A 57,671-nucleotide genomic window follows, 5' to 3' on the forward strand; every position below is an offset into this window, starting at 1 on the left:
GGGGCGCTTTCTGGCCTTCGTTGATGACAACCTGTTCGCCAGCAGGAAAAAGCTGGAGAGCCTGCTTGCGACGCTCACGCCGCTGAAGCGCCGCTGGGGATGCCAAATCAGCATTGACGTCGCCCGCGACGACGCGCTCTTGGATAGCCTGGCGCAGGCGGGCTGCGGCTTTGCCCTGATGGGCTTTGAAAGCCTTAATCCCGCCAACCTGCGGCAGATGGGCAAGCAGTGGAACCACGCGGCGGGGGACTACCGCGAGGTGATCCGCGCCCTGCACGCGCGCGGGATCTGCGTCTACGGCACCTTTATCTTCGGCTACGACGAAGACACGCCCGATACCGTTCGCCAGTGCCTGGCGTTCGCTCAGGAAAACCATCTGGAAATCGCCAACTTCAATCTGCTCATTCCCACGCCGGGCAGCGCGCTGTATGCGCGGCTCGAAGCCGAAGGAAGGCTGCTGTCTCCCGCCTGGTGGACCGACCCGAACTACCGCTACGGCGATCCGATTTTTACTCCCAGGGGCATGACGCCGCAGGCGCTCACCGAGCTGTGCTTTTGGGCTAAAACGCAGTTTTACAGCTATCCGTCGATTGCCCGCAGGCTGCTGCGCTTTAACGGCAGAAGGCGCTGGAAAAACGCCTTCATCGCGCTGCTGGCAAACCTGGTATCGCACCGGGAGATCGCGCGCAAACAGGGAAAACGACTAGGGGAGAAGGGATGAAACTGACGTTAATCAAGCCCAACATCGGGCGCAGGGAACACAGCCTGTACGTTGACGAGGGCCGCATGGAGCCTTTAATGCTCGGCATATTGGCCGCCCTGACCCCGCCGGACGTCGACGTCGCGCTGTTTGACGACCGCATGGAAGACATCCCCTATGACGAACCGACCGATCTGGTCGCTATCACGGTGGAAACCTTTACCGCCCGCCGCGCTTATGAAATCGCAGACGAATACCGCCTGCGCGGCGTAAAGGTCGTGATGGGCGGCATCCACGCCACGCTGCTGCCGGAGGAGGTCGCACAGCACGCCGACAGCGTGTTTACCGGCGATGCGGAAAGCCGCTGGGCGGAAATGGTGGAAGACGCGCGCCTAAGTCGCCTGAAGCCCCGCTACGACGCGCCGGTTGGCGTAGGCCAGGTGGACGGCTGTAGCCGGGCGCTGCTGCCGCGTCGGGAGCTGTTTGCCGGTAAAGGCTATCTGCCGATTTCGCTGATGCAATTTTCCCGCGGCTGCCGCTTCGCCTGCAGCTTCTGCGCCGTCAGCCAGTACTTTGGCCGTCGACACTACTTAAGGCGGGTTGATGAGGTGGTGAGGGAAATTGAAGAGCAAAAAAGCCGGTTCATCTTTTTCGTCGATGACAACATAGCGTCGGACCACAACGCGCTGGCGGAGCTGTGCCACGCCCTTATCCCCATGAAGGTAAACTGGATAAGCCAGGCCAGCCTCGACGTGACGCAAAACCGCCCGCTGATGACGCTGATGAAAAAAAGCGGCTGCTGGGGCAACGTGATGGGCTTTGAGTCCATCACGCCGCAGAGCCTGCGCGACGCGCGCAAGTCGCCGAACGTCAAGGAATTCAGCCACTATCGCAACGAAATCGCCGCCCTGCGCGACTTCGGCCTGCAAACCTGGGCGGCCTTCACCCTCGGCTACGATCACGACACGCCGGACAGCATCGCGCGCACCGTCGACTTCGCCTTGGAAAACCGCTTCGCCTTCGCCGCTTACAACATTCTGATGCCGTACCCGAATACGCCGCTTTACCGGCAGTTGCAGCAGCAGGGAAGGCTGCTGTTTGACGACAGGTGGTGGCTGCACCCCGAATACCGCTTCAATCAGGCAGCGTTTATGCCGCAGGGCATGTCGCCGGACGAACTCACCGACCTCTGCCATCAGGCGCGCAGCCGCTTCAACAGCCTGCCCTCCATCGTGCGGCGCTTTTCCGACCTGCGCATGACGTTCCAGTCGCTGTCCAGAATGAGCGCCTTCTGGCGCTATACCCTGCTGTTTCGTAAAGAGGTGCATAAAAAGCACCGAATGCGGTTTGGGCTGAAGTGAAAACCGGCGACGGATGGCTGACGGCCTAGGCGAGTACACGCCAGTAGCCGTTTTTTGTCGCACCGACCCGGCGTAGGCATCCCCTTTCCTGTAATGCCTTCAGGCTACGCTCTATCGTACGCGCGCTGACGGACAGAGCCTCGGCCAGCTGCGCAATGGTCACATTAGGATTTTCAGCAACGATGGCCAGAACGCGCTTCGCCGTCGGTGCCAGCGAACGCGCATTTTCTTCCGACATTTTAACCGACATTTGTGCCGACATTCGCACCGACATTTCGCGAACGCGCTTTTCGGCGTCGTCAACGCTTTCCCGCAGCGCTTTCGCCAGCTTGTCCAGCATAAAGGCGATAAACGCGGTACAGTCGCCTGACTTATCGCACTCTCCCAGAATTCGATAGTATTCCCGCTGCTGATGGTGGACCAGCGTTTCTACCGGCAGCCACGCCAGTTCCGCTCGCCACTCGCTCAAAATCAGCGTTTGCCATAGGCGCCCCATTCGGCCATTGCCGTCGGTAAACGGATGAATAAACTCAAACTCATAGTGAAAAACTGCGCTGGCAATTAGAGGATGCGCGTCGGTATGACGCAGCCAGTCCAGAAGGTCGTTTATCAGCGAAGAAACCCTGCTGGCCTGCGGCGCCATATGAAGCAGACGTTTCTCACGATAAATGCCTACGTCGCCGTCGCGAAGGTGGCCGGGGGCATCAACCAGCCCTGCCATCAGCAGGCGATGTGCGGCCAATAAATCCGACAGGTTATGGCTGTTCCATTCCGAGAGCTTTTCATAGGCGTTGATGGCGTTTCGCACTTCCTGAATCTCTTTTTCCGGCGCAAGCACCCGCTTTCCTTCCATTAGCGCCGTCACCTGAGAAGCAGACAGGCCGTTATGCTCAATGGCCAACGATGCCTGTATGGTGCGAATGCGGTTTTCCTTCCTCAGTTGAGGCGACGCGTGTTCGGCCGATGCTACCCAACGGCCAAGCAATTCGCCCACTTCCACCACGCGATTGAGTATCGCGGACGTAATGCTATAAGGTGGCTGATAGGCTGGCATAGCGTTTCCTTTATTTTCAGAGGCTGCGTTTTTCAGAAGCGTTCATACGTTACCGCAGGCGAAGGCTTTACGCCAGAAGCACAAAAACCTCGACGCTATTGCTGGAAGAACCCTCGCAAGTTAATTGAACCGCAAGGGAATTTATTGCACCATTAAACAACCCCTCTCTTAGAAAAAGCGCCCAACATGGAGCCGTTCCCTACCCGGCTGAAAAGCTACCTGCTCTGGATGCTGCCGGTGTCGGTCGTATTTTTTGGCCTTTACCCGACGGTAAACTTCTTTACCGCCACGCGCAGCGACACGCTGGCGCTGTGGCTGCCCGCTGAACTGGAAATTCCGTTTATTCCGGCGTTTATCTGGCTCTATTTTTCCATGTACCTGATAATCCTGATGCCGGTGTTTTTTCTTAACCTGAAGGAGCAAAAGCGGTTCGCGACAGAGCTTATGGTGCTTACTGCCGTCGCCGCAGTCGTCTTTTTACTGTTCCCGGCCAGGCTGGGCTTTGAGCGCCTTCTCCCAATCGACCCGTTTTATCGTTCGCTGTTTGAAGCGCTGTGGTCTCTGGACAGGCCGCACAACCTGGTGCCGTCGCTGCACGTCGCCTGGTCATGCACTGCGGTGCTGGCCGTGACCCGAAGGCCGAGGGGATGGGTTTCGTGGGCGCTGTACGTCTGGCTTATCGCCATCGCACTGTCTACACTGTTTGTACATCAGCACCACCTGCTGGACGTCGTTACCGGCGGCCTGCTGTCGTTCACCGTTCATTTCTACACAGGGAAAGTCTATGAAAAAAATAATCCTGATTCTGTTGGCTCTTGTCGGCCTTAGCGCCGCGGCCAACGCCTCTGACGAAGACATTCACAATGAGCTCCGCCAGGCCATCGCGCTGGTGGAGTCATCCATTAACTCAGGCGACTATGAAAAGATGCTGCCGGTGTTGAGCAACGATCTGAGGGCCACGCCGATCACTCAGGAGTTTGTTCACAGCAAAGAGGGCGTCGTTCCCTACTTCAAGAACTGGTTCGGCGACGACAAGTTTCTCAAGCGCCTCACCATCTCCTTTACGGCGGATACGGAAACCGAGCTGTCCGCCGACAGAACCTGGGGCGTGGCCTACGGGAAGGGGTTGGAAAAATATATTCTCAGCGACGGGCGCAGCTACGACTTCCCCACCCGCTGGACGGCGACGGTAGTGCTGGAAGACGGGCACTGGAAAATAAGAACCATCCACATCGGCACCGACTTTATCGATAACCCGCTGATTAACGAAGCCAAAGGCGCCATCAATAAAGCGCTGTACGGCGCCGGCGGCGGTGGATTGCTGATTGGCCTGATTCTCGGCTTCTTCTTATTCAGAAGAAAGGCTAAGAACCAGGATTGAAATCCCCTACCCGCTCGCGACGCAGCCTGGCGGCGTAAATGCAAAAGCCGATGTTCGTCGCCAGCCTCAGCCAGCGTCCGCCGGGCCGAACGAGCGCCCGGCGCAAAATCTCCTTTACGCGATAGCTGTCGCGCCAGGCTTCGTGCAGCAGCGCCTGCAGGCGTTCGGGCGACATGTTTTTAGGTTCAAACACCACGTGTTCGTTGTCGTACAGGCTTAAATCGCGCGTCAGGATGCGCCCTTCGCTCTCCATCCGTCGGTGCAGCGACGTTCCCGGCAGCGGCGTTAGCACTGAAAAACGCACCAGATCCAGACCGAGGGTTGGAATAGTCGCTACCGTTTGGCGAATGCTCTGCTCGGTGTCTTCATCAAACCCCAGCACGAAGCAGCCGAGGCTGGCGATGCCGCATTCGCGCAGCCTGTCGATTTGCCGCCGGTACTCGCTCACCCGGTTGCTGGGTTTGCCGATACTGCGCATGGTGTCCTGACTGAGGTTCTCCAACCCCAGCAGCAGCCCCTCGCAGCCGCTTCGCCTCATGGCCTCAAACGTTTCCTCATCGTCCACCACGTTCAGCGTAGAAAGGCCGGACCAGCGGATCTTAAGCGGCGTCAGCGCTTCAAACAGCGCCAGCGAATAGGCTCTGTCGGAATAGATATTCGGATCGAGAAAAATCCAGCGCTTAGCTCCGTGGGCGCGGATCTCCTCCACCACCTCGTCAACCGGGCGCGCCAGCCCGCGCTTCCCCCACTGCTGTTGAATAGAGCAAAAATCGCAGCCAAGGCGACATCCGCGGTTGGCAACAATGGTGGGGATGTTCATGTAGCCGCGGGCCAGCAGTTCCCGTCGGGGCTGCGGCATCGGCAGGCAGCCCGTCTGCGGCTCGTGCTGATAAAGGGCCTGCGCCCTGCCCGCTGAGAAATCGTGAAGAAACCGCGGCCAGGTTTGCTCCGCCAGCCCGACGAAGACGGTATCTGCATGCCGGGCAGCCTCGTCGGGAACCAGGGTCGCATGCGCGCCGCCCATCGCCACGTGAGCGCCCCGCGCGCGCCAGTGGGCGCACAGGAAATAGGCTCTGGCAGAAGAAGACGCGGTGGCGGTGATGCCGACGATATCGTAGTCGCCGTCAAGTTTTGGCGGGCTGACGCCCTCATCGACGATGTCCACCTGCGCGTTCAGCTCCGCAGGCACCAACGCCGCCAGCGTTGTCAACGTCAGGGGCGCATAACCGATAGACGCCGAAAAGGCGCCCTTGCGGCGATAGGTGCGATCGAAGGGCAGAACCAGCAGGATCCTCATCGCCCGGTCGGTGTCGTCGATGCTAGTGGAAACACAAACGCCACGTCTGCCGGGGCACCCATCGGCGGTGCGGGCCGCACGCCGTGGCGCCAGAGGCTAAAGTAGATGCGCCAGAAGGTCGGACGCGGCTGGTCGTCAACCAGGCTCGGCAGCTCGTACCACGGCGCAGCCGGATGCTGATGGTGCGCCAGATGGCAGTAGTAGTTCAGCGCCAGCCAGCGGGAAACCGGCAGCACCCGCAGGTTCCACGCGCCGTTCCTCACGTCGCGCCGGGTCCAGGCGTGGTTGACGTACTGAAGCGCCGACCAGTGCAGGCCAAAGGCCCACAGGCAGGCAACATAGCCCCACATGTTTAAATCCAGCAGCCAGAACAACAGCGCCTGATAGCCAAACGCCAGCGCCAGCTCGCACCACACCGCCAGCGGCGGCAGCTTAATCAGCTCGGGGATCTGCGAACCGAAGCCGAGCGCCGGCCCGAGCTTTTTGACGAAGAAATCCGAACGGTAAAACCACCAGGCCACCAGCCAGATGGCGTTGCCCAGCACCACGCAAAAATAGTAAAGCCCCAGCAGGTTGCCGCCGTAAAGCCAGACGTTGCGCAGCCACTTCGGCTGATGGGGAAGATAGTAGTCATACAGTTCCCCATCGGTGCGGTTGTTATCGTGGTGGTTCAGGTGCGCGCGGCGCTGTAATAAAAACGAGGTGGGAAACGCCCACCCCGCCACCACGCCGATGATCCGATTGCCCCACGCAGAGCGAGAAGCCACGCCGTGCACCGCCTCATGCATAATGGCAAACGGCATGTTGTTGATAAGCGCGAAGAACCAAACCGCCGCCAGCGCCCAATACCACGCCGAGTGGCTGGTCGCCCACAGGCAAAAGGCGGAAAGGGAAAGAGAAAAAAGCAACAGCGCTACGTTAAGGGTTAGTCGCATAGGTCGTCCTGAGAGGTGAGTCCGTTTGGAGAAATAGTATACGGGAAACGGGGGATGGGGAAGAATTTGCAGGAAGAGACGTTGGCCGGCTTGAAAGAAGTACCTTAAGCTTTTCTTCAATCTATTACTTAAGTTTAGATTTACATTGCCGCTATTTAATAGCGCCCCCCTTTTGTTTCTGTTTTTACAAAAAAAGTCGCCATATTTACCATTAAAACAACACATCTAGTACATTTACCAAGAATTTCATTATTAGAAACATAACAATCGTTACGCTCTTAACGTTATGAAATATATTGAATCAATTGGGCCATATTAGACATTTCTTTTACCCGGCTGGCTAAAGAAGATATCGATATCATCCGAGGATGATAAGTCGATGACTCGCAATTTAACGCATACAGGCCTCAGTTCAAGAACGGCCTCTCTGTCCGTCACGGATGACTGAAATACACCATTAGATTTATTCACTTTTTGGAGGTTATCCACATGGGCGAAATCAGTATCTGGAAGCTATTAATCGTCGTTCTTCTCATCGTGCTGCTGTTCGGCACCAAAAAGCTGGGCTCGCTGGGCACCGATCTGGGCGCCGCGCTAAAGGGCTTTAAGAAAGCGATGAACGACGTTGATGAGAAGAATGACGGAGCTCAAAGCGCGACCGTCGTCGCTGAACAAACAAAGGTTTTAAACGACGATCGGCAGAAATAGATTTGTTTGCTGCGGGAGTTTTTCTCTGCTGTGCTCGTGGCGGGCAGGCCATAGCGTCAGCCCGCCGTGGTGGAAACAGTCAGGGGTTGGATGGTGGCTGCTAAAAACGGCATTTACCTTATCGTTAATCTTCTCAACACCGCCCTTCCCTCCGGCATAAAGTAGGTGCCGAAGCGCACCAGACCGACCTCCTTGAGGTGGCAGGTCAGGGTGTAGGTCAACAGGGTGTCTTTATTGCCCGGTTCCAGCGTTATTTCAACGCCCTGCAGGCGCGGTTCGTATTTTAACAGCGTGTGCTGGATGGCCCGCATCAGGCCGTGGGCCGACGACGGCAGCTCCTGGTAGATAAGGCTCAGGTCCGGCAGGCCGTAGTCGGGCAGGTATTTTATCGCGCCCGCCCGGCTGTTTAAGATGCGCTGGATATTGTCCATAACGCTAAGTACGGTTTGCGTTTGCTCGTTGACTTCATCCAGCGCGATGCCGGAGCTAAAGCCGCCCATCAGGCTTTCATACAGTGACGGTCCCATCGCTCTGCTCCTATTTCAGCGGCGCCAGGCCGATAGCGCCGTAGTTGGCAATCAGCAGCCGCGGCTTGTCGGCGTCCAACTCGTCGCGCTTGATGACCACTTTCCAGGTACCCTCTTCCAGATTGGGGGTACGAAACAGCGCCACGATGCCGACAAACTTGGCGTCTTTGTTCATCGGCACGTCGAGAGAGACGGCGGAAGCGGGATGCAGCACCACCTCGTTACGCGCCAGCAGGTCGGTAGAGAGCATTTTCACGTCGTCTTCCACCAGCTGTGGGTAGGTCGCCTGCTCGAAGTTGTCCAACTTGTCGAGCTGATAAACGCGGATCATCAGCGATGAAGGCGCGTCTTCGTCCCCCGGATTCAGCTGGGCGCGGGCGGCGAAGTCAAGATGCAGCGTATTGATGTTTTTAATAAAAATGGCTCTGGCGACGTCGGTCGCCCCCTCAGAGGCGGACTGAAGCGCGCCGCAGCCAAACAGCAGCCCGGAGAAGAGCAGAACGCTCGCCTTGGCAAGGGTTGAAACAGTGTTTATTGAAAGCGTTGCGGTTAAGCGCGTTTTACGTTGATTCATAGTATTTCCTTTAAAACTTTCTTATCCCTGTCCGTCTAGCCCGACGTAGCGGCCAAGGTTGACGCAGATTTCCTGCTGCCGCCTTTGCGCCGTACCCACCGGCAGCACCGACGTCAGGCCCAGCCGAATGCGCGATTCGCCAAGCTGCGCCCGGGGCAGCAGCTCGCGCTTTACTTTCATCGCCATACAGGCATCGAAACGGTAGCCCAGATAGGCGCGCAGCAGCGCCATCAGGTCGGTATGGAGGGTTTCTCCCGGCAGCAGCCCTTCTATCTGTTCGCGGGAGGCTGGCGTGATGGTGACGCGCACCGTGCTGTTGCTGTCCTTAAAGCGTCGGCCCAAAACGGCCGAGCGCCGTAGGTCAACCGGTTCCCCAAAGCCCAGCCGAGCAGGCTCGTCGATGCTTACCCACTGAGGATAAAACTCGTCGATACTCACCTCTGCGCCCGGCAAAAGCAGGTGTATAACGCCCTCAAGGCCGTCTCCGGTGCGGGTTCGCTGGGTAATCAGCCCCATCAGGGCCAGAAAGCGGGACGGCGGCGTCGCAATCTGCTCGCTTGAGCCCTTAATGCCGAACCCGGCCAGCCCCAGCAGGCACTGCGATACGGGATCCGCCCCCCCCGAGCGGAACCCCGCCGGGTAGTAATACTTGCGCCAGATGCGGTAGTACTGCGTCATCACGCGGTGGTTGAAGATGTCGAGGAACGCCTCCAGCGCCTCGTGCCCTTCCTGACGCTGAACGATGTCGTCCAGCCAGGCGTAGGGCAGCACGGCGTCCACGCCGTACAGGCCGAGGAAGGTGGTGCGCACCGTCGGCGGGCGTTCGGGATAGTCTTTGTCCCACTCGACGCGCTTCATTTCGCTTGAGGGGAATCCCATCTCGGGCAGAGGGCGAAAGCGCACCGGATCGGTCGCCGGAGATTCGCCGGTCCCCAGCCCTGAAGACGACGGATTTTGCTGTTCCAGATACTGGCAGAACCGGTAAAAGTTCATGCGCGGCGCCTGCCGGAACAGCCCCTCCATCAAAGGGGTGAGCGCGCTGTCTTGCTGTCGGTCCATGTTAAGCGTTTCCCAGTGGGTAAGAGCACCAGCGTCAGGCGGGTGAACAGGTTAAGGTCGGCGTACAGGGCGAAAAACTGATGCAGCAGTTCGCCGAACAGCTGAACGTCCCCTTCGCCCGGGAACTGGTGGGCGCTAAGGGTGATTTCGATTTCCACTCCGCGTTGCAGCATGCCCCGCACCATTCGGTTAATCGGGCGATGAGTCACATCGGTAATGCCCTCCAGCCGACGACGGTTCAGCTCGTTGTCGGTCCAGTCGTACAGCGCCAGCGTGCCCCGCAGCACTTCGGCGTTCATCAGCGACAGGTAGTTGGGCGCCAGATGGGACAGCACGCGCCAGTGGAAGCGGTCGTTCATCGGCGGGTAGCAGGGCAGCGTCGGCGCGCACAGGTTGCGCACGCCCATCACGCCGGTCTGGGCGTGGGTTATCTGGTTGATGGAAGCGTTGCGCAGCGCCTTGCGCGGCAGCATGCCGTTGGTGCCGGTGACGCGCAGGGAAAGGGTTTCGTCATACACTTCCTCCTCGCGCTCCCACACCTGCCCGCCGAGAATAAGCCAGGTATCGTGCAGGCCGGACGCCCCCAGGCGCACGCGGGTGTGATAGTAGCGCTCCGGCGCGTCGTGCCGCAGCATGCCGCCGCGATGGCGGAAGCTGGTGAACGGCACGTAAACCGCTCTCCCGCGCCGGCTGATCGACTGCACGGCGTCGACGGAGTAGATCTCAACGTGGCCGTCCTGCATCAGCAGCGGGCGCAGCAGGTACTCACTTTCCAGCTGGTTAATGCGCACCGGATCCGCTTCCATCGGAAACAGGTTGATGACCGGCGAACAGTGCAGGCGAATGTTCTGGCCGTTAAACGGCAGGTCGTCGGGCCAGGTTTCGTTAAGCACCAGCTCGACCTCAAACGAGCTAACGCCTTCCGGCATGCGCCCTACGTCCAGCCCGGCCAGATCGACGAACATAAACTTCTCGCGGAAGGTGAAGTATTCCAGCAGCAGCTGATAGCCGCTAAAGGCGTTGTCCGGCTTGAGCCACAGCCGCTCGTCCGGCGAGAAGCCGGCGGGGGTGATGCGCCCGTTGATGGGCAAAGGCGCGCCGTCACGGTAGCCGAAGTAGCGCACCTGCATGGCCGCTACCTGCCCGACCAGCGCCCGGTAAAGCGCGGAGGCTACCGGCGTGTCGGCATTCAGGTACAGGCGCAGGCTGGAAAGGTCCATCTGCGTCAGGTCGGCCATCGGGCCGAACTCAAAGCGGATATAAATCACCGAACGCCCGTCGTGATGGCTGCGCACGCCCGCTTTCGTCACGCTCAAAGGCTGTAGCTCAACCGCCTGCGTAGTGCGATATTTGCAGCGGGTGCGGGCCGGGCCGACCGGCGCGGTCTGTACGTCGAAGCCCGCTTCAACCACCTCTTTGCGCGCCAGCACGCCGTAGTCCGGCATCAGCTCGACGATGGAGAGCGACGGGATAATGCGCAGGTAGTGCGGCCAAAGCAGGCTGACTATCCCTTCGGTCAGCTCCGGCAGGTCGTCGTCCAGCTTTTGGCGCAGCCGCCCCATCAGGAAGGCGAAGCCTTCAAACAGGCGTTCGACGTAGGGGTCGCGGTCTCCCACGCGGTCGAGGTTGAGCATGCTCGCTCTGTCGGGGTGGACCTGTGCGAACTCTTTCCCCGCTTCGCGCAGGTAGCGCATTTCGGCTTCGTAGTAGCGTTTGATTAAATCGTCCATTGGAGGGTTCTTATGATTGTTGGATCTGTTGTTTATTAACTGAATGTTCTAATTAGCTTCGGTGTATATTCCGACCGTAAATACGATGTGCTCATATGGGCATTGTGCTCGGTCGGGAGGGCGCTTTTATTAGCCTTGGGTGTGCGTCGGGCCTAGCCTTCCTAGGGGCGCTTCGTTGGCTTACGCCAAGTCGACCCCAACGGAAGCCTCTCCCTCCGTTCAACGCCGCAAAGTAATAGTGCTCACGATTTCCATAATAAATACGCAAACTAGCAAAAACATTTAATACGTCAGTGCTCTGGCGGGATTGAGCACCGTCAGTTCGGCGAGCAGGCGTTCGGCTTCGAGGCTTAGGGTGGCGCGGTCGGCGTCTTTTAGCATGCTTTTGTACTGGATGAGCTTTAGCAGCCTGGCCTTAAGCTCGAACACCAGGTCGGGTTCCCAGTTCATCAGGCGGTAGCGGTCGCAGCGTTCGTCTAGCGCTTTGAGCAGGCGCAGGGCGACGTCCGGTTTGCCGCTCTGTTCGGCCAGGCGGGCCAGGAGCATGCGTTTAAGGTAGTCCTGTCGGTCGGTGACGATGTCCGGCAGGCTGTTTAAGAAGCCGAAGGCGGCCTCCAGCCCGTCGCGGTGGGCGATTTCGGTTGCCTGATATTCGATTTCCGCCCAGTTGTCGCCGCCGTCCAATGCGACCGGCGCCAGCGCTTCGCCTTCGTCCAGATGGCGTAGGGTGGCGGAGGTGGCGATCCACGCCAGCGTTTCGCCGTCGGCGAACGGCGTGCCGTCGCTGTAGGTCAGGCGTTCGATGCCCCTTAGGCGGTCGAGCATCAGGGCGACGTCGGTCAGGCAGATTTCCTGCCAGGCGCTGTAGGGCGCGCCTGCGTTCAGCATGGCGTCGCAGGCGTAGCGCTGCAGGTCAAACCAGAAGTGGTTGGCCGCCTCTGAGAACGCCCGTTCGACCTGTTCCAGCAGCTCCAGCCAGTTTTGCTGAAGCCACAGGCGATTAAGGTGCTGCTTTAGCTCTACGCGAGGCGCAATCAGCCGGGTGGCGTAGCGGTCGTCGTGGGGAGGGAGCGAAGTCACCGTGTCCCAGCGGACGCTGCGAATAAGCCGCACCGCCGCCAGATAGCCGTCGGGCTTCTCCCGCAGGAAGGCGGACATGCGCCGGGCCTGATCCAGCACGTCGCGAAGCGACCCTACGCCCTCCTGACGCACCGCGCCGCTTGCCGCTGGCGGCGTCGACGAAGGCGATGTGGAAGGCGTCGCGGGCGACGGCAGCGGCGCGGGCTCTGGGCCCTCCAGCCGGTTTTCAAAAAAGCGGATAAGCGCACCGAGATCGGGCCGCAGCGGCTCTTCCCACAGCTGGGTGTACTTCATCATCAGCGACAGGGCGGCAATGGCGCGTTCGAGGTCGTCCTGATCCAGACCCGGCTGATTTTCCAGCAGGTCGATAAACTTGTGGCTTGCCAGCCACTCGACCGCCGCTTTTTTGCTTTCTCCGCGGGCGGGGAACAGCATGGTGTCGTAGCGGGCAATAAGCCCGGCCAGCAGCTCAAGGCCGTCGGCCAGGCCCTTGACGCCGTCCAATCGCAGGCGCGCCCAGGCGTAGTAGGTTGCGACGCGCAGATCCTTAGTGCGCGCGTACAAAAGCCCTTCGCTCAGCGCCACAATCTGCGCGGCGTCGATGCCGGACAGCTTGGCGATTTCCTCTTTGATGAACTGAAAGTCGTCGTCATAGCCGGGATCGACGCCGACCGGGCTGTCGCCGTCGATGGGTTCCAGCCATGCCTGCCAGTGCTGCTTGATGCGGCGACCGGTGGCTTCCTGCGGATTATTAGCGCCAAACAGCGTTTGAAGTAGTTTAGTGAGCATCGTTTTCTATTCTTATCATTCCTGAAATGGGGGTCGATGTGCCTGCTGTGGCCGTCGTTTCCTGAGCGGCCTCCTGCGTCGCTTCGCCCTCTTGGGCCTGCGCCGACTCAGCTTCAGCGGCCGGCTTTGCCTTTTGCGGCGGCCTTACGGTAGAGGCGTCCGCCGTCGAAACCGGATTGCCGATAATCTTCGGTTCGCCCTGCTTTTCCGGCTTTTTCGAACCGACGCCTGCCGTCGAATCATCAGCGGCATAGGGTTCAGCCGGCGGCGGCGGGGCCGGGCTGCTGGCGGTGACGAACACGCTGGCAGGCAGGCGGAAGTTTCGAAGCTTAAGCAGCTCCAGCGGCCCGCTGTAGCTCTGGGCGCGCAGGATATAGGTCAGATTCTTTCCATCTTCCGCTCGCCACGTTACCCGATAGCGGCTGCTGTCTATCTGCGTCACCTTGGCCTGCTCCAGCAGGCGGATCCAGCCCCAGCTGCCTTTCGGGCTGTCCAGCAGGCGCTGGCCGGCATCGGCGGTGCTCCAGCTGAGCTGTGCGCCCGGAGAGTAGGTGTCTCCCGGCCAGGTCATGGTTTTCCACGCTTCCATCTGGTTGAAGTAGACCAGGCTTTCGCCGTCCAGCAGCAGTTCGGTTTTCACCACATCCTTGCTTGGCCGGGCCATCAGCTCAAAGGACATCTTCGCGTCGCCGCTGGCGTACAGGATGCCGGAGACCCGGCTAAGCTGGTTGAGCGCAGCGATAAACTGCGGATTAAAGGTCAATCCCTGCGAGTTCAGCGCGTCAGCCACCCAAAGGTCTCCCTGCTTGTGCAGGATGCCGCCAAGCTGCGTGGTGACGAAGCGCTCGATCATGCCGCTGTCGGGGCGCAGGAAGCGGCCCAGCTCCGGCAGGGAGGCGTCGTTGCCGGTAGCCTTGAACGGATAGCGACCGTTGAAGGTGCGATACCACGGGTCGGCGATGCTTTCGCGCCAGGCGCTGTTAAAGCTCATCGCTGCCGGCTCTAACACGCCCTGCCACGCCTGTTCCAGCGGCTGCACGAACAGGCTGTTGCCGAACCCGGCCCACTCTTCGCCGAGGCTGGCGGCAATCAGGCTGCCGTAGTCGCGGGTGTCCGTCAGGTCGATCGCTTTGCCTTCAAACACCGTCTTCGCCAGCGCCTGGGTCATGGCCTGCGGGTCCGGCGCGGTGGTGATCTGCTGTAGCTTAAGCCGAACGCGGGTAACGCGGGTCAGATAGGTTTGCAGGCTGAGGTTGTCGCCTTCGCCCTTAGCGCCGCTCTGTACGATGCGCAGCAGCGGGCCGAAGGTGCCGTCCAGCGGGCCGGTCGGTTCGTCGGTGTCCATCGGGATGGCGTCAAGCCTTTTGGCCTTGGCGCCGAAGACCTCCTGCGCGGACTGCACCAGCGTTTCGGACAGGCCGCGCCCCTTCTGCGCCGTCTGCCCCTGGTACTTGACGGTGTTCATTAGCGCAATCAGCGGCGACTGGCGGGCGTCCGCCATCAGGGTAAGCTGGTCGATAACGTCGGAGATGGACTCCGCCCGCTCCCAGCTGATGCCGTTGAGGAAGTTGAGCCAAGCGGCGCCGTAGTCGGTAAAGTAGCGGTCGGTCAGCCTGGCCTTCAGCGCCTCCGGCGCGATTTCACCGCCGAGGCTCTTGCCGCTGTCGGTCAGCACCCAGTCGATCTCTTCACGGCGGTTTTTCACCGCCTTTTCTATCTCTTTCTCCACCATGCCTTCCCACGCTTCGCGGGTGAACATGCCGGGCACCTCTTCTTCTGTGTGGAACAGCGCACGGCCGTCGAGACCGTTCAGCACCTGGTTGAGGGTCAGGTTGCCGTAGTTCTGCGCCACCCGCTTGAGGATGCCCTGATAGATGGCGGTTTCGGCGTTCTGCATGCCGATTTGGTTAATCAGTACCTGGCGAACGTCGTTAATCAGGCGGCGGTCGGGCTTAATCGCCCAGTCGGGATGGCGAGAGAGGTTATCGGCGTAGAACTGCATCAGCTCCGCGCCCACGCTCTGCCAGACGCCTTCGGTCACCGCCGCTGGGGCCGGGCCCGCGTTGGCGATAAGCGTCTTGCCAAGCAGCGGCGCGTCGACCCGGTCGGGCCGCGACAGCATCAGGTAGGCCTTCAGCCGGTCGTAGCCGTCTTTCGCCAACTGGGCGCGTTCAGGGCTGTTGGGGGGCATCTGCACCAGCCGCTCCAGGCTGCCGCTCAGGCTGGCAACCACGACGGACTGCACGTTCTGCTCATTGGCGGTGCGGTAGGAGGGCCACAGCGCCGCCAGCAGCGCGTCGTTGGCGTTTAAACCGAAGCGCAGGTACCACGGGCTGCCGTGCTGCATGCGGTGCTGAAGCTGGGTCATCTGCTGCTTGAGCGCCTGCTGGCGAGTCAGGCGGGTGGTCATATCGGCGCTGAAGTCGTTCGCGTCGGCGGCTAAGTCCTTTGCGGAAGAAATCAGCCCTACGTTGCCGATGTAAGACACGACGCTGCCCGCGCCGAACAGGGCAATCGCCGTCAGCACCGCGACGTTGAGCCCGCGCATCCACGGCACGCCGACGCCCCTGCCCTTCGCTATACGGCTGTCGTCAACAATCGCCTGCCAGGCGGGCGTCGGCACAAAGGCGCGATCGGCAACGGTATCCGGGCGCGCTACGGCGCAGGTAAACATCAATCCGCGCAGCGGGTTCGCGCCCTGCGCGGTCAAAAGCTGGGGCAGCCAGCCCTTCAGGCGAGGAACGTCGCGCTGCTCCAAGTCCTGCGCCAGCTGAAGAAGAAAGGCGTGACGGTTGTTTACCATCACCTGCGCCATGCCTTCATCGGTGGCGCTTTGGGAGACTGACGCCAGGCGCTTGGCCAGCTCGTCCGGCGTGGCTCTGGCGGGGAACAGCGTGCCGACCGCCTGCTCTTCCCTGTCGGACTGGTCCCACGCGGTAGTCCGCAGGTCGAGCAGGTAAAGCGGCGCGGCGTAGCCAAGCTGCTGGTTGCGGGCGTGCATCTGCCACAGCGCCTTGTCCTGCTGGGCCTTTTTGTCCTTGCTGGGCGCATAGTCGTCCGCCTTCACCACCCACACCTGCGCATCGACGGGCCGCACGCGACGAAGGCGTTTTAACTGCTTGAGCCAGGCGTCGTCCAACGCCGCTTTGGTGGTTCCGCCCCAGATGAGCAGGGCGTCGTTGCCGATTTGCCATTTGTCGGTTCGCAGGCCGGGGGCGACGAGATCGACGTCGGCTTCCTCGCCTACAACCAGGATCCAGCGGAGTTTTCGGCGCCAGAAGGGGCCGTAGCGGTGGCGGAGTTGTTCAGCCAAATCCGCAAACGGTGACTCCAACACCTTTTTATCTTTACCGGTTTTATTTGATGGTGGGAGTTTGCCCTCTTCCTGATGCTTAGACTTTATTTGATTGTAAATAGCCAAAATAGCTGGCACTAGTCCCAGCAATATTAGCAATAGGCAAGATATTCCCCAAACAAATAGCCTTTGATTCAGTTCAGTCCATCCAAACGAATCAGAGAAATAATTAATAATTCCCCATAATGCTAAAGCGGCCAGCAAGGTAATTATAATCAGGCATAAAACCTTCCATTTACTCATTAGGAAATCCTTAATTATGGAGCATTTGCCCCCAAGCTTTTTATAACAATGGATACAAAGGGAAATATATAAAATTAATATAAAGTACTAATAAATTTCGTCACTCTCAAAATAAATAGTGGAAAAATAATTTATCAATCAACACTGAATTCACTTTGGCTGGGAAAAACTATAGAACCACAGGCACTCTTACATTGTTCAACAACGATGCCTTTACCTTCTTCGTTATACGAATGGGAACATTCAATAATAGGATTTACGCCATGAACAGGACAGGACACAAGATCGTTAAGCAGTGCAGCAGGAATACCATTTATCTTTAATGTCGATGTGGCCGTGATTACGCTCCCACCATGAGATGTTTTATCATTAAGTCTAATTATTTTCTTCATTATATATACCAATAACATTTAGCATTATAAATAAAAATTCAACGATATTTATTGATAATATTTATTCGCCACAATAGCGCTACACAATAGTTGATGTAAAAAAATGGTAATCGCTATCAGCCCACCGCCTCCTAGTACCATAGAAAAAAACAGGCCTAAATAGCCTAATGTAGGAAAGATCCCCCTTATAGATATCGCAAACGGCACGAATAATGCTAGTGAAGCAGAGATGCTACCAAGAGGAAATACGATGGCATTTCTATCGTATATGAAGCTTTTTTTTAGCTCATCCCTATTGCCAACAATTTGTAATAAAATCTCACTATCCGAACCGGTCGAAATCAAAAGGCAGGCGCCTTCTTTTTTCTTTAACGAAAGCCCACTTAACGCTAATAAATACCAATATTTCCGTAAAGTTGTTTCTTCAACGATACCGTTTAGGCTAATTATTCCAAAAGGAGAGTGTTCTTTATTTAAAGGGATTTTAAGCTCATTAGCTATAACGTTGAGCTGCATCCCCGTTTCTTCATCAAGGCCACTATGCCAGATTTCATCTATTGACGCTAATGGCTGCTGACCTGCGTCGATCAGGTGTTTTATATCTTCTGGTAAATTTTGTTTTGTTGAATCCATACCGCGATATAGGCAAACGGAATTGGAAAAATCTACGATAGATATCGACTTATCTGGTAGTAAAAGCACAGCCGACGCAAGTTCATCGCATCCTTGAGTAACAGCAGTCTGGTATTTAGCCGTAATGACGAGCGCGCTATATTTACTCTCATTTTTGTCGTCTAAACGTTCCCATAGGGTTTCCATTGCTGATCCTGAAGTAACGATGTGGATCTCAATATCGATACTCAAACCCAGCGATTTCCAAACGGTTTCAAACTGCCTTTTGATTCGTTTTTCCAGCAGTGACGCCTCCTGATTGGCGCTATCGAATATAGGGCGTTGCATAAATTCATCCAATTGCAGATAAATCAGAAGTTTTTCTTTTTTATTCAATTTTTCTAATGATGATTTAATGTCATTCAGAAGGTGTTTACACATTAGAGCAAACCGACCTAGCCCTGGAGGCGAAAAACTGTCAGAAAACAAGGAATGCTTTACGCCCTCAGCCTCCAGATCTCCCCCGCTTTTGATTAATTCAAGAAGCTGTTGATATGTTGATAAAACAACGCTATCGACGAGCACATAGTGTCTATGAGTCCAATCTTGCCAAGAAGACAAGTCTCTAGCCCGCCAGCGATTCCAAATTAACGCTTTCATTTTCTGATGCTCAATGGGAAACGCATAGGCAGCTAAAACGAAAAGCAACAGAGTAAACGTGACTGCAATTGTTGAATAGTGTTCCGCTAAACCCTGACGATAAAGCGAATCAAGAGGGGTAGTTAGCACTATAAATGTACATCCCCCGATTAAACAAAGTATACACAGCAATATAATCACCCAGCAGACATAGCGAACGTTCGCCTCTGACCGATTTATTTCAGGAATAAACCAGTTCATTTGTTAAACTCCATTCTCTATAGTTATACGTTAATTAACGTGTAGGCTGGCGGATAGGGTATTCAAAACGTTTCCCTACTGTCCGCCTTCCCTTTGCAGCTACAATTGCCTCTTTCGATACTCTTCCACCGAAATGCCACCGACGTGCCTCGGCTTGATATTGGCATCGCACTGATAATGGTCCATCACAACTGAATAGGACGGGATAGCCCTAACAAAACCATAACTCACGTCTGGCTTCTCTTGATTTTCTTTATCTAACGAAATACTGGCAAATTTATACCCACCTGCGGTTTCCCCATACACGGTCAGATTTTTATCCGTTATAACAACAGTCAAGTGTTTCGAATATTCTGAATACAGTGATGGGTCCTTCCCCTCAGCTACAGCATTGGGTTTAATCAGAGAATAAAAAGCGTTAAACGTCCTACCATAGTCGGTAGAATAGTATACTGCCGACTTGCCGCAAAGTTCCTCCTCACAGCTCGTTTTATCAGCAGTTACAGGAAAGGCCAAATTTTTACCGCTTGGGTCAGCGTTAATAATTCTTCCCTGGAAACTGCGCATTTTTGAAAATAATCGAGTCCTGATATTGTGGCGCAGGTCGTAATACCAGACGCCCACTACCCTCTCATCTTCGTATGTCGGCTGACAACCACTATAATTGCTCAACTCCACGTAGCGACTGTCATCTAACCGGTAAATCACCTGCGGAGCCACGTCGTAGACTGCATAGTGCGTGCGTAGTGTGGCTTGATAAAATTCAACCTTATCAAGTGCTGAAATAGTCTTGTTTACAGCCAATAAAAGCTCATCAAAATACGGAGGATCCCGTTCATCGTATTCCTCTATAGCAATACGACCGACGCTTTTCGGCTTGATGTTAGCGTCACACTGATAGTGGTCCATAACTACTGGGTACGAGGGAATAGTTTTTACACTACCAGTAATCTCTAACGGCATTCCGTTGATAGTTTTTCCGCCAATCTCCATTTTTATAAAGGAATTGCGTTTATAAGCAATCAGCTCTTTTTCCGTTATTACTATAGTATATTGTTTCGAATCCCTCGAAGGGTCTGACGATAAATAGGGACCAAGAGCCCAATAAGACAACGTCCTGCCATAGTCTGTAGAATAAAGTACGCCTGAATTACCACATCCGTTTCTATCCGAGCAGGACAACCTGTCGTCTGATACAGGAAAAATAAGATTCTTACCGCTCAGATCGGCATTAATTATCCGCCCCTGATAGTTGCGTATTTTTGATGATATTTTTGTTTTGATACCCAAGTTACGGTCATAATACCAGACTTCAGATACCCACTGGTCTTTGCTCGTAACCTGACAGCCCTCATTATTGCTTAGCTCCACGTAACGGTTATCGTCCAGCCGGTAAATCACCTGCGGCTCTATATCATAGGTTGAATAATGCGTTTGCATTGGCCGTCTATCAAATCCCGCTCCGCCAAACGCCGCTCCTACGCTTAACCGCGACTGAAGCTGACCAAAAAAGCCCAACGCCACAACAGCCCCTCCGATGACAACTAATACGATAAGAAAGATGACATAGCCCGGTTTTTTCGCTTTTATCGGTGTATTCATATAACTCCCTGTGATTAATCAGAATTAGCGCCCTTTTCTTTACTTTAGAACACGTAGTCCTGCTGAATAACCGGCTCCATCTTCTCTTTTGGGGTATGTTTTACCGTCGACGGCATCGCCGGAGACAAATGTGTTTTTTGATGGGCAAAATATGTCTCTATCAGCGCTTTTCCCTGCGGGTCTTGCGCCAGCACTCCCTTTTTCATATAGAAGTCGCTGTCTGGCAGCGTCCAATCCGCTTGCCTTATCAGGTCCAACTTGATTGTATCCAGGCAGCGACCAAAACCTATCGGCAGGTCAAAGGCAGCCACTCGGCTCATAATATCAAGATCTCTGGGTAGAGTGCTGTGGTCAGTCGGGCGAGAAATATAGGTTTTCAGCTGTTCATCCGTCTGCTTCATCACGCGCTCCACTTTCTCGTGGTTAAACTCCAGATAACAATAATACTGAAACACCCTCTCACCCGAATTTACTCCTACTTTCTGCGGGTTATAGTTTTCACCATAGTTTGTAGACTGCCAGACTATCCAGCCGTTTTTTATCCCTAACTCACCCTTGATGCGATTGATTTTACGCTGCTGTTCAGCCTCTGGGCTTGTGTCAATCCCTTCTGGCAACGTGTTCAAAAACCTAGTGATATACCTGTTATGGCTGAGATCTTTCAACTGGTACAACGGTAGATAAAAACGGTAGGCTTCGTCATTCTCTTTTTCGACATCTTCTTCTTTACCATTTATCACTACTTTTACTATTTTCGACTGCCCCCATCCCTCACCAATCCTCCCCGGTTTTTCATTTCCTTTGTGCCGATTATTCTCATCAAAAGCCTTCATCTCTTCACCGCTCAAAGGATTAGGCACCTTTTCCGCATTGATATTTATCGTTTGCCACTCCGGCGGTGTTTGCCAGATAGGGAAATAACCCTGTTTAAGTCCCGTAATAGGTAAACTCACCGCAACGTTCACCGGCACTTCGACCGCATGACGCATATCGTCCCAGAACGGTTCTTTTCTAATCTTCATCTCATAGGCTGATATCCCCGATTCCTCATCGGCTGGGATATTAATCCGAGTATACATATCCGGCAATTCGCCAAAATTCGTTTTGGCATTAGGGACATCGCCGCACGGCGTGCTCCTCGCCATCAGGCGCTGGAACAGCTTGCCTTTGCATTTCTCCAGCAGCCGATGCGGCTTACCGTTCTTGTCATTAGGAAACCCCTGCCAGCCAATGCTTACCAGCGCTACTGACCCCATCACCCGATCATGGGCGTTACAGTAATTATAGGTACGACCATGATTATCTCTTTCTGCTATCCCTTCTCCGTCGGCTCCCTGATGCACGGTATCTAACGACCACGCCCGCTCGTCTTTGCCTTTACCTAACGAAATATGCTTATAAAGACAATCCTTTTTGATTTTGTCACTGTTTTTCGCGACCGCGTCTACTACAGCCTTCAACGTCTCTTCTCTGTCGCTGACGGTCGCCCATTCAGAAGAGTCTACCGCTGTGTAGTCTGTCATCTCGTTCGTCAAGCGATAAGGAGAATTGAGCAAGAACAGCGAATCAGGAGCACTGATTAGCGATGCCGCCAGCGCCACCATCGTCCCCTTACTGTGGGAAACAATAGTCACCGTGTCGTTCGGACTATGCTCGCGAATGCGCTCAATCAGCATCGCCAGCCGCCAAGCGGCGTGGGAATAGTATTTGCGCGACGGTGCGGTCGTCAGCAGCCGATCGTCTTCAGGGTTAACCCACTGGGCCGATAGCAGACCGCCAGCAATCTCTTCACTAAAATGAAAGTCGCCCCACATAGGGTTAAGCATGGTAGAGGCGTTCTGAAACGGACCACCACCCCAAAAATAGGGTCCCCGATTGGCTATTTCCTGCTTAGACAGTTTGCCCTCCAACAGGTGCTGCTGGTAGCTCTCTCCTTGAACGTTTCTTAACGGCACCAAGTAGCGTCCCAATTCATCTTCACTGGCGCGATATCCCCAAAAAAAGCGGATAACGGGGGAATTATTGGACTCAATTAAATAGCTATCTTCACCAGCATCAACATCAAGAACGCGCTCAGTCTTAACCTTTGCCTTTTTATCTCCCTTATACACATTAGGCTTCAACTCGTATTCACTGCCTTCCAGAAACAGACGTTTATTTAACCCATCACACAGCGCCTGTTCAGTTGGTTCATACCACTCCCCCTCCGAGTTAACGCCATGGACAAGAATAATTACGCCGGGAAGATGAGGCTTTGGCGATATTTCCGAAGTCACACAAACACTACTCGGTATTGCTGACGTTGAACTCGTCTGCTGACCAAGTTCATTAGATGAAGTATTGAGCTTTCTGGTTGCACCTTCATGTTTGGCCATAATTAATTCCCTTTTCTCTGCCGGTTATATTCTTCTACCGTAATGCCGTCGACGCTCTTCGGTCGGATTGTGGCGTCACATTGATAGCTATCCATTAAGCCTGGGTGAGGGGGAAGAATTAGGTCTTCACGGCCCCAGCTATCTACTGGTTCGCCATTTCCATCGACTTTATCAAGCGCGATTTTTTCAAACTTATACCCGTATCCATCTTTCCTATACAGGGCCAGCTCTTTGTCCGTTATTATGGTGATAAGATAATCCTGCGAATATTTCAGAGAATCCAAGGGTTCACGCTTATCATTCTTAAGGCCATCGCTATATCTAAGATAAAAGAAGGGCTTAAACGTCCGACCATAGTCAGTAGAGTAATACACCATCGATTCACCACAGATTTCTTCCGCGCAGGTTGTTCTGTCACTCATGACTGGAAAAGCTAAGTTCTTGCCGCTCAGGTCGGCGTTAATAACCTTTCCCCGATAGTTACGCATTTTTGAAAACAATCGAGTCTTGATATTGCGACTCAGGTCGTGATACCAAACCTCCACGACCTTCTCATCCTCATAAGATGGCAAACAACCACCGTAGTTGCTCAGCTCCACATAGCGGTTGTCGTCCAGCCGGTAAATTACCTGCGGTGCCACCTCGTAAACCGCATAATGCGTACGTCGCGTGACCAGCCAAGATCCTACCTTATCAATTGCAGATACAGTTTTGTTCACCGATAGTAGGAGTTGTTCAAAGTACGGCCGCCGCCGCTCATCGTATTCTTTTATCTTAATTTTACTGACACTTCTGGGCTTAACCTCAGCATTACACTGGTATCCCCCCATGGATGCAGAGTAAACGGGGATAGCCTTTGCACTGCCAGAATTAGTTACCGACTTTTCGTCTACGTTTTTCCCGTCAAATATTTTCTTCGTAAAAGAATACTCCCCCTTCCTTTCCTGATAATAAACCAGTTCCTTATCCGTAACCGCGAAGGTCGCATCCTCAGCGGAACTAGCTATCTCAGAGGGATTACCTATCACCCAATAAGAAAACGTCCGCCCATAATCAGAAGAATACAACGCTCTAGAATTTCCTAGAGGAAAAACCAAGTTCTTACCGCTCGGGTCAGCATTGATAATCCGACCCTTATAAGCACGTATCCATGGCGATATTTCCGTTTTGATTCCCAGATTGAGGTCATAATACCAAGCTTCCGCCACCCACTGATCTCCCGACATAGATTCACAGCTCGTGTACTTGCTCAGCTCAACATAACGGTTGTCGTCCAGCCGGTAAATTACTTGCGGTTCCACGTCAGCAACCGAATAATGTGTACTTACGGGTGATTTACCATCAAACCCAGCCCCCCAAACGCAGCTCCTACACTTAGCCGCGACTGAAGCTGCCCCCAAATTACCAGGAAAGCAACCACGGCCAGAACAATAACTAACACAACATAAACCAGTTTGTTCTTTTTTGATGATGGTGCAGTCATACCTATTCCTTTTGTAGAAACTCAAACCGTAGTTAACTCTATAACAGCTCGATCTTCACCCGCTCAATAGAACTAAATTCTATTAATTCAGTTAAACCATCTTCTCCCGTAACTCCCTCAATAACGTTACCACCCGAAGTGGTCACTCGATATTTTTGGTTTGGCAGCGTTTCTCCGGTACTTTGGTTGGTAATAACGAAACGCTCTTTAAACGTGTTGGGCTCAAAAGACTTCATGGCAGCCTCTTGGCTAGAAGGTCCCTGTTTATTCACGCCTGCTGTTTTTATCAGCAACTCTCCAGGGGCGCCAATCTCTACTTTTCCGCCGGAAATTTTTATATATCCCCCACCACAAACTAAAATAAGCTCATCTTGAGCAGACAATACCATTCGCTTTCCACTGCTGATAAAAGTATCTTTTGTCGACCAAGAACTTACCTGTCCTTGGTGGGCTTGAATATCAATATCGCTATTGGATGCATATAACTTCATTCCCGCATCGAGAGCATATAGGCCAACACCGCCTCCTGCCGAAATAGTGACGTTTTTTATCGTGTAGTGTGCCACTACAATCGTTAATCAATGCAGCAGGAATACCATTTATCTTTAATATTGATGTAGCCGTGATTACGCTCCCACCATGAGATGTTTTATCATTAAGTCTAATTATTTTCTTCATTATATATACCAATAACATTTAGCATTATAAATAAAAATTTAACGATATTTATTGATAATATTTATTCGCCACAATAGCGCTACACAATAGTTGATGTAAAAAAATGGTAATCACTATCAGCCCACCGCCGCCTAGTACCATAGAAAAAAACAGTCCTAAATAGCCTAATGTAGGAAAGATCCCCCTTATAGATATCGCAAACGGCACGACTAATGCTAGTGAAGCAGAGATGCAGCCAAGAGGAAATACAATGGCATTTCTATCGTATATGAACCTTTTTTTAGCTCATCCCTATTGCCAACAATTTGTAATAAAATCTCACTATCCTAACCGGTCGAAATCAAAAGGCAGGCGCCTTCTTTTTTCTTTAACGAAAGCCCACTCAACGCCAATAAATACCAATATTTCCGTGAAGTTGTTTCTTCAACGATACCGTTTAGGCTAATTATTCCAAAAGGAGAGTGTTCTTTATTTAAAGGGATTTTAAGCTCATTAGCTATAACGTTGAGCTGCTGGCCTGCTTCGATCAGGTGTTTTATATCTTCTGGTAAATTTTGTTTTGTTGAATCCATACCGCGATATAGGCAAACAGAATTGGAAAAATCTACGATAGATATCGACTTATCTGGTAGTAAAAGCACAGCTGATGCAAGTTCATCGCATCCTTGAGTAACAGCAGTCTGGTATTTAGCCGTAGCTATATATACTCTTACTTTCGTCGTCTAAACGTTCCCATAGGGTTTCCATTGCCGCTCCTGAAGTAACGATATGGATCTCAATGTCAATACTAAAACCCAGCGATTTCCAAACGGTTTCAAATTGCCTTTTAATTCGCGTTTCCAGTAGAGATTCCTCCTGATTTTCCCTATCGAATATAGGACGTTGCATAAACTCATCCAATTGCAGATAAATCAGAAGTTTTTCTTTTTTATTCAATTTTTCTAATGATGATTTAATGTCATTCAGAAGGTGTTTACACATTAGAGCAAACCGACCTAGCCCTGGAGGCGAAAAACTGTCAGAAAACAAGGAATGCTTTATGCCCTTGGCCTTTAGATCTCCCCCGCTTTTGATTAATTCAAGAAGCTGTTGATATGTTGATAAAACAGCGCTATCGACGAGCACATAGTGTCTATGAGTCCAATCTTGCCAAGAAGACAAGTCTCTGGCCCGCCAGCGATTCCAAATTAACGCTTTCATTTTCTGATGTTCAATGGAAAACGTATAGGCCGCTAAAACGAAAAGCAACAGAGTAAACGTGACTGCAATTGTTGAATAGTGTTCTGCTAAACCCTGGCGATAAAGCGTATCAAGAGGGGTAGTTAGTACTATAAATGTACATACCCCGATTAAACAAAGTATGCACAGCAATACAATCACCCAGCAGACATAGCGAACGTTCGCCTCTGACCGATTTATTTCAGGAATAAACCAGTTCATTTATTTAACTCCACTTTTATATTTATAGATTGTTAAGGTTTAGATAAAGATAATCCACTTCATGCTAATTACTACACGAGTTTTTTCTCATTTAATCCCCCTATACACCCTTAAACTCCCTTTATTAATCATATACAATGCCCCGTTCCCTAGCCTCTTCGTAATCCTTCGCTACTTCGTGTCCCATATTAACTAACGCTTCCAACTCTTTTTTCGTGAGTTTACTGCAGTTTATTGTCGACGGCATGGCTGGAGATAACTGAGTCTGATTCGAAAAGTATTGCTTTATCAATGCATCGCCTTGCGGGTCCTGCGCTAACACCCCTTTTTCCATATAAAAGTCACTACCTAGTAGCGTCCAATCCGCCTGCTTTATCAAATCCAGCTTAATCCCAGTCTCATCCAAACAGCGGCCAAAGCCTATCGGTAGGTCAAAAGCTGCCACTCGGCTCATGATCTCATGGCTTCTGGGCAAAGTACTATGGTCAGTCGGGCGAGAGATATAGGTCTTCAACCGTTCGTCCGTCTGCTTCATCAGTTTATCCGCCTTATCACGCTTAAACTCTAAGTAGCCGTAGTACTGAAACACGCTATCGCCATTATTTATGCCTGCTTTTTGCGGGTTATAACTGGTGGCATAGTCTTTATGCTGCCAGACTATCCAACCGTTTTTTATTCCCAGCTCGCCCTTGCTACGATTGATTTGACGCTGCTTTTCTGCAGCCGGGCTGGGATCAATCCCCTCAGGCAACGTGTTTAACAGCGTTAACGTATGCATGTTAGTTCCGTTCTGTTCCTTCAACTGATAAAGAGGCAGGTAATAACGATAAGCCTCATCGTTCGCAGTTACCTTTCCTTCTTTTACTTTACTTTCTCCCCAACCTTCATTTTTTCCGTCGCTCTTATCTCTATTGTTCTCATCAAAAGCCTTCATCTCTTCACCGCTCAAAGGCTCGGGCACCCTTTCCGCATTGACATTCATCGTTTGCCATTCCGGCGGAGTTTGCCAGATGGGGGCATAGCCCAGCTTAAATCCCGTAATGGGTAAACTTACCGCAACAATTACTGGTACTTCTACTGCATAGCGCATATCATCCCAGAAAGGTTCATTTCTCTCCTTTACTTCACGTGCAGGCTGTTCCAACTCCTGATTAGGAGGGATAGTCTTCGAGGTATACATATCTGGAAGACTACCAAAATTAGTTTTAACATTCGGCTCACCACCACATGGTGTCCACCTCGCAATCAGCCGTTGGAACAGTTTTCCCTTACACTCCTCCAACAAAGGATGCATTTTCCCGTCTTTGCTATTAGGCAACCCCTGCCAGCCGATGCTCACCAACGCGATAGAACCCATTACCCTATCGTGAGCGTTACAGTAAATATAGGTTCGACCATGATTGTCCCTTTCTGGAACATCTGTTCCATCCGATCCTCTATGTACCGAGTTTGGCGTCCACACCCTGCCATCCTTACCCTTGCCTAAAGAAAGATGTTTTTCCAAACCACACCGCGAAAGCTTATCCTGATTCTTCGCTACCGCCTCTACCACAGCTTTCAGCGTCTCCTCTCTGGCTCCATCACTCACCTGTTCAGACCGATCCACGGCAGAGTAATCCGTCATAATGTTCATCATACGGTAAGGTGAATTAAGTAGAAAAAGTGCATCGGGGGCGCTGATTAATGATGCCGCCAACGCCACCATCGTTCCCTTACTGTGGGAAACAATAGTTATTGTGTCATTTGGGCTATGGTCGCGAATACGCTGGATAAGCATCGCCAGGCGCCAGGCAGCGTGAGCATAGTACTTACGCGGCGGCGCAGTTGCTAACAGTCGGTCCTCTTCCGGGTTAAACCACTGGGTCGACATCAGTCCACCAATAATATCCTCGCTAAAACCAAAATTCCCCCACATAGGGTTAAGAGTGGTTGACGCATTCTGAAACGGCCCGCCGCCCCAGAAATAGGGGCCTCGCTTAACAATCTCTTCCTTTGATAATTTGCCCTCCAGCAGATGCTGCTGGTAGCTCTCTCCCTGAACGTTTCTTAACGGCACCAGATGGTTACCCAGTTCATCCCCTGCGCGGTAGCCCCAGTAAAAACGAATGACTGGCGAGTTATTGGGCTCAATTAAATAGCTGTCTTCACCCGCCGCAACATCAAGGACACGTTCAGTCTTAACCTTCAATTTGGCTGCAGCCTTTTGGTCACCTTTATATATATTCGGCTTCAACTCGAAACAACTATCTTTCAAAAACAGGCGGTTATTTAATCCATCGCACAGCGCCTGTTCAGCATCTTCGTACCACTCCCCCTCCGAGTTAACGCCATGGACAAAAATAATCACACCGGGGAGGTGAGTTTTTGGCGATATCTCCGAGGTCACACAAACGCTACTCGGTATTGCTGACGTTGAACTCGTCTGCTGACCAAGTTCATTAGATGAAGTATTAAGCTTTCTGGTTGCGCCTTCATGTTTGGCCATAATTAATTCCCTTTTTTTTGCCTGTTGTACTCTTCAACTGAAATACGACCGACACCCTTCGGTTTAATATTGGCGTCGCATTGATAATTCTTCATTAAAGCCGTATAGAGAGGAATTACTGGATCTTCTGTGCCATAAATCTTATTTTCACTTTCTTTATCTAACTTTATTTTTGTCGATTTATAGCTCCTTCCCCACTGTTTATATACCGTCAGCTCTTTGTCAGTTATCACAACAGTAAGATAATTTTGCGAATATGTCAGAGAATCCCGGGGCTCATCCCTATCATCCCTAGTACCATTGCTATATCTAAGATAAGAGAAGGGCTTAAACGTCCGACCATAGTCAGTAGAGTAATACACCATCGATTCACCACAAATTTCTTCCGCGCAGGTTGTTCTATCACTCATGACTGGAAAAGCTAAGTTCTTGCCGCTCAGGTCGGCGTTAATAACCTTTCCCCGATAGTTACGCATTTTTGAAAACAATCGAGTCTTGATATTGCGACTCAGGTCGTGATACCAAACCTCCACGACCTTCTCATCCTCATAAGATGGCAAACAACCACCGTAGTTACTCAACTCCACATAGCGGTTGTCGTCCAGCCGGTAAATTACCTGCGGTGCCACCTCGTAAACCGCATAATGCGTACGTCGCGTGACCAGCCAAGATCCTACCTTATCAATTGCAGATATGGTTTTGTTCACCGATAGTAGGAGTTGTTCAAAGTACGGCCGCCGCCGCTCATCGTATTCTTTTATCTTAATTTTACTGACACTTCTGGGCTTAACCTCAGCATTACACTGGTATCCCCCCATGGATGCAGGGTAAACGGGGATAACCTTTGCACTGCCAGAATTAGTTACCGACTTTTCGTCTACGTTTTTCCCGTCAAATATTTTCTTCGTAAAAGAATACTCCCCCTTCCTTTCCTGATAATAAACCAGTTCCTTATCCGTAACCGCGAAGGTCGCATTCTCGGCAGAACTAGCTATCTCAGAGGGATTACCTATCACCCAATAAGAAAACGTCCGCCCATAATCAGAAGAATATAACGCTCTAGAATTTCCTAGAGGAAAAACCAAGTTCTTACCGCTCGGGTCAGCATTGATAATCCGCCCTTTATAAGCACGTATCCATGGCGATATTTCCGTTTTGATTCCCAGATTAAGGTCATAATACCAAGCTTCCGCCACCCACTGATCTCCCGACATAGATTCACAGCTCGTGTACTTGCTCAGCTCGACATAACGGTTGTCGTCCAGCCGGTAAATTACTTGCGGTTCCACGTCAGCAACCGAATAATGTGTACTTACGGGTGATTTACCATCAAACCCAGCCCCCCCAAACGCAGCTCCTACACTTAGTCGCGACTGAAGCTGCCCCCAAATTACCAGGAAAGCAACCACGGCCAGAACAATAACTAATACAATATAAACCGGTTTGTTCTTTTTTGATGATGGTGCAGTCATACCTATTCCTTTTGTAGAAACCCAAACCGTAGTTAACTCTATAACAGCTCGATCTTCACCCGCTCAATGGAACTAAATTCTATTAATTCAGTTAAACCATCTTCTCCCGTAACTCCCTCAATAACGTTACCCCCCGAAGTGGTCACTCGATATTTCTGGTTTGGCAGCGTTTCTCCGGTACTTTGGTTGGTAATAACGAAACGCTCTTTAAACGTGTTGGGCTCAAAAGACTTCATGGCAGCCTCTTGGCTAGAAGGTCCCTGTTTATTCACGCCTGCTGTTTTTATCAGCAACTCTCCAGGGGCGCCAATCTCTACTTTTCCGCCGGAAATTTTTATATATCCCCCACCACAAACTAAAATAAGCTCATCTTGAGCAGACAATACCATTCGCTTTCCACTGCTGATAAAAGTATCTTTTGTCGACCAAGAACTTACCTGTCCTTGGTGGGCCTGAATATCAATATCGCTATTGGATGCATATAACTTCATTCCCGCATCGAGAGCATATAGGCCAACACCGCCTCCTGCCGAAATAGTGACGTTTTTTATCGCGCCTATATCTACCTGATTACCCGCAGTTAATGTCATATTCTGCGCGCTAGCTATTTGGGTATGTTCCCCACTGGTTAAACCTATTCCCTGAGGAGCGCTAGCCAATATGACTTTTGCGCTCAAATCATTCAAACGCTGTTCGAGTAAAGATTGTTGAGCTTCAATATCCGCAACCAACGCCTTCGCTTTATTCGCTGCGTCCGTCAGGCTTAACATATCCATTTTTGCCTGAGTCAGCTGGTTTAACGCTGCGCTCATCTCAAGGCTTAATCCCGCAGCCTTTTCCTGACCATCCGCACTAATAAAAATCCCCTTCCCAGCCCTTATCGCCCCCCACTCATCCGTCCTTAGTTCAAACCCTTCCCCCCGCTGCTTGCGCTCGGCGTCCACCAGGTGCCCCATATTCAGCTGCGTCTTCCCATACTCCGTCGCAACTTTGATATGCTCCTTGCCCCGCTCGTCGTCCATCCGCAGCTTGTTATTGGCCGGGGTGCGTATCACGTTGCGCTTGTGGTTGGCAGCAGTGACCAACTCGGGGTGGCGGGAGTCGTGCATGGCATGGGAGATGTAGGGGCGGTCTGGGTTGCCGCCGGTAAAGGCGATGGCCACTTCAGTGCCATCAATAAGCGGGAAGTGCAGGCCGTAGGTGTCGCCCGCGTAGACCGACGCCCGGCGCATCCACAGGCTTTCTTCGCCCTTGCGCCATGAGTCGTTCAGGTCGAAGTCCATCTTCACCCGGTAGCGACCGTGGCTGTCCATATAGCCGTACTGGTCGTTGCCGGGGCTGGTGACTCTGGCCGGCAGCGTACCGCCGATGGTCGGCCACGCCAGCAGCTCGGGCCGGTAGGGGCGCATGGCGTCATAGGGGATACCGGTGAACGTCAGCTGGTAGGCCTGTTGGCGGTCGCCGATGCTTTCTACCGACACAATCAGAATGCCGCCACTCGCTTCAGATATCGGCGAGCCGTTGACCGTCAGGATTTGGCCGGGAGCCAGATGGGACAGGGTGGTTTTGCCGGTAATGGTAATCTGTTCGGTCATCAGCCGCTGGTGGCGCAACTTGGCGTACCACGCGCCCTGGCCTACGCCTTCCGGCTCCTGGCTCTCTTCGCCGCTTTCGCTCGCGTCGTCTGAATCATCACCGCCAAATTTGTTCAGCAGGTCCGAGCCCTTGTCCATCAGGTCACTGGCGCCGGAACCGATGTCGTTCATCATGCTTTGCGCCTGACCGGCAATGCCCTGCGCCGCGCCCGTGACCGCACCGCCGATAGAGCTTGCCGCGCCGGTCACCGCTGAACCGACGGAACTGGCGGTCGAGCTGACGGCAGAGCCTACCGAGCCCGCCACGCTGCCCGCGATGTCGCCCATGCTGGCGCCAGAGCCGCCGCCACCAGCAAAGCCGACCGGGGAGGTTCCCACGCCCGACGCCCCGCCGGTAAATCCGCCGACCGTGCTTCCTACTGCGCCGGTAACGCTGCCTACGGCGCCGTCAAGCGTGCCCTTGACGTTGCCAATCGCGCCGCTCACCGAGTCCGCAACGCCGCTCAGCTGGCTAACGCCGGGGATATCTCCCAGGCCGCCCAGCGTATTGCTAAACTGGCCCAGCAGGTCGTCCTGCTCGTTGCCGCTCTGCGCTACTTCGCCCCGGTCGCGATAATGCTCCGCGTACAGGTAGTGCCGCCCGCGGGTGGTGACGTCCTTCTTCTGTTCATTGACTTCCGACTGCATGCCCGTCTGGGCCGCGCGGTAGTTGTAGTCCTGCGTGAGCACGCTTTGCGGCACCGTTCGGCGCGCGACGGACATGTCCCACACCGCCTCCAGCCCGCCGTCGTTGTTGCCGGTTGGCTGACGGTAGCTGGCCTGTGGGCCGTCCTGATACTGCTGCACCGAGTCGCCGAACACCACTATGTCGCAGCCGTGCTCCGCGTGGCTCTCGAAGCGGAACCAGATGCCGGAGTCTGCCAGCAGGCGACGGATAAACGTCAGGTCGCTCTCTTCCCACTGGGTCAGGTACTCTTTAACCGGATAGGTCTCAGCCAGCTCGAAGCGGAAGTCCACCCCGGTGAGCTCGTGCTTGCGCAGCACCTCTTCCACCACCTGCGGTACCGTCTGGTTCTGGTAGATGGCGCTGCCGCGAGTGTTGTCCAGCAGCTGAAGGCGCGGGCTGACCGTCACCTCATAGCGGGCCTCATCGCCGGAAGAGGACAGCTGGCTGAACGACGTCACCACGCCGTAGAGCGCACGGGTCTCACCGCCGCTTCCGCCCAGCCCCAGAGCGCCGGCAGCCCCGCCGACCATCGACGTCAGCGACGACAGCCCCGAACCCGCCTTGCCCAACGCGCCGCCGACGCTGCCCAGCAGGCCCGACGCCTTACCGGCCAGCCCGCCGACCGCGCCCGCAGCGCTGCCAAGCCCGTCCACCATGCCGCCAATCTTACCCGCGGCGCCGCTAACTCGACCGGCGATAGACGCGCCCCGGCTGGCCATTTGCGTAATGCCGTTGACCGAGAAGCCGCCAATCGGCGCATTAAACGCCTGACCAATCTTGTCGCCGAACATCCCGCCAAAGGCGTTGAACGCCGACATCAGTTCGTTGCTTAGGCCGGACGCGCCGCTCATCAGGTCGCTCATACCGCCGGGCGCCAGCGCGATGGCCACGCTCTTGCTCAATACCTGCGGCATCGAAAGCCCGTGGGGCGCGGTGAACTGCACCACGTAGCGCCACGGTTCGCTTAAGTGCTCATCCCCCTCAATGCGCAAAATAGACAGCCGCGCGCTTACGCCGTCTATCCCCAACTGATAGCGGTTCATGCCGTCCGACGCGGGCGTCGCCCCGCCGGTACCGCCGCTCGAGTTTCCATCTCCACCGCCAAACAGCCCGCCCAGCCCGTAGGCCGACAGCTGCTCGTCCAAAAGCGCCTTGCCCTTGCTTATCAGTTGGTCTTTCATTCCTTTACTCCTTGTCTGGCCTCAGGCCGCTGTTCGTGGCTGAGGCTACTGACGAACCGTTTTAATCGACTTCAGCGGATATTCCGGCCGAAATTGCAATGTGCTTTAATCACTGTCCTGTTCGACCGGAAGCGCACGTATTCAGCCAGCGTGCTCAACCGCCGCCGCTTCAACGCCCTGCTCAACCACGTCCAGCGTTATCCCCTCTTCTTCGCTATAGCCAAGCGAAAGCGCCTTGGCCCGGCGCTGTTGGGACTGAAGGCTTAGCAGCGTCTGCGACAGCACCGGCAGGATCTGCTGATTCAGCAGGCTGTCGATGTTGCGCGCGCCGCTGTCCGGCAGCAGGCAGGCGCTGACCAGCGTGTCAAACAGGCTTTCCTGTACGTTAAACTCAATGCCGTAGTGGCGCTGGAGGCGCTCGGCCACTTTGCCCATCTTGATCGCCACGATCTTGCGCAGCGCCTCTGCGCCCAGCGGCCGGTAGATAACCGTCTGGAATCGGGCCAGCAGCGCGGGCTGGAAGTGATCGCGAAGGATCGGATAAATAGCCTCGTGCAGCAGAGCCGTCGGCGACTCCGGCTGGGCTTCCAGCAGCGCGACCATCTGGTCGCTGCCTAGATTTGCCGTCATCAAAATGACGGTGTTGCGGAAGTCGATTTCCCGCCCTTCGCCGTCGCGCATAAAGCCGCGATCGAACACCTGATAGAACAGGTTGATCACGTCGCGGTGCGCTTTTTCCACTTCGTCCAGCAGCACGACGCTGTACGGACGACGGCGCACCGCCTCCGTCAGAACGCCGCCCTGGCCGTAGCCGACGTACCCCGGCGGCGAGCCCTTAAGCTGGGAAACGGTGTGGGCTTCCTGGTATTCCGACATGTTGATGGTGATAAGCGAGCGCTCGCCGCCGAACAGCAGGTCCGCCAGCGCCAGCGCGCTTTCGGTTTTACCGATGCCGGACGGCCCCACCAGCAGGAATACGCCCAGCGGCCCCTGCTCCGGCGTCAGGCCGGTTTTGGCGGCGCGCAGGCGCTGGGCCAGAGAAATCAGCGCTTCGTCCTGACCGATAACCCGCTGCGCCAGCTCGCTTTCCAGCGACAGCAGGTTGCTCTGCTCGTCCTTCATCAGGCTTTCCAGCGGTACGCCGGTCCAGTCGGCGATAACGCCCGCGACGGTGCGGGCGTCGACGTCGAGCGACAGCAGCGGTGAACCACCGCAGCCGGAGTGCAGGCGTTCCTGAAGCTCGCGGATCTCATCCGCTTCTTCTACACCGCCGTCGGCCTCTTGCTCTTTCTTGCTTGCCCGCAGGGCAATCAGGCGTTCAACGATGGCTTTTTCTTCGGCGAACTGCTTGTTAAGCGCCTCAATCTGCTCGGCCACCGCCGCCTTTTCAGCGGCGATATCCTCCAGGCGAGAGCGGTCTACGCTTTCGCCCAGCTCACGGTCTTCTTTCAGGGCGACGTCTTCATATTCCAGCGCCGACAGCCTGGCTTCCAGCAGGGTGATCTCTTCCGGCACCGTGTCCAGACTCATGCGTACGCGGGCGGAAGCGGTATCGAGCAGGTCGACAGCCTTGTCCGGCAGTTGACGGCCCGTGATGTAGCGGCGAGAAAGCGCGACGGCGGAGCGCACCGCTTCGTCGAGAATGTGTACGCCGTGGTGCTGGGCGTAGCGCGACTTCAGGCCGCGCAGCATCAGGGCGGCGGTGTCGTCGTCCGGCTCGTCGACTTTCACCATCTGGAAGCGGCGCTCCAGCGCGGCGTCGCGCTCGAAGTACTGCTTGTATTCAGACCAGGTGGTCGCGGCGATAGTGCGCAGCTCGCCCCGCGCCAGCGCCGGCTTAAGCAGGTTAGCGGCGTCAGCGCCGCCGGCCTGATTGCCTGCGCCGATGATGGTGTGGGCCTCGTCGATAAACAGCAAAATCGGCGTCGGCGACTGTTGAACGGCGTCGATAACGTTTTTCAAGCGCTGCTCAAACTCGCCCTTTACGCCCGCGCCTGCCTGCAACAATCCCAGGTCCAGAACGTGAATATTGACCGGCTTGAGGCTGTCCGGCACGTTGCCTTCGGCAATGCGCAGCGCCAGCCCTTCAACCAGCGCGGTTTTGCCCACGCCCGGTTCGCCGACCAGTATCGGGTTGTTTTTACGGCGGCGGGAAAGAATGTCCACCATCTGGCGGATTTCTACGTCGCGGCCGAACACCGGGTCGATTTTGCTTTCTTTGGCTCGCGCCGTCAGGTTGACGGTAAAGCGGTCGAGGGCCGTCGGCTGGACGGAGGCGTTTGGCGCGCCTGCAACTTTTGGCGCCAGCGGCGACGCAACGGCAGCGGCGGCGCTGTCGACGGATTCGGCTGCCTCGTACTGTGGCGCATTGACTCTGGCCGGATTTTCATCGGACAGCTCGTCCAATATCGGCAGCAGCCGCTGGAGCTGCACCTGTGAAACGCTCAGCAGAGGCCAGGCGTCGCGCGCCTTCAGCCACTGCGGGTTGTCGATCAGCGCCTGCAAGATGTGGGCTGAACGAATGGATTCTACGCGATTTTCTAACGAAGCGATGAGCCAGGCCGACTTTAGCAGCTCCTGCACAACGCCCGACAGCACCGGCTTTTGCTGTACGGTATGGGGTAAATTTTCTAGCTGATTGAGCAGCGCCTGCCAAACGGCGTCCAGATCCAGCTCGTAGCGGCGGGCAATCACCGTCAGATCGCCTGCGCCCTGCTCCAGCAGCTTCAACAGCCAGTGCTCTAGCGTGATTTCCGGGTGGGCGCGGGTCTGGCACAGGCTGGCCGCGGCCTCCAGCGCCTTGGCGCAGTATGGATTGAGTCGGCGTAATAAAACGGAAGGATCGGAGATCATTGGGGCTCCCTGCTCAACGAGTACAGATAACAATATGAATAAGTGGGATTGAGAGTGACGTCGGCGAGAACTCGCCGACGTTTTTAGCTAACGGAGCGCCTGGCGCGCCCCGGCGACCGGGATTAACCGCGGCCTTCGTTCCAGCTGTCGGAATGGATGATGTTGCCATCCTTGTAGGTCCACGTGATTTTTTCGTAGCGGACTTCCACTTCTTCCAGGTGGTTATAACGCTCTTTAGATGCGTCCTTGATGTTGTACATCACCGGCTTAACGGAAACGATTTTTACCGTATCCATCATGGTGTTGAAGTACTCAACTTCCTGACCTGCGTCATCAATGCGGTACCATTTGATTTCGGCAGACTTCAGGGTCTGGCCGGTGGAAACCGCTTTGTACAGATACGGAGAAGAAGAATCGACTTCTTTGACGAACTTCAAAGGCGCGTGAACGCGGGTGCCGGTCAGCTTGCCGGTGTTGCCGTCGGTAGGAATGTGGAGCTTGTGCTCAAACTCAACCACTTCGATACTGCCTTCACGTCCCTGAACCGTGACAGAACCTTTAATGTCGGCGCCGCCATCGTCTTTGATAAACAGGTATGCAGGAATTGCCATTACTCTCTCCTTAGTTTTTTTGAGATATCTGAGGCTCAGACGTCGACCGACAGGCGGACGCATCCGGCACCAGACTGATTTCCACTCGGCGGTTAGCCGCTCTTCCCTCGGCCGTTGCATTATCGGCAATGGGTTTTGTAGCTCCGTACCCCTGAATGGCGAAACAGGTTTTATTAATATCGCTGGTCTCTATCATCCAGTCGCGGACCGCTTCCGCTCTGGCTAAAGACAGCGCTTGATTGCGTTCGGCGTCGCCCGTCACGTCGGTATGGCCCGCAATCAAAATCAGCCATCCCGGCTTGGCCTTAACGTTGATTAAGGCATCCACCAGCACTTTGGTGGAGTCCGGCTTGAGCGTCGCCTTGCCGGTGTCAAACAGCGACATGCTGTCTAACCGCACCACCTTCGGCGCTTCCACCACGATCTGCGGCGGCGGAGGCGGCGGCCTTGGACGATAGGCCATAATGGCGACGTCCAGCGGCGGTATCATTCTCGCTCCGGCATAGAGCCCTACGCCTAAACGCTCCGGCTCGCCTTCGCGGTAGTATTTATCCAGCAGCGCGCGGTCCGCCTTCAGCACCTTCAGGCTTTCCAACTTGTCGTCATAGCTCTCCATCGGAATGCGGTGATAGGCCGACAGGTCTCTTCCCAGGCTCTCAAGCAGCCCGACGTTGTTATAGGCCGATGAGCACAGGGCTACGGCGGCAAACAGCGCGGTAAACGTCAATGCGTGGCACAGCGCCCGCTTTTTGGGCGCCATCGGGCAGCTGACCGGCATATTGCTGACCAGCGGCTCCGGCAGGCTGAACGAAGAAGCGTTTTCAGCAAGAGGCAGAGCTAGCGTCGTCAGCTTGCCAAGATGGCTTCGCCAGAGGCTTTCTTCACCGCCGGCGCTACCGCCGCTCGATGCGTTCAGGCACGCTACCGCCCCCGGCGTCCACGGGGGAACCGGTAACCGTTTGTCGCTAAGCGGCTCCAGAACGTTCTCATTAAGCCAGCGCCGCAGCGTTTTAAGCATGACCGCCAGGCTTTCGCGCTGGCAGCTTTGCTGCCCTTCCCCCTGATGACGCCACGCTTCAAGCTCGGTATGCGCGTTGTCCAACAGGCGGATATCCTCTTGCTCCGTCCACCAGAACCACTGAGGTTCTACTGACGGGGCGCCCAGCTCGGCGTTTACGGCCAAATAGCTCGGCAGCCGATAGCCGCTGGTTCTGCTGGCGTCCGCCCACGACTGGCGAAACGTCTGTAAATATCCCAGCAGCGCCGCTGCCGTTGTGTGGCGTTCAGGAGAGAGAGTAAACATCACTCCGATCCTTCCCGCCGTTTCCGGCCAGCGGCCGCTCAACGCATCCGCCGTCAGGGCCAGTTCGCCCATTGCCGGTACGGCTATCCATATCCCCTTGCCGGTGACCGCTATCCGGTCGGTTTCCCCATTGGGAAAGTAGTCCGCCGTTGCATCGCCGGTGACTAAAATAACCGGCAGTCGGCGCCTTAGGCGCTCCGGCAGTGCTTCAAGCCGTTCTTCCAGCGAATCGAGCCAGGGAGATACGTACTTGACCTGTTTGGCATACCGATGCGTGCGCCACCCTTTGTAACCGCTGACTAAAAGCGTCAGCACACAGCCTATAACTACCCAGCCCGCAGGCAGAGGTAGGAAGAACAGCAGCAGCGCCAAACACAGGCACGTGGCGTATAGCAGCTGGACTCGCCAAGGGTAATCACCCACTTTTACATCCTTAGTTTTAATCCCACGTCGATTGGCCTGTTTCCGAACGGGATCCTCACCGCGCCGACGGGCGCTCCTTGCCCCTCTTTGTCTTTAAAAACGCTCCGCGTCTTTACGCCGGCCGCAGTAAGAATGCCGGGCTCGGTATTCTTACTATGTTGCTACGCGCCTTGCACCAGCTGTGAAAGCAGGCTGTCTATGTGGTAGCGCAGCGCAAAATACAGCGCCGTCACCGCCACCAGCGAAACGCCTGTCCAGAACAGCAGAGAGGCGCCGCGCCACGTTCCTTTTCCGCCGGAGAAGGCGTTCAGCAACGAACCGCCGTTTGAGCTTGAGGCTTTCGGCAGCAAATCGCGTACGGCCATCACCAGCGCTTCCCGCTCGCCCTGCGGCTGCGACTGATAGCGGCCCTGAAAGCCCAGTCCCAGCACGCGGTCGTAGCAGGCCAGCACCAGCTGGCTTCCCTCAGGATGGCGAATGCGCTCGCGAATGCGTTCGTAAAGCGTATCTCCCGCCTGATAGGTGTTGAAAAACGTCACCTGCAGCGGCACCCCTTGCCACACTTCATAGCCTTCGTCGCTGCTTCTTTGCAGAACGGTTTCATCCAGCAGCGCGCAGGTGGCATAGCTCACGTCGTCAATCACGGCGGCATCGTACTGCATCTCCGTCAGGCGCTGACGAAGCTCGGTGATTTGATCCACGCAGCGTTTGTAGAGAACCTCGCCCTTCTCGACGACGGCGCCCGCCCGCAGGTGGACGACGGTCAGGGCGACGTCGCGCAACAGGTCGTCAATGGAAACGGTTTGACTGCTTTGACTCATGATTTAAGTACCGCAAAAAGCTCCAGTGAAACGTCCGGCAGCGAACGGGGAACATAAAACTCACAGCAGCGGGCGGCCAACATGCTGGCCGCAGCCGGGTGAGCTAAGTCCAGCGCGAAGTACTGGTTATCCAGACGCAGCGGGATGGCTGCCGGCACGTGGCTGAGCGTTTTGAGAGGAATACCGGAAAGCGCCGAGTTGACTATCTGGCTGACGTCGTCCGGAGAACCTACCTTGCACAGCAGTGGGAACAGCTCCTGCAGCTGGTGCGCCGGCATGGACGAACGCACGGACAGGAAGAAATCGGCGTCTTCCGTCAGGCGGACGTCCTGCAGGCGGCCCGACCAGCGGGTGCCGCGATCGTGAATAAGCTCGATGGCGATGACCCGCGACGGCAGGCTGGCTTCCAGCAGTTCGCTAATCAGTCGAAACAGCGGCGGAAAAACCTGATTAAGCTGCTTGTGCTGATAGGCGGGAATAGCCTCAACGTCGTGCTCAAGAGAGAACGTCAACAGCGCGCCGGCCAGCGACGAAAGCTGCTGGTAAAGGCGCTCAGGATGAGATGCCGGATACTGCTGCAAAAACTTCAGCAGCGGCTCGTGGCCGTTAAGCGCGTTCAAAAGCCAGAACAGCGAAACGTCCGCTACGGCAAACTCCGCCATCTGCTGATTGCGCTCTCGCCGCATGCCCATCAGGCGCTGGCGCTTGGCCTGCACCTGCGTGCACAGCATGTCCAGCTGCTGAGTCAAAACGCCGCCCGCGGCGGTCAGATTCAGCATCGGCGGAAGAAACGAAGCGTCAACGGTGAATACGCCGTTCGCATCGCGCTTAAGGCGCGCTATGGGGCAGGTGAGGTAGTCGCCCTGCTCTTCAAAGTCGAACAGCAGCGTGAGCGCATAGCGCTCCACGGCGATGGACTCATTTCCCTGCCCAAACAGGTCCTGCACCTCAACCCACTCCTGACGATAGCGCAGCGGCCTTTCGGAATGTGCGCCGTCCTGATGGCAGTTGCCGCCGTTGGCATGCAGCAGCGGCAGGCCAAGCAGCACGACTACGGAGCTGCGATCGGCCGGGACGCTTTGCCGCAGGTCGCGAGCCGGCGGTAAAGCGTCCGACACGTCGGTATCAATCCAGGTGCCGTCGGGAAGACGGACGCTCAGGCTTTCCGCATGGAGCCGATTAAGCGACAGCGCCTGAGGGTCAAACGTCGCGCGCTGGACGCCCCAGGGGTTAGCCAGACCGAGTCTGGCTACCTGATCGTTGCTGAACGCTTCCCATCGGCTTTGCTGCTGGAACTGTTCCGGCGACAAAAAGGCGCCTTCAGTCCATAGCGGGCGGTGGATCTTCATTGTTGCAGACTCCAGATCCCGGGGGGATTACGCCTTGGCCTTTGGCATCTGTGACACCATAGACAGGTTGATATCCATACCTTCGATCTGGAAGTGAGGCACCAGGAAGGTCTTCACGCGGAAGAAGCCCGGGTTGTCCTCAATGTCCTCAACCAGCACTTTCGCCTGACGCAGCGGATGCGACGCCTGAACTTCATCGCTCGGGTCGGTCATTTCCGTCACCAGATTGTTGATCCAAGTGTTCAGCTCAAGCTCCAGCACGCGGCGATCTTTGGTCGCGCCGATGTTTTCACGCTGAATGACCTTCAGATAGTGAGCGATACGAGACAGCAGGAAGATATACGGCAGGCGCGCGTTGATGCGGCTGTTGGCCGTTGCTTCTTTGGTGTCGTAAAGCGCAGGCTTCTGAGTCGAGTTGGCGGAGAAGAAGCAGGCGTAGTCGCGGTTCTTGTAGAACGACAGCGGGATAAAGCCCAGGTTGGCGAACTCGAACTCGCGGGTTTCCGGAATCAATACTTCGGTCGGGATCTTCACCTGATTGCCGGTGCCCAGATCGTAAAGGTGGATCGGCAGGTCGTCGACCAGGCCGCCCGCCTGTGGGCCACGCACCTGAACGCACCAGCCGTTGCGGATAAAGCTCTTCACCATGTTGGCGGCAAACGCGAACGAGGCGTTGGTCCACAGGTAGCGATCGTGATCCGGCCCCTTCACCTGCTCAACGTAGTTGAAATTACGCACCGGCACGGTGTCCGGGCCGTAAGGCAGACGCGCAAGTACGCGAGGCAGGGTCAGACCGATGTAGCGCGAATCGTCCGTATCGCGGAAGCTCTTCCACTTGGTGTACTCGGCGCGATCGAAGTAGTTGGCGATATCCTTGATGGCCGCCACTTCTTCCATAGTCTCTTTACCGAAGAACGCCGGGCCTACGGAGGCGATAAACGGCATGTGCGCAGCGGCGGCGACTTTGGAAACGTTGCGCAGCAGGGCGATGTCCTGAGGGCCGCGGCCAAACTCAAAGTTAGAGATAGTTACGCCGATCGGCTCGCCGCCGGGGGTGTCGTATTCCTGAATGTAGGTATGGCGATAGAAACCGGTTTGGATGGTTTCCGGCGCGTCTTCGAAGTCCTGCTGCAGCGCCTCTTTGGAGACGTCCAGCACTTCGATTCTCACGTTGCGACGGAAGTCCGTACGGTCGACCAGAAACTTCAGGCCGCGCCACGCAGACTCAATTTGCTGAAACTCAGGGTGATGCATGATGGCGTCCAGCTGTTCGCTGAGCTGCTTATCGATCTGGCTGATGTGGAAGTCCAGCAGGCTCTTGTCCAGCTTGTCCACCTTCTGGGCAGACTTTTGAACCATGTTCAGAAAGACGTTAACCGCCATCGTGACGCGTTCGTCGGCAGAAGCTTCCGCCAGCGCGTCGTTGTCCTGAAACTTAACCAGATCGTCAAACTGAGCGACCGGCGTCAGGTTGATTTTGTCAAACAGCGACTGATAGACGCCGCCGTTTTCTTTTACCGTAGTGCTGCCCGCTTTTGCGGAACTCACGTTTTGCGTAGACATAAAAAATCCTTCTTAAAATACGTATTGAAAAAAGACGTTATTGCGCGGAGCCATCGCCCGGCAGAGAGCCAATAGCGGCTAATTCAGCGCGCAGCTCATCGGATAATTGTTCGTCTTTTAAAATACGCTCCAGCTCCAGGCGGAAAGTGGCGTTATCCAACAGGTTGGATTTAAGGTCACGCAGCAAATTACGCATAGCGAGAAGTGAGCGCAAAGCGGGTATTTGTTTAGCAACCTGCTCCGGTTCAAAATCTTTCATGTCTTTAAAACTAAGTGAGACGTTAGTTTCAGAATCGTCGCCGGCAAGCGTGTTTTTAATTGTCAGCTTCGCTTTAGGATTGAGATCGGCTAATACCGCATTAAAGTTGTTTTTGTTAATAGAGATCTTTTCTCTTTCAGCGATCGGACGATTCTCCTGACCGTGACTATAATCTCCCATGACTAACAGCTTTAACGGCAGTTCAACCTTTTTCTGTGCGCCGCCGGTATGGAGATCCAGCTTGATATTTACGCGTGCGGCAGGGACTTCATTTTGAAAACTATCGGCCATATCTTTTTTCCTGATTCCTTATAGGTAAAACACACCACGACTACGATCCCTATTTCCTTATGCTTTAATACCCTGAAATACCCGACCTATCTCGGATGAGGGAGCCCCTCATGGTCAATAACAGTGGCTTTCTTTGCTAATTTCACTAATAAACAGACCAGCGTTAATAATAGATTCCTTACGTCAACCTTCTTTTCGCCTAGGTTTTGTATGAAATTTAACCTTCACTAAATGACTATTTTGCGGATTTTATATCAGACCAGAGTATCTATTCATACCTGTTAACTTTGACAGGTTCTATTATTCCTTCACTAAAAAATTTAATTGATAACGAACAAAGAAAATAAAATATGAAATAAAAATCAGATCATCGAGAAAATTATTTTTTAATTATTTTCTATAAAACATGATGAGGCGATTTTTTATGACACCCTTTAAGCTTATCCTTAGTAATTCTTATCTTATTTGTTAATAAAAATTAAAATTGAGAATAAATAAGATAATAAAGAATTAGCCAATGAAAATTAATTTCATATAAATCATATGATTTTAACCAAATAAACAACACAACGGATACGGTGTATTGGCGCTATCAACGACAGAGCGAAACAGTAAATGGCTATTTCATAACATATCTTTATCTTATATTAACCCTGATAATTTTCTAATTATTAGAAATATGTGATTTCTTTCTCTATTTTATCCAGATAGCGAAGAAGAGCCATTCATCTTATGAATTGATAACACGCTAATTATTTTAAATATTTTTTAAAAAATCATGCACGCAGCCAGTGACTGGTCAAAATTTAAGCAGGGAGGTTTTTTCGAAAGGTGAAGATATCATAAAAGAAACGCCGTACTTAGACGGCAGCACTCCGGCCGATAGGCCGGAGCGGAGAGGTAAATCTGTCCGTTAAGGACACTTATAAACCTGCCCAACAACCTTAGTATCCATCGGTGCAAGATCGGACAGAATGTTCTGCTTTTCGCTCACTACGCCATAAAGCACGTTTCCGCCCATGGCCGCAGCCTTGTTGCGCAGATCGTTAGTTGCGCTTTGGAAAGAATCATACTCGCTGTTTACGCCAGACATCCAATTGCTTTGGCGGCCTTCGGCGCTGCCCAGCAGCTGACACTGAGCTCCGGGCTGCTCGTCCACGAGCCGTACCTGTTGGCCCGCGCCGGTAAGCGTATTAGTACTGCTACAGCCGGCTAACAGCAGCGCTGCCGTAGTGCCTAGTAACCATTGAATCCGCATGTTTCCTCCATATCTTTTTTAAGAACGGGACCAAGCTAAACGCCCCATAGAGATTATCCAAGTCAGAGTACCCTATTCACCTTCCCTATCGCAACGCCGCTTTAGGCTGTGCCCTAGAGAGTGTCCCGTAACTCCCTAGTAGGGAAATCAGACGGTTTTCTTCGCAAGCAGCGTAGCAAAGCGCAGTCGGATCCGCTGCCCGCTGTCGTCCGTTTTGTGCAGCTCTCCCACGTTTTCATTGTATTTGACGATTTCCCAACCCTCATAGCGCTCTTTCAGCTCGTTCTCAGAAAAGGTGAATGAGAAAGGCATCGGACAGGGAAAGTCCGGCGTCGACATGGCGGAAACGATCAGGTTATAGCCGCCCGGCTCCGTCATTTCCTGCATATTGCGAATAATCTCGGGCACCCGATCGCGGTTTAAGAACATGAAAACGACGGTTGAGAAAATGAAGCCGTAGCGCTCGGTAATGTCTTGTTCATTGATGTTCCACGCCTGCGCCCGCAGGCCGTTTAGCGACTCGGCTTGGATAATGTCGTTAATCGCCTGAATGCTCATCTCATTTTTGTCATATGCCGTAACGTCAAATCCGAGCTTATTGAGATAAAGCGCGTTGCGCCCTGAGCCGCATCCAAGATCCAGCGCTTTGCAGGGCTCAACGTAGCGCCCGGCGTTAATCACTTCGGAATGCGTTTTCGTCATACCGTACTTCTTCTGGGTATAGTCCTCCGGCTGGCAGTAGAAAGCCAGCTGGCAGTCCAGATCGGGGGAGCAGGATACAATCCGATGCCACGCCTGCGGCGCGACGAGCGGCGGCTGGCTTTCAGGAGAAAAAACGAAGCGTTCCGTTTCGGTTCCGTCTTCATTGAGCATAGCAAACGTCATATCGCCCCGAAAGACGGTAAGCTTAGCCCAGGTGCCGGCTTGAGTATTGTGCTGTTGCATAAACGCATCGGGGATCGTTTCGCGACTCCAGCGGGGCATTTCTTTATAACAAATCAGGGACTCCATCTCAGACCTCTTTATTTTTCACAGCCAAACGCCGTTGGCGATAAAGATAAAGCTTAGCGCGTCGGACGCTGTTGGTGCGGTAAGCGATGAGTAATCCTAGCATGCAACGCTTCTTTGCGCCGTTGCCATTTATGTCAAAGTAAGGCCTAAAAGAGTTTTCTGAAATAACAAACGAGACTTTAGTCCCACTTTAAATATACTTAGCAACAGGCATAAATAAAAATCCCGTCAGCGTAATAGAATCCCTTAAACGAGATAGGCTAATTAAAAATAATATTTATGCGTATTGTAACTTAAAGAGAGAAAGGCATATAACGCAGCGAGAGAACGGCGGAGTTTCATACGGAAAAAGAGAACTGAAACTAACAGATATAGCGATACTGGCCGATGTCAACGCGGTGAACGAAGGCTTTCCGCTAATTGACAAACGACGAGATAATATCATCGCCTACGCTAAAAAATACGCAGGCTAATAGTCAACAATAAGAGAGAAAGAACCGTCAACGTAGCTGTAACTACGCCCGCTTCTCGGAGCCCAGCAGCCACCAGTGCAGAGGATACCCTTTCTTCACGCCGGTCTTTAACACCAGCCCTTCTTCCATCAGCTTAAGCAGATAGTAGCGAGCCTGATAAACGTTAATAATGCAGCTTTCTGCAATATCGTTGGTCGTAGGCGCAATTTTACGCAGCGTCTCATCGCTCATATCGGCGCTAATAGTAACATTATCCTTTACCGCGGCATATTTCTCGGCACACTTCTGCGCCAGAGCGTCCAATATTTCCTGAGTAATCGCTGCGCCTTTTGTGACTTTTTGTACCGACTCATCACTATTTTTCATTTATCCCCCCAAGAGAAATATAAAATAGGCATAAATATTTCCGGATTATACACGAATTAGAAAAAATTCATCCATCACTGATGGATATTATCTTCTCTTTCATTTTTATCCGTCCGGATAAGAATGCGTTGAATAATACCCCGAGGTCAAGAAATAACCCTTTTATTCTTAAAGCGCCCAATGTTCCATATTATCGTCAGAGGCGCCGCCATAACGGAGCCTCCAACGAAAAATGGCTAATGGTTTTACTTCAGCTGTCGAACGGGGGCGCCTGCAAGGAAGGCTTGAATATCTTCAACCGCGCCTTCAAAATATCCCCGGTAGTTGCTGTCCGCTACGTAACCAAGGTGCGGGGTAGCCAGCACGTTAGGCAACGTGCGCAGAGGGTGATCTTTGGGTAACGGCTCGATATCAAATACGTCCAGCCCTGCGCCGGCGATGCGGTTTTCCCTTAATGCGTCAATCAGTGCGTTCTGGTTGATAATCGCGGCGCGCGACGTGTTAATGAGCAGGGCGCTCGGCTTCATCATATTGAGCTCATCGCGACCAATCAGACCGCGGCTGCGTTCCCCCAGCACCAGGTGGATAGAGACGATATCGCTTTCTTTCAAAAGCGCCTCTTTTGATTCCACAAGCCGAGCGCCGCACTCCTGAGCGCGCTCCGCCGTCAGGTTAGGGCTCCAGGCCGATACCTGCATGCCGAACGCGTTGGCTACCTGCGCCATGCGTCCGCCAATTTTACCCAATCCCAGCAGGCCAAGGCGTTTTCCGCTCAGGGTCATGCCCACGCTGCTCTGCCACGGCCCGCTTTGACGAAAAGCGTTATTTTCCTGCACGACGTGACGCGCCAGCCCTAAAATTAGCGCCCAGGTGAGCTCCATCGGCGGCTCTGAGCCGCTCGCCGTCCCACATACGGTCACACCCTGCGCACTGGCCGCTTTCAGATCGATAGAAGCATTTCGCATGCCCGAGGTAATCAGAAGCTTAAGCTTTGGCAGTCGGGCAAACAGTGAAGCGGTGAAGGGAGTGCGCTCGCGCATGATAACGACAATGTCGCAGTCGCCAATCTTCTCGGCAAGCTGCGACTCATCGTCAATATGTTCGGTTAGAGAAAAGACGTCTACGCTCCCCTTCAGAGTCGACCAATCCGCCATCGTCTGTGCAACGTTCTGATAGTCGTCGAGAATTACACACTTTAAGTTCATAATCGGCATAAACTCCATTCAATCAATCGGTTATATAGGATTAAGATGTCGAGAATGTACACGCTGCCCGATATAAAAACCTTGCCTGACCTCTAATTTCCGATATTGCCTGACAACGCGTTCCAGACCGTGCCTCATCACTATACGCGGAGAACCTAACGCGCTGACGCCTGCTCAATGTGGCTGATTCGGCTTTTCATAATAAGCTTTCGTAACCATGGCGTTGTCAGAATTCTAGCCTTGAACACCTTGCTCAGCAGCTTGAGCCTCAGCCTGAACGTGCTCTTTCGGTAGGACGGATTCAAAGACGTTCCGCCCTTATTCAATATTCGGCTCAGCAGCTCCGCGCTGTCTAGCGCGTAGCTAATTCCCTCCAGCGAGCTGGCGCTGATAAAGCCCGCCGCTTCACCAATCAAAAACGCGTCGTCTTTGCCGCAGACGAAGTCTCGCCAGCCGGACGGGCACAGCACGGTGCACTTTTCGCTTTTCAACGCGGTGCCAAAGGTAAAACGGTGGCGCTCCACCTTCTCTTTCAGCATGTCATAGCGTTCGCGCCCCTCCTTCATCGGGAACGCGCCGCCAAAGATAAAGTAGCCGTCCTTACTGATGCTCCAGGCGTAGCAATCCGTCACGTCGTTATCAAACAGACAGGAGTAAAACGGGACGGGATGTTTATCTTCAAACCACTGCTGGATAGCCTGATAGCGGCGAATTTCATGCCGGGGATAGAGATAGCGGCGGACCATCGAGTTAGCGCCGTCGGCGCCGACCAGATAGCGAGCGTGGATACGCTTTTCTTCGCCGTCTTCTACAAAGGTCACACGGTAGCCCTCATCCGTGCGCTCAAGGCGCTTGCACAGCGTATCATGATGGACTTCCACGCGTTCGGGCACCAGCGACTTCATCCACAGGTCGAAGGCGTGGCGATTGATGTTGATGTAGCTGCGCTGATAGTTACAGGTAATGCCGGTCTGGGTGTCCAGCGTTTTGACGCTGAAAATCTGCGGGTTGGCGATAACGCTGGTCGGCAGGTTAAGCCCAAAACGAATAAAGGCGCGCTGTGCGTCCGGCGCCAGTAGCCCGCCGCAGGGCTTTTGAAATCCTTCGCTTCCGCTTGCGCGCTTTTTGTCCAGCGCGATAACCCTAAGTTTCTCACTCAGCAATCGCGCCAGCGTTGCGCCTGCCGGGCCTAAGCCAATAATGGCGACGTCATAACAGTCCATTGTAAATCTCCCCGTTTATTAATAGACGAGGAAGTTATACGACACGTGTGAAGCCGGCATGAAGCGCCGTTCAGAACGGGTAGTCGTGATAGCCCAGCTGTGACGATACGTTGCGCGCGGCCGCGTGCAGTAAGGCAATCAGTACAGGCTTGCCCTCTTCGCTGAAGCGAACCGTCGGCAGAGAGAGGCTTAGGCCCAGGTTTACGACGCCAAAGCGGTCAAACACCGGCACCGCGATGCAGCGCACGCCCTCCTCCTGCTCTTCTACATCCTCGGCATACCCCTGCGCCCGCACGTTTTCCAGCAGGGGCAGCAACGCCTCCTTACTCTGAACGGCCTTACCGGTTCCGGGACTAAAGGTAATTTTAGCCAACGTATCCTCGCGAAGGCCGGGCTCGCACCAGGCCATCAGCACTTTGCCGATCGCGGTGGAGTGAACGGGATTACGGCGACCGATGCGGGAATACATGCGCAGATTGTACTGCGAGTCTATCTTGTGGATGTAGATGATGGCGTCGTCATCCAACGCGCCGAGGTGGATGGCCTCTTTAGTTTGCCGCGAAAGCTCGCGCATCGGGCCGTTGGCATAGCGGATCGCGTCGACGTGCACAAGCGCCTTCGAGCCCAGCTCAAACAGCTTGAGGGTTAGCGAGTACTTTTCCGTTTCTTCTTCCTGGCTAACGTAGCCCAGCGCTTTCATCGTCTGCAAAAAACGATAGACGGTGCTTTTTGACATCATTACCCGCTGCGCCAGCTCGGAAATGCCGATATCGCGCTCATCGCCCAGCGCGTTCAAAATGCCAAACACTTTCAGCACGGAAGAGACGGAATCCGGCTGTTTATCTAAATCCTCTGCCGCCATGGCGCTGCCACCTGTTTCGGGTTTCGTTTCAGAAAAATTGGAACACTGTTTCCAGTATAATGTTAAAAAGTTAGCTCTAACAATTCTTCATAAAAAATCCGTGGGTTATACCGTAAACGACGTCAGGTCGGCGGCCATTTCCGTATTGGGAAAAACCGTACGGCATTCCTCAAGCAGGCGTTCCTCATCTTCTTTGCCGTAGCGCGGGCTCAGGTGGGTAACGATAAGGCGCTTGGCGCCGGCGTCTTTTGCCGCCTGCGCGGCTTGGCGGGTAGTCGAATGCCCACGCCCGTTGGCCCGTTCCGCCATGGAGGCTTCCAGCGTCGCTTCGTGCACCATGAGATCTACGCCGTTTGCCAGCAGCGAGGCGTTTTCCGCCGGCGCCGTGTCGCCAAAAATCGCCACCTTTCGCCCCTTAATCGAAGGCCCCAGAAAGTCCCGCCCATCGATAATTCTACCGTCGTCAAGCTGAACGCGCTCTGCCGCTTTCAGGCGCTGAAACAGCGGCCCCGGCCTAATGCCTGCGGCCTTGAGGCGCGCGGCGTCAAGCGAACCCGGCCGGTCCGATTCCTCAATGCGATAGCCAAAGCTGGGCACTACGTGGTTTAACGGCAGCGCCGTGACGCAAAACCGGTCGTCCTGATGGATAACGCCCGGTTCAAACTCCACAATCTCCAGCGGGTAGGTTAAGTAGGAGGCGCTGGTCGCCAGCGCGATTTCTACATAGGCCTTAATGCCCGTTGGCCCATAGAGCGTCAGCGCGCCGTTCGCGCCAAGCATGGAGCGGCTGGTCAACAGGCCAGGCAGGCCAAAGATGTGGTCGCCGTGCAGGTGGGTGATGAATATTTTCTCAATCTTGCCCGGACTTATAGCGGTACGCAGGATCCGGTGCTGGGTGCCTTCGCCGCAGTCAAACAGCCAGACCGCGCCGCCTTCATCCGTTAGCGTCAGCGCAACGCTGCTCACGTTGCGCAGCCTGGATGGCGTCCCTGCGCCGGTGCCTAAAAAGAGGAGTTCCATTAGTCGTTCTTTTCCTTGCTTAACACTATGACTCTATTCTAATCAGATATTTAATCGCACGATCGTTACGCTTAAGGCGCATCAGGCTTTCCGGCAACGCGTCAAACGGGCTGACGTCAAAAGGCGGCAGCGTCAACGCGCCGCGAGAGACGCTCTCCAAAAGCCCCTGCCCGGCCAGAACCAGTTCGGCCCACTGGGCGTCGCTGCCGTGCTGATGCATAGCCCCTAGCGCGATCTCATGCAGGGACAGGCAGGTAGTAAACGCACCGACCGGCGATGAGCTAACGCGATCCTGTACGCAAACCAAGTGGCCATAGTAACCAAGAAGCGGTGCGAGCGTGGCGGCATGTTCGCCGCTAACCATATCAAACGCGGCGTGCAGCGCGTGAGAGCCCAACTGTTGACGCAGCTGCTGCCGCCAGTCGCTCTGACGGTAGTCGAACGTCGCAACGACGCCCCAATGCCCAAGCCGCGCATGATTAATCTCGCTGGCGGTGGCGTAAACCAGGGCGCCCTGCTCAATCAGCAGCTGGGTCAGTATTGAGCCCACGGATCCGCCCGCGCCGCTGACCAAAACGCGCTTACCCTTAAGGTCCGGCACCTTTTTCATTGCCTGCCATGCCGTCAGCCCTGGGCAGGGAAGCGCGGCCGCCGCTTCGTCGGTGACGGATTCAGGAACGGGGATCGCCGCCTTGGCGGAAATCACGGTATGATGGCTAAAACTGCCGTTCGTACGCAGGTTGGTATGGTAACAAACGCGGCTGCCGATGCGCAGATGGCGCACGCGATCGCCCAGCGCCACAACGGTCCCCATTCCATCGACGCCGGGGATATGTCCCGGCTCCCAGAGGTTAAAAGGCTGAGCGATAAACTTCCAGTCGACGGGATTCAGGCCGATGACCCGATTGGCAACAACGATATCATCGCCACCGAGCTCGGGGAGTTCGGTATGGCTCAAAGACAGAGAGTCCGGCTCTCCGGGCTGCGACCAGCACCACGACAGCGTTTGTTTTGGCATTGTTTGCTCCTTAACCGGTTTACGTCATTACGTTATGGCAATATCAACCATCAGGCCCAGCCCCATTGCGACTAAAACAGCGCCCGCGCCGCGTTCAATCCAGTGTAGCCAGCGTCCAAGCCGTTCTTGTACGACAGGAAGGCCAATCGCCGATGCCACCAGCAGATCCCAAAGCAGCACGGCAAAAAACATCCAGATACCGCAACCAATCTGCTGTGTTAGCGTTACCTGGCTTCCGAGTATGGAGGTCATCAGGCTCATATAGAACAGCGCATTTTTAGGATTCAGCAGCGATGACCCGAGCCCAAGCGCCAGCTGCCTGAAGGCTGAAACGCCGCCTGACGTCGTATTGAGAGTAAGTTCTCCGGGGCGGCTTTTCAGCAGTTGCGTTCCAATATAAAGCAAATAGAGCGCCCCCGCCGCCTGAATTAGCGTAAACAGCCCCTGTGCGCCGGCAACGCTGCGAAATCCGACGATGGCTACGGCGATATAAACTGCGTTGCCCAGCGCGATGCCTAAACAGATGAACGCGCTGCCGCGAAGCCGATAGCGTATCGCGTAGCCGGTCAACAGAAAAAAGTCGGGGCCAGGGCTTAAAAGCGCAACGCCATGCGCCAGCGCCAGCGGAAGAAACGCCGACGGTAACCATTCGTTTATCATAAGGTCCTATCCGGTTGTGAAACACCGGAAAGACTTTAGCCCTCGTGGGAGGGCTATGGATTGTCAAAAATTGATCTCTCGAACAGATACTGCCCCGGCGTGGCGGCGGTCGCGGCGACAAAGCGCTTGTGAAAGTGGCTTTGATCGCTAAACCCTACCGTCTGCGCCGTATCGGCAATGCTTTCCCCTTCTTTAAGCAGCGACTTTGCCCACTCGATGCGCAGGCTGTTGACATAGGCATGGGGCGTCATGCCGACCTCTCGATAAAAGGCGCGGATCAGCGTTTCTGGCCGAAGGCTGAGATCGTTCGCCAGTTCGGCAAGCGTTGGCGGCGACGACAGGCTTTCCTGCAGACGGCTGCGCATAAAACGAACCGCGCCGCGTTCCGTCGACGGTAAGTCGGGCGAGCAGTAGCGAAGCATCAATGGGTCTATAAACGCCGCAAACGCACGTTCCCAAGCCTGCGGCTCTCGCTGCATCAACGCATCGACCAGCGACAGGTAGCGTGAAAACAGGATGGGATCGTTTATAGAAAAGCAGGAGCAGCGCAGGCGTTCAACCCGCGAATCTAAAAGGGAAGAGAGGCGCTCAAGGCACCAGTCGGCGTTAATATAGAGCATATGATAACTTCGGGCCTGCTCGCCTATCGGATTACAGCTATGCGCAGCGCCGGGTTCAATCAGCGCCAGCTCTCCGGCCTGGGCTCGTTTTTCTTGCCCGAGGTAGCGTACGCAGGTTTGTCCCTCAAGAATAGCGCCGATGGAAAACGCCCGGTGGAGATGCTCTCCGTACCCCACGCGGCTTTGATAGGTCGAGCGCAGCTCCACGTGCGGCAAAAATTGGCTTCGCCAGTATCCCTGTTTAACCGACTTTACTTGCCCAAGCGCACTTTGCATACGACGGCCCCCAGTTCCAACGGTGAAACGCCTATCTTAACGCGTGGGTAAAAAAACGGTCATTAAAAAATGACCGTTTTAAAAAGCAGATTTCGCCTACTTATCCAAATACCTTCGTCAGGTGCTCATTCAAACGCTTAAGGTTGTTTTCCACATCAGGACGCTTCATCACGTCGGTGCACAGGAAAGTCGGCAGCGGCGACATGCCTAAAAACTGGTTGGCCTTATGGAACGGCAGATAGACGCCGTCAACGCCGACGCCCTCAAAGAACTGTTCTGGATCGGTAAACGCCTCTTCCGGCGCGTTCCAAGTTACGGACAGCATGTAGGTTTTGCCCTGGATCAGGCCGCCGGAACCATATTTTTTAGCGTCATCAGAACGCGTACGCCCGTCGTTTTCATACAGGCGGCCGTGCCCGGCGGTAAACACGTCGTCAATGTACTTTTTCAGGATCCACGGCGCGCCCATCCACCAGCCGGGTTGTTGATAGATGACGGTATCGGCCCACAGGTACTTTTCGATCTCTTCTTCGGTCTCATAGCCGCGGTCGACAATGGTTTCTTTTACGCTGTGGCCCAACCCTTGCAGCGTTTCAACCGCCGCGCGGTGTAAAGTCATATTCAGTTCGCCGTTAGAGTGGGCAAATTTTTTCATGCCGTTGACGATTAAAACGTTGCTCATAATATTGTTCCGTCCGATAAGAAAGAGTCTGCGGCCAAGCGCCGCTGAATGGATTAGGCTCTATTCTACTCGCCCTATTGAACGGAAAAACCACAATAATCGCATAAGATAATTGACTCACAGTCAACAATTCCTCAAACCCGTTTCGTCTGTTAAATGAAAAATAGCTAAAGAGGTAGAGAAAATGCTCCCTTTGCGCTTGGCGAACGGCATAATTTCATTCAAGATGGTGAGTTCCCTCACAAAAATAAAAAAGGAAACAGGCCGCTAACTATGAGTGAACTTACGTCAGACACAAACCCTCCTCATTCTCCCTGGCTCAGCTTTGTTAAAGGCTGTATCGCTATACTGCCGCTGAGCCTGGCCGTTTTGCCATGGGGCCTGTTAGCCGGCTCAATGGCGATTGAAACCGGGCTTACGGCGGCGCAGGGGGTTGGAATGTCGGCCATTATCTTTGCCGGCGCGACCCAACTGGCCACCATGGGCATGATTAAAGCGGGCTCAGGGCTCGTTGCTATCCTTATTTCGGCCTTTTTTATCTCATCACAGCACCTGCTCTACGGCCTGACGATGCGTGAACGCATTGCGCCGCTGCCGCTACGCTGGCGTCTGATTTTGGGTTTTCTACTGACGGATGAGCTGTTCGCTCTGATAGGCGAGCGCCGGGAGAAAAACTTTGACCGTTGGTACGCACTGGGGATCGGGCTGTTCTTTTATCTATTCTGGCTCGCCTCAACGCTGGCCGGCGCCGTAGCCGCTACGCAGATAGAGGATTTGGGAAGCTACGGCTTAGACTTTTCCATCGCCGCAACCTTTATCGTCATTGTCGTTCCCCTGATAAAAAGCCTGCCCACGCTGGTCTGTGTGCTCACCGCACTGATTCTGTCGGTCGTTCTGGGCTATTTTCAGGTTCCGAGCTCCTTGATTATTTCAGGCGTCATCGCCATGTTCGCCGGGTTAATTACGTCACTTGCTATTGGAGAAAAGGCATGATTTGGGTAATTATTATCTCTACCGCGCTGGTTGTTTTCTTCAATCGCTACGTTTTTCTCGAGCCCAGCTTGCCTATTAAGCTAAGCCCGGTGATTAAAAAGCTGCTGAGTTTCTCGATACCGGCCATTTTAACGGCTATCTGCGCACCGATTATATTTTTAAACGACGGCGGCTTTAGAGACACCCCGCTTAATCCTTATTTTATCGGCGCGATTTTTTCTATATTGCTGGCAATGTTTATTCGAAACACGCTAATTTCCGTCGTGCTAAGCCTAGCTATTTTTATGCTATTAAAAACTGGATTATCATCTTATTTTTAATAAAAGATAATTTCTATTTTCGATCGGAAATTTATAACAGCTAATAAGATTCTTGCCTTATACTCTTGATAACTTCATCTTCTATCAAGAGTACAAGGATGATCCCTACGCTATTAAAGAAAGGCGCAAGCGCGCTAAGCTCTAACGTTCGAACGCTAAACGTTTCAAATTCCGAAGAGCTTTATAATATAACCAGCCTGATAGCCGATCACTTTCACGTACCGGCCGCATTAATTACTCAAACAGATAACGAGTCCCATTGGGAACACTCTTTTTTTAATCAAAATAAGAAAAAAGAAAATAAACATCACACCGTTGCCGAAAACATGTTCTCCAATAAGGATCCCGTTATCATTTGCGATCTGAGAGAGGCTCCTGATTATTGTAACCATCCCTTTATAACGGGCGCTCCCGGGCTTATATTTTACGCGGGTCATCCTATCTACACCAAAAATGGAAATATATTCGGCGTGCTGTCTCTGATTGATATAAAACGGCATGAATTCAGCAACGAAGATGAAAAACATTTCCGTTATTTCGCTAAAATTATAGAGCGCTATTTTCATTATCAGGAAGAAGGTCGTCGCCTCAAGTCGATAGAAAACAGCCTGACGAACAGCGAATCAATGTTCATTCAGACGTTTAACCTGGCCGCCGTGGGAATGGCCAACGTTTCGCTGTCCGGCAAGTGGCTTAAGGTCAACGGCAAGCTGTGCGACATGTTGGGCTACACTGAAGATGAGATGCTTAGCCGAACCTTTCAAGACGTGACGCACCCTGACGATCTTCATATTGGCTTTGAGCTGATTGACGACCTGCTTAACGACCGCATTCAAACCTACACCACCGAAAAACGTTATATCGACAAGAAGGGCCGCGTATTTTGGATCCTGCTCAGCGTGTCTTTAGTACGCGACGCGCAGCATAATCCCAGCCACTTTATTACCGCCGTCGTTAATATCAACGAAAAAGTGGAAATGGAGAATGCGCTTAAGAAGCTGGCCGGCGAGCTGGAAAGCAGAGTAAAAGATCGTACCGAGCAGTTGGAAATCATGCTCCGCATGATGAACGCAGAGGTGGAAAAAAACAACGAAATTAAAGCGCTTCTCAATATTGAAAGAAACCGCCTAAAAGAAATCACGGATAACGTCCCTGCGCTAATTAGCTGCATCAATCATGACTATTATTACACCTTCGCCAATAAAACCTACAGCGACTGGTTTAATATCCCACCGCAGGAAATTATCGGTAAGCGGGTTCCAGAGGTCGTGGGAGAACACAGTTTCCTGCTGGCCGAGCGCTACCTGTCTTCGATGATGAAGGGTGAAAAGGTTGTTTATGAAAATCAGTTCGTCACGCGAGAAGGTTTGAAGCACGTACAGACAACCCTGATCCCCAACCCCGATCCGTCTCGCGGAGAATTTTATGTGCTCTCGCTTGATATCTCCGAGCTTAAGTCCTTACAAGATTCCCTTATCGTAAAGGCATCCCATGATGCCCTAACCGGCCTTCCTAATCGTCGGGCCTTTATGGAATCTCTTCAGCAGCTGCTACCAAGCGCAAAGTCACAGTGGATCGCGCTGTTTTTTATGGACCTGGACAGGTTCAAGGCCATTAACGACAACCACGGTCACGAATTCGGCGATCGCGTGCTGCAAACCGTCGCCCAAACGTTAAAACATGCCGTTCGCTCAACCGATATCGCCGCCCGGCTTGCCGGCGACGAATTCACGATCCTGCTCCACGGAGACAGCCATCCCCGCCACGTGGTCACCGACATTTGTGAGCGGCTGCTAAAAACGCTGGCGAGCATCAAGCGCATTGGAGAAACGCCCGTTAATCTGAGCATGAGCATCGGCGTTATCATCAAGAAAAACGCGCCGGACGTCACGCCTGAGTGGCTGATTTCTCAAGCGGACAAGGCTATGTACCAGGTTAAGGCCAACGGTCGAGGAACCTATAAAATCATTGAAGAAGAGTAAATTTTCATTTTGCAGGAAGGGTGAAGGCGCATCCGTGAAAATACCCCTGTTTGCACTATACTTTTAGGCACTAACAGTTAAAGTGACGAGAATGCATGAATGATACCCGCCCGGCTCCCCGATAACGAACGGGAACGTCTGAATATTCTAAACGCTTTACGCATTCTGGATACGCCGCCCTCCGAGCGGCTGGATCGCATAACCCGGCTGGCGGCCGAATTCTTTCACGTGCCGGTCGCGCTGGTGACGCTGATAGATAAGGATCGCCAGTGGTTTAAATCCTGTTTTGGCCTCCACCTGCACGAAACGCCGAGAGACATATCCGTGTGCAGCCACGCCATCTTGCAAAACAGCACGCTGGTCGTGCCCGACTTACGAAAAGATCCCCGATTTCACGATATTCCACCGGTTGTTGATGACCCTCATCTGGTGTTTTACGCAGGCTGCCAAATCCATTCACGGGAAGGCGTCGCACTCGGCACGCTCTGTATCAT

The 57,671-nt window shown here is 53.8% G+C and carries 49 protein-coding genes (2 of these 49 cut by a window edge); 9 read left to right on the forward strand and 40 right to left on the reverse strand.

Translation table 11 applies throughout. The annotated features are described in order from the left end of the window. Together V8L73_RS17190 and V8L73_RS17195 are read left to right on the forward strand one after the other, a co-directional pair. Positions 1-721, forward strand: partial view of a B12-binding domain-containing radical SAM protein gene (locus V8L73_RS17190; RefSeq protein ID WP_347253565.1) — the 3' portion only. 590 nt of this gene lie to the left of the window's left edge; the window shows 721 of its 1,311 coding nt (coding positions 591-1,311); the start codon falls outside the window, past its left edge; its stop codon occupies positions 719-721. Further along, complete coding sequence (locus V8L73_RS17195; RefSeq protein ID WP_027275384.1) at positions 718-2,061, forward strand: B12-binding domain-containing radical SAM protein; 1,344 nt, start codon at positions 718-720, stop codon at positions 2,059-2,061. Before V8L73_RS17190 ends, V8L73_RS17195 begins: the two co-directional genes overlap by 4 nt. Before the next feature lie 25 nt (positions 2,062-2,086). On the opposite strand, the gene V8L73_RS17200 is transcribed toward V8L73_RS17195, so the two are convergent. Further along, positions 2,087-3,115: a Fic family protein gene (locus V8L73_RS17200; RefSeq protein ID WP_347253566.1), complete on the reverse strand. Its 1,029-nt coding sequence runs from the start codon at positions 3,113-3,115 to the stop codon at positions 2,087-2,089. A gap of 186 nt (positions 3,116-3,301) precedes the next feature. On the opposite strand from V8L73_RS17200, the gene V8L73_RS17205 reads away from it, so the two are divergent. Together V8L73_RS17205 and V8L73_RS17210 are read left to right on the forward strand one after the other, a co-directional pair. Continuing rightward, positions 3,302-3,943, forward strand: coding sequence for a phosphatase PAP2 family protein (locus V8L73_RS17205; protein ID WP_347253567.1), 642 nt, complete (start codon positions 3,302-3,304; stop codon positions 3,941-3,943). Next, entirely contained in the window at positions 3,900-4,496 is a 597-nt protein-coding gene (locus tag V8L73_RS17210; protein WP_347253568.1) for a nuclear transport factor 2 family protein, read from the forward strand. The genes V8L73_RS17205 and V8L73_RS17210 overlap by 44 nt, the downstream gene beginning before the upstream one ends. On the opposite strand, the gene V8L73_RS17215 is transcribed toward V8L73_RS17210, so the two are convergent. Further along, entirely contained in the window at positions 4,480-5,793 is a 1,314-nt protein-coding gene (locus V8L73_RS17215) for a B12-binding domain-containing radical SAM protein (protein WP_347253569.1), read from the reverse strand. The genes V8L73_RS17210 and V8L73_RS17215 overlap by 17 nt on opposite strands. Next, a complete protein-coding gene (locus tag V8L73_RS17220; RefSeq protein ID WP_347253570.1) occupies positions 5,790-6,728 on the reverse strand; it encodes a fatty acid desaturase family protein in 939 nt (312 codons plus the stop codon). The genes V8L73_RS17215 and V8L73_RS17220 overlap by 4 nt, the downstream gene beginning before the upstream one ends. 489 nt (positions 6,729-7,217) lie before the next feature. Between V8L73_RS17220 and tatA the strand changes: the two genes are divergently transcribed. Then, positions 7,218-7,436 (forward strand): twin-arginine translocase TatA/TatE family subunit, encoded by a 219-nt coding sequence (gene tatA, locus V8L73_RS17225; RefSeq protein ID WP_422655597.1) that lies wholly within the window; start codon positions 7,218-7,220, stop codon positions 7,434-7,436. Positions 7,437-7,549: 113 nt separating this feature from the next. Here tatA and tssE read toward each other — a convergent pair whose 3' ends face one another. The 37 genes from tssE to V8L73_RS17405 form a co-directional block, all read right to left on the reverse strand. Next, a complete protein-coding gene (tssE, locus tag V8L73_RS17230) occupies positions 7,550-7,963 on the reverse strand; it encodes a type VI secretion system baseplate subunit TssE (protein ID WP_027275378.1) in 414 nt (137 codons plus the stop codon). Positions 7,964-7,973: 10 nt separating this feature from the next. Next, on the reverse strand, positions 7,974-8,537 hold the full coding sequence (gene tssJ / locus V8L73_RS17235; RefSeq protein ID WP_081650812.1) for a type VI secretion system lipoprotein TssJ: 564 nt from the start codon (positions 8,535-8,537) through the stop codon (positions 7,974-7,976). A 21-nt stretch (positions 8,538-8,558) separates the two neighbouring features. Beyond that, complete coding sequence (tssG, locus tag V8L73_RS17240) at positions 8,559-9,596, reverse strand: type VI secretion system baseplate subunit TssG (protein ID WP_051155788.1); 1,038 nt, start codon at positions 9,594-9,596, stop codon at positions 8,559-8,561. Next, complete coding sequence (gene tssF / locus V8L73_RS17245; protein WP_347253571.1) at positions 9,560-11,326, reverse strand: type VI secretion system baseplate subunit TssF; 1,767 nt, start codon at positions 11,324-11,326, stop codon at positions 9,560-9,562. Before tssF ends, tssG begins: the two co-directional genes overlap by 37 nt. A gap of 282 nt (positions 11,327-11,608) precedes the next feature. Further along, positions 11,609-13,195 (reverse strand): type VI secretion system protein TssA, encoded by a 1,587-nt coding sequence (gene tssA, locus V8L73_RS17250; protein WP_261832511.1) that lies wholly within the window; start codon positions 13,193-13,195, stop codon positions 11,609-11,611. Continuing rightward, positions 13,185-16,532 (reverse strand): ImcF-related family protein, encoded by a 3,348-nt coding sequence (locus tag V8L73_RS17255; protein ID WP_347253572.1) that lies wholly within the window; start codon positions 16,530-16,532, stop codon positions 13,185-13,187. The genes tssA and V8L73_RS17255 overlap by 11 nt, the downstream gene beginning before the upstream one ends. 395 nt (positions 16,533-16,927) lie before the next feature. Beyond that, complete coding sequence (locus V8L73_RS17260; RefSeq protein ID WP_347253573.1) at positions 16,928-17,185, reverse strand: PAAR domain-containing protein; 258 nt, start codon at positions 17,183-17,185, stop codon at positions 16,928-16,930. A 48-nt stretch (positions 17,186-17,233) separates the two neighbouring features. Then, entirely contained in the window at positions 17,234-18,697 is a 1,464-nt protein-coding gene (locus V8L73_RS17265) for a hypothetical protein (RefSeq protein ID WP_347253574.1), read from the reverse strand. 99 nt (positions 18,698-18,796) lie between these two features. Continuing rightward, entirely contained in the window at positions 18,797-20,299 is a 1,503-nt protein-coding gene (locus V8L73_RS17270; protein WP_347253575.1) for a T6SS immunity protein Tli3 family protein, read from the reverse strand. A 44-nt stretch (positions 20,300-20,343) separates the two neighbouring features. After that, complete coding sequence (locus V8L73_RS17275; protein WP_347253576.1) at positions 20,344-22,674, reverse strand: T6SS effector phospholipase Tle3 domain-containing protein; 2,331 nt, start codon at positions 22,672-22,674, stop codon at positions 20,344-20,346. Between the two features lie 2 nt (positions 22,675-22,676). Further along, positions 22,677-23,975, reverse strand: coding sequence for a T6SS immunity protein Tli3 family protein (locus tag V8L73_RS17280; protein ID WP_347253577.1), 1,299 nt, complete (start codon positions 23,973-23,975; stop codon positions 22,677-22,679). 23 nt (positions 23,976-23,998) lie between these two features. Beyond that, positions 23,999-24,157: a hypothetical protein gene (locus tag V8L73_RS17285; RefSeq protein ID WP_347253578.1), complete on the reverse strand. Its 159-nt coding sequence runs from the start codon at positions 24,155-24,157 to the stop codon at positions 23,999-24,001. A gap of 38 nt (positions 24,158-24,195) precedes the next feature. Beyond that, on the reverse strand, positions 24,196-24,723 hold the full coding sequence (locus V8L73_RS17290) for a DUF2345 domain-containing protein (RefSeq protein ID WP_347253579.1): 528 nt from the start codon (positions 24,721-24,723) through the stop codon (positions 24,196-24,198). Continuing rightward, the gene (locus V8L73_RS19925; protein ID WP_422655598.1) at positions 24,626-24,853 is read right to left on the reverse strand and encodes a PAAR domain-containing protein; all 228 of its coding nucleotides are present in this window, start codon (positions 24,851-24,853) and stop codon (positions 24,626-24,628) included. Before V8L73_RS19925 ends, V8L73_RS17290 begins: the two co-directional genes overlap by 98 nt. Before the next feature lie 308 nt (positions 24,854-25,161). Next, the gene (locus V8L73_RS17295) at positions 25,162-25,407 is read right to left on the reverse strand and encodes a hypothetical protein (RefSeq protein WP_347253580.1); all 246 of its coding nucleotides are present in this window, start codon (positions 25,405-25,407) and stop codon (positions 25,162-25,164) included. A 115-nt stretch (positions 25,408-25,522) separates the two neighbouring features. Then, complete coding sequence (locus V8L73_RS17300; RefSeq protein ID WP_347253581.1) at positions 25,523-26,275, reverse strand: hypothetical protein; 753 nt, start codon at positions 26,273-26,275, stop codon at positions 25,523-25,525. 124 nt (positions 26,276-26,399) lie between these two features. Then, on the reverse strand, positions 26,400-28,760 hold the full coding sequence (locus V8L73_RS17305) for a T6SS effector phospholipase Tle3 domain-containing protein (RefSeq protein ID WP_347253582.1): 2,361 nt from the start codon (positions 28,758-28,760) through the stop codon (positions 26,400-26,402). Between the two features lie 2 nt (positions 28,761-28,762). Further along, on the reverse strand, positions 28,763-30,232 hold the full coding sequence (locus V8L73_RS17310) for a T6SS immunity protein Tli3 family protein (RefSeq protein WP_347253583.1): 1,470 nt from the start codon (positions 30,230-30,232) through the stop codon (positions 28,763-28,765). Between the two features lie 38 nt (positions 30,233-30,270). Next, positions 30,271-33,735 carry a type VI secretion system tip protein VgrG gene (locus V8L73_RS17315; protein ID WP_347253584.1) on the reverse strand — a complete coding sequence of 1,155 codons (3,465 nt, stop codon included), beginning with the start codon at positions 33,733-33,735 and terminating at the stop codon, positions 30,271-30,273. Between the two features lie 141 nt (positions 33,736-33,876). Continuing rightward, on the reverse strand, positions 33,877-36,588 hold the full coding sequence (gene tssH / locus V8L73_RS17320; protein WP_347253585.1) for a type VI secretion system ATPase TssH: 2,712 nt from the start codon (positions 36,586-36,588) through the stop codon (positions 33,877-33,879). Between the two features lie 122 nt (positions 36,589-36,710). Further along, the gene (locus V8L73_RS17325) at positions 36,711-37,199 is read right to left on the reverse strand and encodes an Hcp family type VI secretion system effector (RefSeq protein WP_027275366.1); all 489 of its coding nucleotides are present in this window, start codon (positions 37,197-37,199) and stop codon (positions 36,711-36,713) included. A gap of 10 nt (positions 37,200-37,209) precedes the next feature. Next, complete coding sequence (locus V8L73_RS17330; protein ID WP_347253586.1) at positions 37,210-38,925, reverse strand: OmpA family protein; 1,716 nt, start codon at positions 38,923-38,925, stop codon at positions 37,210-37,212. 161 nt (positions 38,926-39,086) lie between these two features. Beyond that, positions 39,087-39,746, reverse strand: a complete 660-nt coding sequence (gene tssL / locus V8L73_RS17335) for a type VI secretion system protein TssL, short form (RefSeq protein ID WP_347253587.1) — start codon at positions 39,744-39,746, stop codon at positions 39,087-39,089. Continuing rightward, positions 39,743-41,095, reverse strand: coding sequence for a type VI secretion system baseplate subunit TssK (gene tssK, locus V8L73_RS17340; protein ID WP_347253588.1), 1,353 nt, complete (start codon positions 41,093-41,095; stop codon positions 39,743-39,745). The genes tssL and tssK overlap by 4 nt, the downstream gene beginning before the upstream one ends. 27 nt (positions 41,096-41,122) lie before the next feature. Continuing rightward, positions 41,123-42,658, reverse strand: coding sequence for a type VI secretion system contractile sheath large subunit (tssC, locus tag V8L73_RS17345; protein WP_027275364.1), 1,536 nt, complete (start codon positions 42,656-42,658; stop codon positions 41,123-41,125). Between the two features lie 37 nt (positions 42,659-42,695). Then, positions 42,696-43,208, reverse strand: a complete 513-nt coding sequence (gene tssB, locus V8L73_RS17350; protein ID WP_027275363.1) for a type VI secretion system contractile sheath small subunit — start codon at positions 43,206-43,208, stop codon at positions 42,696-42,698. A 913-nt stretch (positions 43,209-44,121) separates the two neighbouring features. Then, on the reverse strand, positions 44,122-44,466 hold the full coding sequence (locus V8L73_RS17355; protein WP_027275362.1) for a DUF4156 domain-containing protein: 345 nt from the start codon (positions 44,464-44,466) through the stop codon (positions 44,122-44,124). Positions 44,467-44,613: 147 nt separating this feature from the next. Next, the gene (gene tehB, locus V8L73_RS17360) at positions 44,614-45,477 is read right to left on the reverse strand and encodes an SAM-dependent methyltransferase TehB (RefSeq protein WP_347253589.1); all 864 of its coding nucleotides are present in this window, start codon (positions 45,475-45,477) and stop codon (positions 44,614-44,616) included. 515 nt (positions 45,478-45,992) lie between these two features. Next, positions 45,993-46,316 carry a FaeA/PapI family transcriptional regulator gene (locus V8L73_RS17365; RefSeq protein ID WP_036024239.1) on the reverse strand — a complete coding sequence of 108 codons (324 nt, stop codon included), beginning with the start codon at positions 46,314-46,316 and terminating at the stop codon, positions 45,993-45,995. Between the two features lie 245 nt (positions 46,317-46,561). Beyond that, positions 46,562-47,521, reverse strand: a complete 960-nt coding sequence (locus V8L73_RS17370) for a D-2-hydroxyacid dehydrogenase family protein (RefSeq protein ID WP_347253590.1) — start codon at positions 47,519-47,521, stop codon at positions 46,562-46,564. 155 nt (positions 47,522-47,676) lie between these two features. Beyond that, positions 47,677-48,744 (reverse strand): FAD-binding protein, encoded by a 1,068-nt coding sequence (locus tag V8L73_RS17375; RefSeq protein ID WP_347253591.1) that lies wholly within the window; start codon positions 48,742-48,744, stop codon positions 47,677-47,679. A gap of 70 nt (positions 48,745-48,814) precedes the next feature. Next, the gene (gene kdgR, locus V8L73_RS17380) at positions 48,815-49,606 is read right to left on the reverse strand and encodes a DNA-binding transcriptional regulator KdgR (protein WP_261832495.1); all 792 of its coding nucleotides are present in this window, start codon (positions 49,604-49,606) and stop codon (positions 48,815-48,817) included. Positions 49,607-49,711: 105 nt separating this feature from the next. Further along, positions 49,712-50,626 (reverse strand): ribonuclease Z, encoded by a 915-nt coding sequence (gene rnz, locus V8L73_RS17385; protein WP_347253592.1) that lies wholly within the window; start codon positions 50,624-50,626, stop codon positions 49,712-49,714. 25 nt (positions 50,627-50,651) lie between these two features. Then, positions 50,652-51,644, reverse strand: coding sequence for a zinc-binding dehydrogenase (locus V8L73_RS17390; protein ID WP_347253593.1), 993 nt, complete (start codon positions 51,642-51,644; stop codon positions 50,652-50,654). A 27-nt stretch (positions 51,645-51,671) separates the two neighbouring features. Continuing rightward, the gene (locus tag V8L73_RS17395; RefSeq protein ID WP_347253594.1) at positions 51,672-52,304 is read right to left on the reverse strand and encodes a LysE family translocator; all 633 of its coding nucleotides are present in this window, start codon (positions 52,302-52,304) and stop codon (positions 51,672-51,674) included. A gap of 53 nt (positions 52,305-52,357) precedes the next feature. Next, positions 52,358-53,200 (reverse strand): AraC family transcriptional regulator, encoded by an 843-nt coding sequence (locus V8L73_RS17400; protein WP_347253595.1) that lies wholly within the window; start codon positions 53,198-53,200, stop codon positions 52,358-52,360. Positions 53,201-53,300: 100 nt separating this feature from the next. Next, positions 53,301-53,882 (reverse strand): NAD(P)H-dependent oxidoreductase, encoded by a 582-nt coding sequence (locus V8L73_RS17405; RefSeq protein WP_261832490.1) that lies wholly within the window; start codon positions 53,880-53,882, stop codon positions 53,301-53,303. A 273-nt stretch (positions 53,883-54,155) separates the two neighbouring features. Here V8L73_RS17405 and V8L73_RS17410 point away from each other — a divergent pair, with 273 nt between their 5' ends. The 4 genes from V8L73_RS17410 to V8L73_RS17425 all read left to right on the forward strand — a co-directional run. Further along, positions 54,156-54,875 (forward strand): AzlC family ABC transporter permease, encoded by a 720-nt coding sequence (locus V8L73_RS17410; protein WP_027275352.1) that lies wholly within the window; start codon positions 54,156-54,158, stop codon positions 54,873-54,875. Then, positions 54,872-55,195: an AzlD domain-containing protein gene (locus tag V8L73_RS17415; RefSeq protein ID WP_347253596.1), complete on the forward strand. Its 324-nt coding sequence runs from the start codon at positions 54,872-54,874 to the stop codon at positions 55,193-55,195. Before V8L73_RS17410 ends, V8L73_RS17415 begins: the two co-directional genes overlap by 4 nt. 470 nt (positions 55,196-55,665) lie before the next feature. After that, the gene (locus V8L73_RS17420; protein WP_347253597.1) at positions 55,666-57,177 is read left to right on the forward strand and encodes a diguanylate cyclase domain-containing protein; all 1,512 of its coding nucleotides are present in this window, start codon (positions 55,666-55,668) and stop codon (positions 57,175-57,177) included. Positions 57,178-57,276: 99 nt separating this feature from the next. Further along, positions 57,277-57,671, forward strand: partial view of a diguanylate cyclase domain-containing protein gene (locus V8L73_RS17425; RefSeq protein ID WP_347253598.1) — the start only. 1,495 nt of this gene lie beyond the right edge of the window; only the first 395 of its 1,890 coding nucleotides appear in the window; it begins with the start codon at positions 57,277-57,279; the stop codon falls past the right edge of the window.

The sequence above is a fragment of the Leminorella grimontii genome (assembly GCF_039789245.1).
GTDB lineage: Bacteria > Pseudomonadota > Gammaproteobacteria > Enterobacterales > Enterobacteriaceae > Leminorella > Leminorella grimontii.

Coding starts and splice junctions, on each gene's coding strand:
- V8L73_RS17325 (WP_027275366.1), bottom strand. CDS start 37,199: ATGGCAATTCCTGCATACCTGTTTATCAAAGACGATGGCGGCGCCGAC.
- tehB (WP_347253589.1), bottom strand. CDS start 45,477: ATGGAGTCCCTGATTTGTTATAAAGAAATGCCCCGCTGGAGTCGCGAA.
- tssF (WP_347253571.1), bottom strand. CDS start 11,326: ATGGACGATTTAATCAAACGCTACTACGAAGCCGAAATGCGCTACCTG.
- V8L73_RS17355 (WP_027275362.1), bottom strand. CDS start 44,466: ATGCGGATTCAATGGTTACTAGGCACTACGGCAGCGCTGCTGTTAGCC.
- V8L73_RS17375 (WP_347253591.1), bottom strand. CDS start 48,744: ATGGACTGTTATGACGTCGCCATTATTGGCTTAGGCCCGGCAGGCGCA.
- V8L73_RS17415 (WP_347253596.1), top strand. CDS start 54,872: ATGATTTGGGTAATTATTATCTCTACCGCGCTGGTTGTTTTCTTCAAT.
- tssA (WP_261832511.1), bottom strand. CDS start 13,195: ATGCTCACTAAACTACTTCAAACGCTGTTTGGCGCTAATAATCCGCAG.
- V8L73_RS17265 (WP_347253574.1), bottom strand. CDS start 18,697: ATGAACTGGTTTATTCCTGAAATAAATCGGTCAGAGGCGAACGTTCGC.
- V8L73_RS17390 (WP_347253593.1), bottom strand. CDS start 51,644: ATGCCAAAACAAACGCTGTCGTGGTGCTGGTCGCAGCCCGGAGAGCCG.
- kdgR (WP_261832495.1), bottom strand. CDS start 49,606: ATGGCGGCAGAGGATTTAGATAAACAGCCGGATTCCGTCTCTTCCGTG.
- V8L73_RS17305 (WP_347253582.1), bottom strand. CDS start 28,760: ATGGCCAAACATGAAGGCGCAACCAGAAAGCTTAATACTTCATCTAAT.
- tssG (WP_051155788.1), bottom strand. CDS start 9,596: ATGGACCGACAGCAAGACAGCGCGCTCACCCCTTTGATGGAGGGGCTG.
- V8L73_RS17310 (WP_347253583.1), bottom strand. CDS start 30,232: ATGACTGCACCATCATCAAAAAAGAACAAACCGGTTTATATTGTATTA.
- V8L73_RS17295 (WP_347253580.1), bottom strand. CDS start 25,407: ATGGATTCAACAAAACAAAATTTACCAGAAGATATAAAACACCTGATC.
- tssJ (WP_081650812.1), bottom strand. CDS start 8,537: ATGAATCAACGTAAAACGCGCTTAACCGCAACGCTTTCAATAAACACT.
- V8L73_RS17370 (WP_347253590.1), bottom strand. CDS start 47,521: ATGAACTTAAAGTGTGTAATTCTCGACGACTATCAGAACGTTGCACAG.
- V8L73_RS17405 (WP_261832490.1), bottom strand. CDS start 53,882: ATGAGCAACGTTTTAATCGTCAACGGCATGAAAAAATTTGCCCACTCT.
- V8L73_RS17275 (WP_347253576.1), bottom strand. CDS start 22,674: ATGGCCAAACATGAAGGTGCAACCAGAAAGCTCAATACTTCATCTAAT.
- tssL (WP_347253587.1), bottom strand. CDS start 39,746: ATGAGTCAAAGCAGTCAAACCGTTTCCATTGACGACCTGTTGCGCGAC.
- tssC (WP_027275364.1), bottom strand. CDS start 42,658: ATGTCTACGCAAAACGTGAGTTCCGCAAAAGCGGGCAGCACTACGGTA.
- V8L73_RS17210 (WP_347253568.1), top strand. CDS start 3,900: ATGAAAAAAATAATCCTGATTCTGTTGGCTCTTGTCGGCCTTAGCGCC.
- V8L73_RS17365 (WP_036024239.1), bottom strand. CDS start 46,316: ATGAAAAATAGTGATGAGTCGGTACAAAAAGTCACAAAAGGCGCAGCG.
- V8L73_RS17285 (WP_347253578.1), bottom strand. CDS start 24,157: ATGACTGCACCATCATCAAAAAAGAACAAACTGGTTTATGTTGTGTTA.
- V8L73_RS17260 (WP_347253573.1), bottom strand. CDS start 17,185: ATGAAGAAAATAATTAGACTTAATGATAAAACATCTCATGGTGGGAGC.
- V8L73_RS19925 (WP_422655598.1), bottom strand. CDS start 24,853: ATGTTATTGGTATATATAATGAAGAAAATAATTAGACTTAATGATAAA.
- V8L73_RS17220 (WP_347253570.1), bottom strand. CDS start 6,728: ATGCGACTAACCCTTAACGTAGCGCTGTTGCTTTTTTCTCTTTCCCTT.
- tssE (WP_027275378.1), bottom strand. CDS start 7,963: ATGGGACCGTCACTGTATGAAAGCCTGATGGGCGGCTTTAGCTCCGGC.
- rnz (WP_347253592.1), bottom strand. CDS start 50,626: ATGGAACTCCTCTTTTTAGGCACCGGCGCAGGGACGCCATCCAGGCTG.
- tssH (WP_347253585.1), bottom strand. CDS start 36,588: ATGATCTCCGATCCTTCCGTTTTATTACGCCGACTCAATCCATACTGC.
- tssK (WP_347253588.1), bottom strand. CDS start 41,095: ATGAAGATCCACCGCCCGCTATGGACTGAAGGCGCCTTTTTGTCGCCG.
- tssB (WP_027275363.1), bottom strand. CDS start 43,208: ATGGCCGATAGTTTTCAAAATGAAGTCCCTGCCGCACGCGTAAATATC.
- V8L73_RS17200 (WP_347253566.1), bottom strand. CDS start 3,115: ATGCCAGCCTATCAGCCACCTTATAGCATTACGTCCGCGATACTCAAT.
- V8L73_RS17395 (WP_347253594.1), bottom strand. CDS start 52,304: ATGATAAACGAATGGTTACCGTCGGCGTTTCTTCCGCTGGCGCTGGCG.
- V8L73_RS17315 (WP_347253584.1), bottom strand. CDS start 33,735: ATGAAAGACCAACTGATAAGCAAGGGCAAGGCGCTTTTGGACGAGCAG.
- V8L73_RS17300 (WP_347253581.1), bottom strand. CDS start 26,275: ATGAACTGGTTTATTCCTGAAATAAATCGGTCAGAGGCGAACGTTCGC.
- V8L73_RS17270 (WP_347253575.1), bottom strand. CDS start 20,299: ATGAATACACCGATAAAAGCGAAAAAACCGGGCTATGTCATCTTTCTT.
- V8L73_RS17195 (WP_027275384.1), top strand. CDS start 718: ATGAAACTGACGTTAATCAAGCCCAACATCGGGCGCAGGGAACACAGC.
- tatA (WP_422655597.1), top strand. CDS start 7,218: ATGGGCGAAATCAGTATCTGGAAGCTATTAATCGTCGTTCTTCTCATC.
- V8L73_RS17400 (WP_347253595.1), bottom strand. CDS start 53,200: ATGCAAAGTGCGCTTGGGCAAGTAAAGTCGGTTAAACAGGGATACTGG.
- V8L73_RS17205 (WP_347253567.1), top strand. CDS start 3,302: ATGGAGCCGTTCCCTACCCGGCTGAAAAGCTACCTGCTCTGGATGCTG.
- V8L73_RS17410 (WP_027275352.1), top strand. CDS start 54,156: ATGAGTGAACTTACGTCAGACACAAACCCTCCTCATTCTCCCTGGCTC.
- V8L73_RS17215 (WP_347253569.1), bottom strand. CDS start 5,793: ATGAGGATCCTGCTGGTTCTGCCCTTCGATCGCACCTATCGCCGCAAG.